Origin of the sequence: Bradyrhizobium sp. NC92, from assembly GCF_025200865.1 — a bacterium.
In the GTDB taxonomy this organism is placed as follows: domain Bacteria; phylum Pseudomonadota; class Alphaproteobacteria; order Rhizobiales; family Xanthobacteraceae; genus Bradyrhizobium.
On the sequence record NZ_CP104171.1, the window covers coordinates 4,701,478 to 4,757,843 of the forward strand.

The window sequence follows — 56,366 nt, forward strand, 5'->3', positions numbered from 1 at the left end:
TTGATCGTCAGCGAGACGCCGTCGAGCGTGATCGAGCCCTTGGTGGCGATGAATCGTGCCAGCTCCCGCGTCGTCGAGAGCACGAACCGCGCCATATCCGGCAAGTCCTCGCGGCTGACGATGGTTGCAATGCCATCGGCGTGGCCAGCGACGATATGGCCGCCGAGCTCATCGCCGATCTTCAGCGCGCGCTCGAGGTTGAGCTTCGTCCCGACCTTCCAGTGCTTGGCCGTCGTCAGCGCCAGCGTCTCGGCCGCGGTATCGACCTCGAACCAGGTCCTTTGCTTAGAGTCCCTGCCGTCCGCAACGCCCGAGGCGACCACGGTCAGGCAGACGCCGTTGCAGGCGATCGAGGCGCCGTCCGCAATCGTGCTCTGATCGTAGCGGCAGGCGATGCGGAGCCGGTGCAGCTGGCCCTGCGCCGTTGGCGTGAAGCTGACGATCTCGCCGATATCGGTGACAATGCCGGTGAACATTACGCGCGCTCGTAGATGGTGAGAGTATCCTTGCCGTAGGTCTCGCTAGCATGAACCTTGTAGGCCGGCGACTGCGTGATTTTCGACAGGGGCAATGCATCGAGCGCATCGACGCCGCCGTCGCCGACCGCTTCCGCGCCGCGGAACAGCCAGATCTCGTCGACGAGATCGGCCGCGACGAAGGACGCCGCAACGCGGCTGCCGCCCTCGACCAGCAGCCGCGTGATGCCCTTCTCTCCCAGCGCATGCAGCACGGCCGAAAGATCGAGCCCGGATGCACTCCCCGCAGGCATGCGCATGATTTGCGCACCGGCCGCGCCAAGGCGTGTCGCGGCGGCCGCTTCCGCAAGCTCGGACGCGATCACCCAAAGCGGCGTCTCGCGCGCGGATCGAACCAGCTGGCTCGATGCGGGTATGCGCAGGCTGCGGTCGAGCACCACACGCACCGGCGAGCGCTCCGCCATGCCCGGCAGGCGGCAGTTGAGCTGCGGATCATCCGCCAGCACCGTGCCGATGCCGACCAGGATGGCGTCGCTTTGCGCGCGGAGCAGATGCACGCGATTGCGTGCCGCCTCGCCCGTGATCGCAAGCGGCTTGCCGCCGGCCGCACCGATCTTGCCGTCGGGCGAGACCGCGAGCTTCAGGATCACATGCGGACGCTTTTCCCGGATGCGGCGGAAATGGCCGGCATGGTCGAACGCGGCCTCCGCCGCGCAAAGACCGACATCCACCGTGATGCCGGCAGCGCGTAAGCGCGCATGGCCCTGCCCCGCCACTTCCGGATTGGGGTCCTCGATCGCCGCCACCACCCGCTTGATGCCGGCGGCGATCACCGCATCGGCGCAAGGCGGCGACTTGCCGAAATGCGAGCACGGCTCCAGCGTGACATAGAGCGTGGCGCCCCGCGCAGCCTCGCCGGCGCGCCGCAACGCTTCGGGCTCGCCATGCGGCCGTCCGCCCGGCTGCGTCCAGCCGCGGCCGACGATGACGCCATCCTTGACGATGACGGCGCCCACGGCCGGATTGGGCCAGGTCCGCCCCTGCCCGCGCCTGCCCAGCGCGAGCGCCAGCTCCATGAAACGGCGATCAGCATCCTTGGCCTCGCGGGCCTTCTGCGCGAACTGGTCTTCCAGGATGCGGAAGATCATTTGCGGATCGCGGCGAGCCGCGCTTCCTCCTCACCGGAGAGCTCGCCGAGTACGTCGGCGAAATCCTTGGCCTCGCGGAAATTGCGGTAGACCGAGGCAAAGCGAACATAGGCGACGTCGTCGAGTGTGCGCAGATGCTCCATCACGGTCTCGCCGATCACCTCCGAGGAGATCTCGGCCTCACCTCCGGTCTCAAGCTCGCGCACGATGGTGGAGACCATCTTCTCGACCCGCTCCGGCTCGACCTGCCGCTTGCGAAGTGAGATCTGGACCGAGCGCATCAGCTTGTCGCGGTCGAACGGCACGCGGCGGCCGTTGCGCTTGATCACCGTGAGCTCGCGCAGCTGCACGCGCTCGAAGGTGGTGAAGCGGAAATTGCAGGCGACGCACACGCGCCGCCTGCGGATCACGGACGAATCCTCGGTCGGACGCGAGTCCTTTACCTGCGTATCGAGACTGTTGCAGTTCGGGCAGCGCATCCGTGTACCTTGAAAGGTTTTCTTGGACCTTACTGATAGATCGGGAACCGGTCGGTGAGCGCCTTGACCCGTTCCTTGATCGCAGCCTCCACCAGCGGCGCCTTGCCGTCGGAGGATTGCGCGATCGCGTTGAGGACCTCGGCGATCATGCCGCCGACCTGCTGGAATTCGGCGACGCCGAACCCGCGGCTGGTCGCAGCCGGCGTGCCAAGCCGAATGCCCGACGTGACGAAGGGCGATTCCGGATCGAACGGAATGCCGTTCTTGTTGCAGGTGATGGCCGCGCGGACCAGCGCCTTCTCCGAGACGTTGCCCTTCAGGCCCTTCGGCCTGAGATCGACCAGCATCAGATGATTGTCGGTGCCGCCGGAGACGATGTCGAGACCATGACCCTTCAGGGTCTCGGCCAAGGCCTTGGCGTTCTCGACGATGTTCTTGGCGTAGACCTTGAAGTCCGGACGCAGCGCCTCGCCGAAGGCGACCGCCTTCGCCGCAATCACGTGCATCAGGGGACCGCCCTGCAGCCCCGGGAAGATCGCCGAGTTGAGCTTCTTGGTCAGCGTCTCGTCATTCCACAGCATGAGGCCGCCGCGCGGACCGCGCAGCGACTTGTGCGTCGTGGTGGTGGTGACATGCGCATACGGCACGGGCGAGGCATGCACGCCGCCGGCGACGAGCCCGGCGAAATGCGCCATGTCGACCAGGAGGTAGGCGCCGACGCTGTCGGCGATCTCGCGGAAGCGCTTGAAATCCCAGGCGCGCGAATAGGCGGAGCCGCCGGCGATGATCAGCTTCGGCTTGACCTGCTCGGCCTGCTTGGCCACTGCGTCCATGTCGATGATCTGGTCCTCGCGGCGCACCGTGTAGTGCGCGGCCTTGAACCATTTGCCGCTCATGTTGACGGGCGAGCCATGGGTGAGATGGCCGCCGGCGGCGAGATCGAGACCCATGAAGGTGTCGCCTGGCTGCAGCAGCGCCAGGAACACCGCCTGGTTCATCTGGCTGCCGGAGTTCGGCTGCACGTTGGCGAAATTGGCGCCGAACAGCTTCTTGGCGCGATCGATCGCAAGGTTCTCGGCGACGTCGACCCACTCACAACCGCCATAGTAGCGCGCGCCTGGATAACCTTCCGCGTATTTGTTGGTCATGACCGAACCCTGCGCTTCCAGCACGGCCCGACTGACGATGTTCTCGGAGGCGATCAACTCGACCTCGTGGCGCTGCCGGCCGAGCTCGCCCTTGATGGCGGCGGCGATTTCCGGATCGGCCTGCTCGAGCGGGGCGGTGAAAAACGAATCGGGCGCGGAGGCGGTTTTTGCGAGGGTCATCTTGCGAATATCTCCACCGCCGCAGCCTTTTGGCGGGCTACGGGCGGGTCTGGTGTGGCGGTCGGAAGCACGCGCGATCTACCACATCGCCCGCAACAGGCCAAGCATTTGCGGGTCGGGCCTGATATTTATGCAAGATATGGTGGGATTGGGGGGGTCAGCCCGGGAGCGGTTTTGCAAGACCCCTGCCCATCAATATTCGGGTGGGGCCGCTTTGGGCCTCATCCTTTGCCAGCTGCCATCGGGCGCAGCCGGCGCCCCTCCTCACAGCCCCGTATACCCCGCTTTCACCGGGTCGACGCTGCCGTCGAGCTGGCGCAGATAGGTCAGGCCGCAGACGGTCAACCTGTGGGTGTCGGTCTCGCCGGCCTCCATCAGGATATTGAGGTAATTCGTGACCTTTTCACGCGCCTCGGCGCTGGCCGCCGCGGTGCGGTTGGCGAGCAGGTCATAGGTCTGCATGATGCGGTCGATGGCGGCTTCCATGGCATCCTCTGGTTCGTCGGGATCTTGGGGGTTTTGATCAGGCAACCGCTCTAGCCTCGGTCTGCGCCTGGAACCGGGCGATGGCCTTGTTGGCCAGCCTGATCTTGTTGAATTCGCCCTGTTGAAGCAGCTTGACGACCAGGCCGAGCAGGCGTTCATCGGTGACGAGAGTGTCCGGGATCGCCCCGGAGCGGCGAAGGTAGTTTGCGGCGATGGCATAGGCCTCGCTGACGAGTTCCACGTTCATCACCTGAAGCCCGCGCTCGACCAGCATCGACGTTTCTCCGATCCGAAGGAGATAAGCGCCGAGCCGGGAACTGGTTCCTGGCAGCCAGGGATTTTTTCGCAGGTGCAAAAACATCAACGCACCGGTCCGGGGGCAACTCCGGACCGGCGCGCTTGGGGAAGTCAGGCACGTTCGGGAGGGCTGCCGGTCTTGTTGCGGGCCGGCTTCGCCCTGATCCCATTAAAACTCAGAGGCGATAGAGGATCTGGTCGGTCCAGAACCGCTCGAGACGGTGCAGCGACTTGTTGAGGGTCGCGAACTCGTCGCCGGAGATGCCGCCGACCTGCTCCACCGTCTTGACGTGCTTCTGGTAGAGCGCGTCGACGATGCGACGGACTTCCTGGCCCTGCGGGGTCAGGCGGATGCGCACCGAGCGGCGATCGACGCGCGAGCGCTGATGATCGAGGAAGCCGAGCTCGACGAGCTTCTTCAGATTGTAGGAGACGTTGGAGCCGAGATAGTAACCGCGCGTGCGCAATTCGCCCGCGGTCAGCTCCTTGTCGCCGATGTTGTAGAGCAAGAGCGCCTGGACCGAGTTGATGTCCGCACGGCCGCGGCGATCGAATTCGTCCTTGATCACGTCGAGGAGCCGGCGATGCAGCCGCTCCACCAGAGTCAAAGCTTCCAGATAGAGCGACTGCACCGAACCCTGCTGGCCGGAGACGCGCTCTGCGGTATCTGCCGCAGTTGCGACGGCTTTCATCATGACACTTCCCCTGTTGTCGTTTTTATCGACACTTATTCGACGAAACTTGTGTCCCGTCTGATAGCTGCAACTTAAGGGGCGCGTTTGAAGATCGGCTTAAATAAGAGAATAAAGAGATCATGAATTTAAGACAGTGAATTGCGCATTAAGCCTGTGCCACAAGCACTTTTCGAAAGCCTCTGTTGACCTTCGCAAGGTCCTGTTCACCCTCCGTCCGCCCCTGTTGTCGCATTCCAGAACAGCCCCGCCCTGTTTCGAAACGCATGCGTAAGAGCTGTGGCGGAACCGGCTGGTCAATGAAAACTTACCGCGAATTTTAGGCAACCAGCGGTCAACCAAACGCGCACAACTCCGCTCGTGTCCCGGACGAGCGAAGCGAAGATCCGGGACCCAAAGCCACAAACGAGATGTCGGAGAGATGGGCCCCGGCTCTGCAACGCATCACGCCGCAAGCGCGGCGCGCTGCGTCCGGGGCACGAGAGCATCTATCCAAGCCGTTGCCGCGCTACGGCGGTCGCTCGCGCGCGGCCATCCAGGCGAGCGCGAGATATGCGGCGAGCATGAAGACCTCGACGCCGACCACGACGAGGCTGCCGCCGTAGATCCCCGGGAACATCAGCTCGATCACGGCCATCGACACCACGGTCGTCAGCCACACCACCGCGCCCCATGGCGTTGCCAGCCAGAGGCCGACGGCGGCGACGAGCTCGATCACGGCGAAGTAGACGGTCGCGGCCTGCCAGGCCATCGACTGGTTCTCGAACGCCTCATCCTCGCCGCCGACGAAGCCCGTGACCTGCGCCCAGTGATAGAGGCCTTTGAGGATCGAGAGCAGCGCCATCACCCGCAGGAAAAGCACCAGCCGGCGGGTCCAGACATTGTCGTCGGACTCCGAGCGCTCCGAGGAGATCGCCTCGACTGAGAGTGCACTCTCTCGGGCAGCGTCCCTGGCATTGACGCCGCCCTGGGCCGTATCGCGGGTGGAGATCTCGGACATGGCCCCTTCTGGCTGCTTCGGCCCGCAAAATCAATCGCCTGCCATCCCTTGCGGCAGGTCAAGCCGCAGTGACGGGAACCGTGCGAGCTGGTATAAGAATAATTCCAGCCGGAGGAAGAGTAATGGCGATCAAATACGGACGTCCGATCGAATTGCGCGACGTTTCGCGCCGGGACAGCACGGCGGTGCCGCATGCCCTCGACCTGACCGTCCGTCCGCGCCGCAACCGCAAGGCCGAGTGGGCCCGGCGAATGGTGCGCGAGAACGTCCTCACCACCGACGATCTGATCTGGCCGCTGTTCCTGATCGACGGCACCAACAAGCGCGAGCAGGTCGCCTCGATGCCCGGCGTCGACCGCCTCAGCGTCGACCAGGCCGTGCGCGAGGCCGAGCGCGCCATGAAGCTGACCATCCCCTGCATCGCGCTGTTTCCCTACACCGATCCCTCCCTGCGCGACGAGGAAGGCTCCGAAGCCACCAACCCGAACAACCTGGTCTGCCAGGCCGTGCGCGCGATCAAGAAGGAGTTTCCGGAGATCGGAATCCTCTGCGACGTCGCGCTCGATCCCTTCACCAGCCACGGCCATGACGGCCTGATCTCCGACGGCAAGATTTTGAACGACGAGACGGTCGCCGTGCTGGTGCGCCAGGCGCTGGTGCAGGCCGAAGCCGGCTGCGACATCATCGCGCCCTCCGACATGATGGACGGCCGCGTCGCCGCGATCCGCGAGGGGCTGGACCGCGCCGGCCTGCTCGACGTGCAGATCATGGCCTATGCGGCCAAATACGCCTCCGCCTTTTATGGCCCGTTCCGCGACGCCATCGGCTCGGCCAAGACGCTCACCGGCGACAAGCGTACCTATCAGATGGACAGCGCCAACACCGATGAAGCGCTGCGCGAGGTCGAGCTCGACATCGCCGAGGGCGCCGACATGGTGATGGTGAAGCCCGGCATGCCTTATCTCGACGTGGTCCGCCGCGTGAAGGACACGTTCGCGATGCCGACCTTCGCCTATCAGGTCTCCGGCGAATACGCGATGATCGCCGCGGCCGCGAACAACGGCTGGCTCGACGGCGACCGCGCCATGATGGAAAGCCTGCTCGCCTTCAAGCGCGCCGGCGCCGACGGCGTGCTGAGCTATTTTGCGCCGAAGGCCGCGGAGAAGCTGCGGGCCCAGGCTTGATCCCACTTGCGGGCGTCCGGGTCCCGGCTCTGCGCGGCGCTTGTCGGGACGCGAGGGCAGAGTTACCCGCACCTTACCGCTGCAACACTCAACCCGCCGCTTGCGCGTTCGGCTGAGGCCCGCACAACGGACGCAGCGCCTCGCGCTGCTCGCGCGACAGCACGGTGATTGGATAGATCGGCTCGCGCGTCGCCCGCTTGAAGAACGGATGCGGCGATGCCTTCCCCCGCAGCTTCCATGCCAGCACCTTGCCGATGGCGCGCAGGATGAGAGAAAGATTAAGTCCCGTCGCGCCCGCTGGTGGCTCGCCGACCGCGTACTTGCCGAGAATGGCGCCGATCGGCGCTCCCGCGACTTCGTCGACCGCCGGCGTGCCACCCTCGAACGCCTGCGCGATGATGCCGACGAAGGGAATGCTCGGCGAAAGGGTGTTGCCGACCGGTGTGTTGCAGCAGCTTGCATACCATCGATAAAGGCCTTTCGGGGTCAGCCGCACCCCCGCGATCCGGTCCTGCCCCTGCACGAATGTAAGCGTCGATGGCGCGACCTGGACAATGTCGCTGCCGCCTTTCGCATTCAACAGATCGGCGCGACCGAGCTGGTGTGCAAAGGCCTGGCAGTCGTCGCAGTAGCAGACCACGCGATTGACGGTCTGCCGCGACACGCCCGTGACGACAGCGCAGACCCCGCCACAGCGGCAACGCAATTCGATCTGACGATCCATTGAAAATCGTTCCTGTGAGGGATCACCCCGCCCCAGCATGGTGCAAATCACGGACCGCGCAAGCGGCCACGGCCGCCGAATCGCCGGAATATTTTGCGGTGGTACTGGGCCGACAGCCTTGGCGTGCGGCCTGGCTGTTCCCATGTGCTGCGGTGAGATATCCAAAAGCGGAAGGGGAAGCTCGTGTCATATTCTGGTTCGCCAAATGACGGCGGCGCCTGGCGCAATGACGGCGCCATGCAACCGCACGCCTACGACCCCGACCTGCATCCGGACCTGTTCCGGGGCGTCGCGACGCGGCGGGTGTTCGCCTTCCTGATCGACATGGTCGTGATCTCGGTCCCGGTGATCCTCGGCTACATCTTCATCGCCTTGTTCGGCGTGGTCACCCTCGGCATCGGCTGGGCGCTGTTCTGGATCGCCTGGCCGGCCTCCGTGATCTGGGCCATCGTCTATTACGGCGCCAGCATCGGCGGTCCGTCCTCCGCCACGGTCGGCATGCGCCTGATGGACCTGGAGCTGCGTACCTGGTACGGCGCGCCTGGCTATTTCGTGCTCGGCGCCACCCATGCCGTGCTGTTCTGGGTGACGGTCTCGTTCCTGTCGCCATTCGTGGTGCTGGTCGGCCTGTTCAACGGCCGCCGTCGCCTGCTGCACGACTTCGTGCTGGGAACGGTCGTAATCAACAATTCGGTTCGCATACCCGCACCCCAGGCGGCGCGGACGTGGTGAGCTAATCGATTGACCGGGGGCTTCTGGAGCGCGATGCTGATGCCTGTTTTGGAGGCCCACGACGTCCCTTGACCCAGCACTCGCGCGACACCCCACAATTTTACCTCACGGCGCCCTCCCCCTGCCCGTATTTGCCGGGCCGGCATGAGCGCAAGGTGTTCACGCACCTCGTGGGGGACCGCGCCGGTGATCTCAACGACCTGCTGACCCATGGCGGCTTCCGCCGCAGCCAGTCGATCGCCTACCGGCCGGCCTGCGACCAGTGCCGGGCCTGCGTCTCGGTCCGGGTCCTCGCCAACGAGTTCCGCCCCTCGCGCAACTTCCGCAAGGTGATGGCCCGCAACGCCGACATCATCGGCGAGCAGCGCAGCGCAGTGCCGACCTCCGAGCAATATTCGGTGTTCCGCGCCTATCTCGACGCCCGCCACCGCCACGGCGGCATGGCCGACATGACCGTGCTCGACTACGCCATGATGGTCGAGGACAGCCATGTCGAGACCCGCATCATCGAATACCGCAAGCGCGGTCCCGACAGCGGCATCACCGGCCGCGGCGAGGAGCTGATCGCGGTAGCCCTCACGGACGTCCTCAGCGACGGCCTGTCGATGGTCTATTCGTTCTTCGATCCTGGCCAGGTCAGCCGCTCGATGGGCACCTTCATGATCCTCGACCACATCGCGCGCGCGCGACGTCAGGGCCTGCCTTACGTCTATCTCGGCTACTGGATCGAGGGCTCCAAGAAGATGGACTACAAGGCCCGCTTCCTGCCGCAGCAGCGCCTTGCCCCGTCAGGCTGGCTTCGGGTCGATGCTCAGGGCGATACGGCATCCGAGCCGCAGGACTAAGCTCAGCTAACGCGCACTCGCTCTCCGTCATGCCCCGCGAAGGCGGGGCATCCAGCACGCCGCAGCTTCTCGGTTCTATCGCAGGCCTCACGGAGTACTGGATCGCCCGCCTTCGCGGGCGATGACAGCAACGTGGCGGCGCCACTCAGCCGAACAGCGTATCGGCCAGCAGCTTCACGTTCAAAATCACGATAACGCCGGCGACGATCCAGGCGACCGCGGCGACCGATGTCGGTATCGCAAACTGGCCCATCTTGCGGCGGTCGGAGACGAAGCGGACCAGCGGGATCACCGCAAAAGGCAGCTGCATTGACAGCACGACCTGGCTGAACACCAGCAAATCCGCCGTGCCGCGCTCGCCATAGATCGCCGTGACGATGATCACGGGGACAATGGCAATGCCGCGCGTGAGCAGGCGGCGCGCCCAGCTGGGCAGGCGCAGGTTGAGAAAGCCCTCCATCACGATCTGGCCGGCGAGCGTCGCGGTGACCGTCGAATTGAGGCCCGAGGCGAGCAGCGCCACCGCGAATAGCGTCGAGGCGATGCCGAGCCCGAGCAACGGCGACAACAGCTCGAAGGCCTGTCCGATCTCGGCGACGTCGGAATGACCGTTTTTGTGGAAGGTCGCGGCGGCCACGACGAGGATCGCTGCGTTGATGAACAGCGCCAGCATCAGTGCGATAGTCGAGTCCGTCGTCGCCCATTTGATCGCTTCGCGCCGGCCGGTGTCGTTGCGCTCATAGGCGCGCGTCTGCACGATCGAGGAGTGCAGGTAGAGGTTATGCGGCATCACGGTGGCGCCGATGATGCCGATCGCGATGTAGAGCATGTCGGAATTGGTGAAGATCTCGCTCTTCGGCACGAAGCCGCGCAAGACCTCCGCCACCGGCGGAGCGGCCGCCGCGATCTGAACCACGAAGCAGACCGCGATCACCGCCAGCAGCGCGATGACGAAAGCCTCCAGGAAGCGGAAACCACGGTTCATCAGCAGCAGCAGGAGGAAAGCGTCGAGGGCTGCGAGCAATGCGCCGCCGATCAGCGGAATGCCGAACAGCAGCTTCAGCGCGATCGCCGTGCCGATCACCTCGGCGAGATCGCAGGCGATGATCGCCGCCTCGCAGGCGAGCCAGAGCAGGAAGTTCACCGCCGGCGAATAGGTGGCGCGGCAGGCCTGGGCGAGATCGCGGTCGGTGACAATGCCGAGCCGCGCCGCCAGCGACTGGAGCAGGATCGCCATCAAATTCGAGAGCAGGATGACGGAGAGCAGCGTGTAGCCGAACTTCGACCCGCCGGCGAGGTCGGTCGCCCAATTGCCGGGGTCCATGTAGCCGACCGAGACGAGGTAGCCCGGCCCGACGAAGGCCAGCAGCCGCCGCCACCATCGGCCCGCGGCGGGAATGGCGACCGTGGAATTGACCTCAGCGAGGCTCTTGGTGGTGGGCGCATCAGTGCGCCAGCCGGCGACGTCAGGCGTCATGTGGGGTGATCGGGCATCCATATCGGCAGAATACCCAACTTCGTTCTTATTGCAACTCATTTGCAACTGCATCTAGCGGCAAACGTTACCGCCTCGGACCCGTGGGAAATCGCCTCTTGTCGGGAAGCGGGTGGGTTTGGTGGTCGTCGGGGGCCAACATTGGCGCAAATTCGCCCTAGCAGGATATGCGCCATGTCAACGCCGCCTCGCCTCCCTGACACCTTCAACCGCCTTGCCTGGTCCAATCTCGCGGCGCAGTCGGCCGAGCAGATTGCGCTCGCGGCGGCGCCCATCGTGGCCGTGCTGACGCTGGGAGTAGCCGAAGGGCAGACCGGCCTGCTCCAGACCGCGCTCACCCTGCCCTTCGTCCTGTTCGCCATCCCCGCCGGCGTGCTCGCCGACCGCATCTCCCGCCGCAGGCTGATGGCGAGCGCCGAGGCGCTGCGGGCCGTGGCGCTCGCAACCGTCGTGCTCCTGCTCGCGCTGGGGGCGCTCAATCTGCCGCTGCTGGCCCTGCTCGGCTTCGCCGCCGTGTGCGGCACCGTCGTCTACAGCGTGGCGGCGCCGGCGCTGGTGCCGTCGCTGGTGAGCTCCGACCTGCTGCCGGCAGCGAATGCGCGCATCGAGCTGGCGCGCACCATCGCCTTCGCCAGCGGCCCCGCACTCGGCGGTGCGCTGGTGGGATGGTGGGGCGCGAGCCCGGCGTTCGGCTTTGCCGCGGCGCTCTCGGCCATTGCCGTCGTGCTGCTGTCCGGCATCTACGAGCCCGCGCGTGCGCCGGCGCCGCGGCGGCATCCGCTCCAGGACGTCCGCGAAGGCGCGGCCTTCGTGTTTCACCATCCGCTGCTGCGACCGGTGTTCATCACCCAGTTCATCTTCAACACCGGCTGGTTCCTGCAGATCGCGGTGTTCGTGCCCTACGCCGTGCGCCATCTCGGCCTGAGCGCTGCTGGTGTCGGCACGGTGCTGACGATGTACGGCGTCGGCATGGTGATCGGCGCGCTCCTTGCCACGCGCGTGATGCAGCGCATCGCCTTTGGCACCGTGGTCGGGCTCGGCCCCGTCACCGGCTTCGTCGCCGCCCTGGTGATGGCATCGACGGTGCTGTTCCCCTCGCCCTGGCTCGCGGGCTTGAGCTTCTTCCTGCTCGGCGTCGGCCCGATCCTGTGGGTGATCTCGACCACGACGCTGCGCCAGTCCGTGACGCCGCCGCGCCTGCTCGGCCGCGTCTCCGCCATCAACATCATGAGCTACGGCGCCCGCCCGCTCGGCTCGGCGCTGGGCGCGATCGTCGGCGGCTTCTGGAGCGCGGAAGCGTGCCTCTATCTCGCCGCCGCCGTGTTCGGCGTGCAGGCGCTGGTGATCCTGCTGTCACCGGCGGTGGGACTGGACCGGCAGCCGGCCATGGTGGGAGATGAAGCGGCGGCGCGGTGTTAGCCACAGCCGTCGTTGCGAAGAGCGTAGCGACGAAGCAATGCAGGGTCCTCCGTCGGACGAATCTGGATTGCTTCGCTGCGCTCGGAATGACGGCGTATGTTGAGACCGCGGAGACTAACCCGCCAGATAGCGCTCGTAACTTCCCCTCACCGGCTCGCTCGCATCGACTTCCGGATCAAGCGTATAGAGATCCTGCGCGCGGCCGATGCCGCGCAGCGCGTAGCGGCCGGTGGAGACGAGGTAGCGGCGACCGGCGGCGTCGAGGCCCTTGTAGAACTCCGACGAAGCCAGCAGCTCGCGATCGACAGAGCGGCTCATCGAAGCGATGCGGCTGACCTCGTTGACGGTCGGGCCGACCACGGTGAAATCAAGCCGGTCCTCGCTGCCGATATTGCCGTAGAAGACCTCGCCGACATGCAGGCCGATATAGGCCGACGTGGTCGGACGGCCCTCCGCTGCCCGCCGCTCGTTCAGCGCGGCGACGTTCTTGCGGAACAGGTGCTCGGCGCGGAGCGCCGCACGCCGCGCATCCGCCATGTCCTCGCCCCAGAACATCGCGAGCACGCCGTCGCCGATCAGCTTCAGCACGTCGCCGCCGGCTTCGTGAATCGGATCGATCACGGCCTGCGCATAGTCGTTGAGGAATGGAATGATCTCGTCGGGCCCGATGCTCTCGCTGATCCCCGTCGAGCCGCGCAAATCCGAATACCACAGCACGGCGTTGATGCGCTCGGTGACGCCGCGCGAGATGCGCCCGCGCAGCACCTGCTCGGAGGCGTCACGGCCGAGATAGACCCGGCCGAGCGTGCGCGCGATGTCGACCTGCTGCGCTGACTTGATCGCAAGCCCCAGCACCGGAACCAGATCGCGCAGCGCTTCCAGCTCCAGTCCGGAGAAACCGCTCTCGCGGCGGGTGGTCCAGCAGGAATAGAGGCAATCCATCAGGCCGAGCGCGCCGTTCTCGCCGAAGCGGTGGACGAAGGCGAGATAGTGCTTGTGGCCCTTCTCGGCGAGCTCGCCGATCTGCGAGAAATCCATCGACGGCGCATCGGCGAGATCGATCACCATCTCGTCGTCGCCATTCTCGAGCATGTGGAAGAACACCGAGCGGCGCCAGCTCTTGGCGGCGTCGCCGTCTGCGGTCGAGCCGTATTCGAAGGCATCGCTCTCGTTGCTGGGACGATCGCTCCAGCGGAAGCCGCGGCCCTCATAGATCGGATGCAGCGTGTCGATGACGACGAGGCCACGCGACAGTTCCAGCCCCTCGGCGCAGCAGCGCTCGCAGAAGCCGCGGAGCAGTTCATTTTCAGGCAGGCCCGTGAGCCCCTGGCCGGTCAGCCAGTTCATCAGCGAAAGGCGCGAGGTCAATTGCATGCGCCATTATGGCGTGCATTCGTGACGGGCGAAAGGCGCAAGCCACGCGTAAGCCGAGCGCGAGGTTCCCCCTCCCGCGCAGGTCGAATATGCCGCAGCCCCGGTTGACGCACTCGCCGCGCGGGCGGCAAATGCTCATGATGATGACGTTGCCGGCCAGAATCGGAAGCATGCGCAGATGAGCCAGCGCCAGCTTCCGATCATCCTGGCGCTCGGCACCACGCAGACCCTGGCCTGGGCCTCCAGCTATTATCTGCCGGCGCTGCTCGCCGACCCCATGGGGCGCGATCTCGGTGTCTCCTCCAACTGGATCTTCGGCGCGTTCTCGGCCGCGCTGGTGATCTCCGCGATGCTCGGCCCGCGCATCGGACGGCAGATCGATCTCGTCGGCGGCCGTCAGGTGCTGTCGGCCTCCAACCTGACCATTGCCGCCGGCCTCGTGCTGCTCGGCCTCTCGCAGTCCGTGACGGTGATGGCGATCGCCTGGCTGGTGCTCGGCATCGGCATGGCGATGGGCCTCTACGATGCCGCCTTCGCCGCTCTGGGGCGCATCTACGGCACCGAGGCGCGCCGGTCGATCACCGGCATCACGCTGATGGCGGGCTTCGCCTCCACCGTCGGCTGGCCGCTCACCGCCTGGGGCCTCGCCCATATCGGCTGGCGCGAGACCTGTTTTGCCTGGGCCGCTGCCAACATTCTGATCGGCCTGCCGCTCAACTTCTTCATGCTGCCGGCGATCAAGGGCGCCAAGCAGGCGGCGGCCACGGCCGAGAAGCCGCATGTGCCGCTCGACCGCACCATGATCTTGCTTGCCTTCATCTTCGCGGCGGTCTGGACCGTCACCGGCGCGATGGCCGCGCATTTCCCGCGCATCCTGGAGACGACGGGGGCCACGCCGGCCGAGGCGATCGCGGCCGGCGCATTGATCGGCCCGGCGCAAGTCGGTGCCCGCATGCTGGAAGCCGGCTTTCTCAGCCGCTTCCATCCGCTGTGGTCGACGCGGCTCGCCTGCCTCACCCACCCGGTCGGTGCCGTGATCGTCGCGATCTTCGGCGGCGCTGCGGCGAGCGCGTTCGCGTTGTTCCACGGCTCCGGCAACGGCATTCTGACCATCGCGCGCGGCACGCTGCCGCTGTCGATCTTCGGCCCGAAGGATTTCGGCTACCGCCTCGGCATCATCGGCGCACCGGCACGGATGGCGCAGGCGGTGGCGCCGCTCGCCTTCGGCCTGCTCATCGACCTCATGGGCGCCAAGGTGCTGATCGTCTCATCCGCGCTCAGCCTCTCAGCACTGGCAGCGCTGTTCCTGATCCGCGCCGGCCGGCGGCCGGATTGACCGCACCAATGGTTTCGCGCACAAGCGGTCCATGAGCGACGACAACAGCCCGCCACGCACCTTCAAGGGCCTCTTGCGCTGGGCGACCACGCCGCCACAGGCCTGGGGCGTCTATCTGCTCGCCGTCCTGCTGGTCTGGCTGCTCTCGTTCTACGCCGGCACGCTGAAGCCGAAGAAGACGCCGGAGACGAGCCCGCCGATGGCGACCGCGCCGAAGAGCTAGGCCGGCTTCGCTTCGCTGGTCGCAATCCAGATCCCCGCGAACACCGCAACCAGCCCGATCAAGAGGTTTGCCGTGATCGGCTCGCCGATCAGCAGCGCGGCCAGCACTGTGGCGGCGATCGGATTGACCGTCATGGTGTTGGCGACCCGGGTCGGCGTCGCCCGCGCCAGCGCCATGACCCAGAGGATGAAGGCGAGCGCGCCGCCGCCGGCGCCGAGATAGATGCCGGCCATCCACTGCCCCGTGGTGAAATGATCGAGCGCCGCAAAGCTGCCCTTCACGAAACCCGCTAGCACCAGCACCGCAGCGCCCGAGCCCATGCCGACCGTGAGGAAGCCGAGCGCGCTGGAACGCTGCATCAAAGGGCGCGACAGTACATTGTAGAACGCCATGCAGAACACGGCCGCGGTCATGATCAGCTCGCCGCGCCACGCGCCCGGCGGACTTTGCGCGAGGCCCGCGGCGAGCGCCGCCGCGACGCCGAGCACGGCGATGCCCACGCCCGTCATCTTCCGCACCGTCAATTGCTCCACGCCGAGGATTGCGCCAACCACCATGGTGTGGAGCGGCAGCGTCGCCAGCGCGAGACTTGCGCGCGCCGCCGTCGTGTAGGACACCGCGATATTGTAGAGGATGAAGAACAGGCCGAAGAAGCAGATGCCGAGCAGCATGACTGCCGGCCAGTCGGATCGCTGCGGCCAGCGCACGCGAAGCAGCAGCGCGCATGGCAGCAGGCAGAGGAAGCCGATCCCCCAGCGCAGGATCGCCAGCAGAACCGGATCGGCCCCGCCGACGAGATAGCGGGTGATCGCCGCCGCGGTGCCCCCTAAGCTGCTCGAGACAAGCGCGATCGCAACCCCGAGCCACTCCCCCACGCATCGTCTCCCATTCCGGAGCTTTTGCGGGCAGTTAACACACCCCTGCTGCCACCGATGCGGCAACAGCAGCGCCCGAGCGCTAGTCGTAAAACTCCGGCGCCATCTTCTGGCTGTCGCGCTGGGCCTTGTCGTGGTTGATCCAGAGCTGCGCCTTCTCCTTGGCCAGCGTGTCGGCGATCTTCTGCATCGAGGCCGCGCTCTGGTCCTTGTCGACGTTCATGCTGGGCACGCGGCGGTTGTCCCAATTATCCCTGAAATGCACGGCATCGCCCGACAGCACCACCGCGCCGGTCTTCGGCAATTTCACCAATAGCGACTGGTGCCCGGGAGTGTGGCCGGGCGTCGACAGGATGGTCACGCTGCCGTCGCCAAAGACATCCTTGTCGCCCGTGAGCAGCTCGGCCGGGTGCGAGGGCTTGAAGCGCGGCGTGTTGTTGGCGCCGGGCCAATCATATTCCGCCTTCTGTACGTAGAGCACAGCCTGCGGGAACAGCTCGACATTGCCGGTATGGTCGGGATGCGTGTGCGAGACCGCCATGGCCTTGACGTCGTCGGGCTTGATGCCGAGCTGCTCGAGCTGGGCTGCAAGGGTCTTCGGCCGGCGCCAGGTGACGGCCTTGGGATCGGCCGGTACCAGGCCGTTCGGCATGGCCGCGACGGCATCGGCGATGCCGGTGTCCCACAGGAACCAGCCCTTGGCGTGCTTGATCAGATAGCAGGTGTCGACGAAGTCCATCGCCTTGCCTTCGTTCAGGCCGGGCGTCCAGCGCGAGATGTCACCCGCGGTGCCCTCCCCGCAATTGAGCACGTAGAGTTTCTCGACGCCGGTCTTGTCCGATTGCGCCAGCGCCGCAGGGTTTGATAGCGCCAGTGCAGCCATGGCAAGAGCGAGCCTGGTCATGCGCATCATCGGTCCTCCCATACTGCCATGCTGGCTGCGATCGAGTATCAACCCCGGCTGCGCAGCAGAATTCCGGCCCCTGTCAATGCGGACAGGTCTCGACCTCGACCGTGACGTGGCTGAGTCCCTTCAACCCCGCCAGCCGCCGCTTGTAGATGGCCGGCTGCTTCGGCTTGTCCGACACGACCGAGAGCAGCACGGCGCAGTGGCCGGGTCCGACCTGCCAGAGATGCAGGTCGGTGACGCGATCCTCGCCGACCTCCATGCGGGCGCGGATCACCCGCTCCAGCTTCTCGTCGGCGCGCGCGTCGAGCAGCACCGCACCGGATGACTTGATCAGGCCGAATGCCCAGCTTCCGATCACAATGCTGCCGATCAGGCCCACCGCCGGATCGGCCCAGACCCAGCCCGAATACATGGCGACGGCAAGCGCAGCGATCGCCAGCACGGACGTTGCGGCATCCGTCATGACATGGACGTAAGCCGCGCGGAGATTGTTGTCGTGGTGATGATGATGATGGTGGTGATCATGGTCGTGGCCATGATCGTCGTGGTCATCATGCGCATGGCCATGACCGTGATGGTGATGATCGTGGCTGTCGCGCAGCAGCCAAACACTGGCGAGGTTGACGCACAGCCCGAGAGCGGCCACCGCGATCGCCTCACCATAGACGATCGGCACCGGGTTGATCAGCCGCAGCACGCTCTCGCAGGCGATCTCGACCGCGATCAGGCCCAGGATGATCGCGCTGGCGAAGGCGGCAAGATCGCCGAACTTGCCGGTGCCGAAGGTGAAATGCGCATTGCCCAGATGCCGCCGCGCGAAGCGATAGGCGAAGGCGGCAATGCCGAGCGCCGCCGCATGCGTGCCCATGTGCCAGCCGTCGGCGAGCAGCGCCATCGAACCGAACAGCGAGCCGGCGACGATCTCGCCGACCATCATGACCAACGTCAGCACCACCACGAACCAGGTGCGCCGCTCGTTCTCGTCGTGCTTCTCGCCCAGGAAGGCGTGGTCATGGGTCCATTGTTCGATGGAATGGGAATGCATCGAATTCTCCAGAAAATTCAGGTCCGTTGGCCTGCAATATAGACGGCAGGCAGCAATTTTCTAAGGTCCAATCGTCCCGCGGATTGACAGTGCTTCTTAGTTTCGCTGTAATCTGTGCCATGGGGATTTGAGCGATCTCCCCACGAGGCGACAGGCCCAAGCATCGCGTCCCGTTTAGTTCTTGCGAGGACGCATCATGTCTACATTCACGACCATATCATCCGACAAAATGGCACGCCTGATCGGCACGGCGAACGCGCCTGTTCTGATCGATGTGCGCACCGAGCAGGATTTTGCCGCCGACCGGCGGCTGATTCCCGGCTCCCTCAAGCTCAGCCACGACAACGTGACGGACTGGGGCGGCGCCTTCGCCGGCCGCCGCGCCGTGGTCTCCTGCCTCCGCGGCGAGAAGCTCGCGCAAGGCACCGCGGCCTGGTTGCGCCAGCTCGGCGCGCAGGCCGAGACGCTGGAGGGCGGCTTCGAGGGCTGGAAGGCCGCCAAGCTGCCGCTGGTCGACGCCCGCAAGCTGCCGCCGCGCGATGCCAAGGGGCGCACCGTCTGGGTGACGCGGGCGCGGCCGAAAGTCGACCGCATCGCCTGCCCGTGGCTGATCCGCCGCTTCGTCGATCCGGGCGCAGTGTTCCTCTATGTCGCGCCGTCCGAGGTGGTCGCCGTCGGCGAGCGCTTTGGCGCAGCGCCCTTCGACATCGAGAACGTGTTCTGGAGCCACCGCGGCGAGCTCTGCACCTTCGACGTGATGATCGAGGAGTTCGGCATCGCGACGCCGCCCCTGCTGCGCCTCGCGACGCTGGTGCGCGGCGCCGACACCGCGCGACCCGACCTGGCGCCAGAGGCGCCCGGCCTGCTCGCAGCCTCGCTCGGGCTGTCGCGCATGTATGACGACGACCTCGAGCAGCTCGAGGCCGGCATGCTGCTCTATGATGCCTTCTACCGCTGGTGCCGCGACGCCACCACCGAGACGCACAACTGGCCGACCAACAAGGTGAAGGCGTAATGGACGTTCGCGCCGATCAAACGGGAGCTGATGCCGGTCACGGCATCAGCTTCAACGAAGCGTTTCGCGTCTGGCTTCGTGTCGCCTGCCTGAGCTTTGGCGGGCCCGCGGGCCAGATCGCGGTGATGCACCGCATCCTGGTCGAGGAGAAGAAATGGATCTCCGAGGGCAGGTTCCTGCACGCGCTGAACTACTGCATGCTGCTGCCGGGACCTGAGGCACAGCAGCTCGCGACCTATGTCGGCTGGCTGATGCATCGTACCGCCGGCGGGCTGATGGCGGGCGGACTGTTCATCCTGCCCGGCATCATCGCCATCATGGGCCTCAGCTACATCTATGCCGCCTTCGGCAATGTCAGCTTCGTCGAGGCGCTGTTCTTCGGGCTCAAGGCCGCCGTGCTCGCCATCGTCGTCGAGGCCGTGGTCCGCGTCGGCAAGCGCGCGCTGAAGAACCGCATCATGGTCGCGCTCGCGGCCGCGGCCTTCGTCGCGATCTTCTTCTTCGCGGTGCCCTTCCCGATCATCATCATCGCCGCCGGCCTCATCGGCTATGCCGGCGCCCGAAGCGGCCGTCCGGAATTCGCGCCGGCCGGCCACGGTCATGGCGGCAGCGGCGCCGCGATCGACAGCATGCTCGGCGAGGCCGCGCCCGATCACATCCGCCCCAACACCGCGCGCACGATCCGCGTCGGTGCAGTATGGCTGGCGCTTTGGCTGGTGCCGGTTATCGCGCTGCTCGTCGCCTTCGGCCAGGCCAACGTGTTCAGCCAGATCGCGCTGTTCTTCTCGAAAATGGCGCTGGTGACGTTCGGCGGCGCCTACGCCGTGCTGGCCTATGTCGCCCAGCAGGCGGTCGAGCATTATCATTGGCTGAAGCCGCACGAGATGCTCGACGGTCTCGGCATGGCCGAGACCACCCCCGGCCCGCTGATCATGGTGCTGCAATTCGTGGGCTTCATGGCGGCCTATCGCGACCCGGGCGGACTGTCGCCGATGCTGGCGGCAACCTACGGCGGCCTGCTCGCGACCTGGGTCACCTTCACGCCCTGCTTCCTCTGGATCTTCGTCGGCGCGCCCTATATCGAGCGCCTGCGTGGCAACACCGGCCTCGCCGGCGCGCTCAGCGCGATTACAGCTGCCGTGGTCGGCGTGATCCTCAACCTCTCGATCTGGTTCGCGCTGCACACCCTGTTCCGCGAGACCGTGCCGGTGCATGCGTTTCCGCTGAACTTCGACATGCCGGTGCTGAGAAGCGTCGATGTGCCGGCGCTGGTGCTGGCAATCGCGGCGGCCACCGCGATCTTCCGCTTCAAGCTCGGCATGCTGACGGTGCTCGCGGGCAGCTGCGCGGCGGGCGTGGCGCTGCGGCTAGCGGGAGTCATCTGATGCCAGGGATGTGACCAATCGTGAGGCCAGAATGGGTTGGAACGCCGCGGCCGAACGCCAGCTAAGCAGGTGGGGCGTTTGGAGACACAGCGATGCGTTTCATTCTGGCTTTAAGTCTTCTGATCACCTTGGGTGGCGTTGCCGACGCGGCACAGGTGCATCACACACACCGGCGGCACGCGACCGTTCATTCCGGTCAGGGCATGATCCCGCCAGGTGCCGCTTCAGGTTTTGCCTACGCGCCGCCTCCATCGGCGCCCCACGGCGCCACTGAGCCGTATTTTGGCGCCTCTCAAGGTTACGCGCCCGGCGAAAAGGAGCGGTTTCTCCACAGCGTGTTCAGTCCATAAAGAGGCCGTACCACCTTGGGCGGGCCCGTTGTGCGACGGACGCCGTGGGAAAGCTGCTGAGTTGAACCCGCAGCTTCCCGTTCTTGAAGTCACCCGGCGAGGATGTTGTTACTTTCGGGTTGGATCGTTGGAGCTGCCGGGACGGATGGTCTGAGGGCCGCCCTGGCCGGTACCCGCGCCATTGCCACTGCTGGTACCTGCGCTGGATCCCGTCCCGGTGCCGGCGCCAACACTGCCCGCCCCTGTTCCACCCGCCGCGCCGCTCGTTCCGCTCCCCGAGCCGCCGCTGGTTCCTCCAGCTCCGGCGCTGGCGCCCGCACCTGCGCCGCCCGCTCCACCTGCGCCTCCCGCGCCTCCTCCTGCCTGCGCATGAGCGAACCCGATCGACGCGCCGGCAAGCAACGCACACATGGCCACTGAGAAGATTGTCTTTCGCATTGTTCAAAACTCCGATTGACGATGACATGCCAATCAAAGCGGCGCGCAAACGTTCCTGAGGACCTTCGTCCCAAGCTTTCGACATTCGTAGGAACGATGTTGCGCAACGTTGAATTAATTCCAGTCCCGCGGCCACTCCACGCACCCTTCCGCGAAGCGCGCGTGACTCATCCCAATGCGGCTTGAATTCTGACCGCCGACTACCGCATCATCATCCGCGCGATCGCTTCCCCGATCACCACCGTGGTGAAGTGCGTGTTGGCGCGGCAATCGGACGGCATGATCGAGGCATCGGCGACGCGCAGGCCGCTGATTCCTTTCACGTTGCCGTCGGGGTTGACCACGCCATCCGCGTCGCCCACGCCGCTCATGCGGCAGCTGCCGGCAGCATGCTGGATGTCGCCGGTCTCACGGCGCAGCACGGAGTCGAGCTCGTGATCGGGCAGGCCGGCGGCCTGCGGCAGCGTCAAATCCGTGTCGGCGAGCCTGATCCAGTCGGCAATCCCTGACAGGGCCGGCTGCGAGGTGATGACGGCGAGGCGTTTCACCGCATCCATCATGCGCAGCATGTCGCGGGGATCGGCCAGCATGTTCTCCTCGACGACGGGATCGATTGCAGGATCGGTCGAGGCCAGCTTGAGCGTTCCACGCGAATAGGCGTTGAACAGCCCGGCGCCGATCGCGCCGGGCACGCCGATGCCGCGATGATTGAACGCAATCAGAATCATGTCGCGCTTGCCGCCGTTGGCGAGGCCCGAGGAATAGGTCACGCAGCAATTGGTGTGGCGCGTATTTGCATCGGTGGGACGAAGCTCCTCCCGCAGCTGGATCGTGGCGCGAAACAGCGGATGGTCGAAGAAATGGCGGCCGACCGGCAGATCGCGTTCGACCTTAATCCCCATCGCCTTCAATTCCTCGGCCGGGCCGATGCCCGAGCGCAGCAGGATCGCCGGACTGTGGATGGCGCCGGCGCACAGCACGATCTGGCGTGCGCTGATCTCGTGGGTGCCCTGCCCCTCGATATGAACGCGGACGCCGGTCGCCCGTCCGTCGCTGATCAGCACTCGATCGACCAGCGCATGCCCGCGGATCTCCAGATTGGCGCGCCCGCGCGCGGGCTCGAGATAGCCCTCGTTGGTGGTGATGCGGCGCAAGTTGCGGCTGTTGATGGGGTAGCACGCAACGCCCTCGCCGTCCGGACCATTGACGTCGGCGCACCAGGGATAGCCGCTCGCCAGCGCCGCATCGCGCAAGCCCCGGTCGATCGGGCCCCATGTCTTCCGGCGGCGCGCGATAGACCGGCAACGGCCCGCCGCGTCCGTGTCCCTCGGCGTCACCGAACTCCAGATCGTCCTCGATCACCGAGAACAGCGGCATCACCTCTTTCGCCGACCAGCCGGTGCAGCCATTGGCCGCCCATTCGTCGAAGGCATCGGCAACACCGCGGATCGCGATCTGGCCGTTCATCATCGACGAGCCGCCAAGGCCCTTGCCGCGCCAGTAGAAGCGTGGCTCCTGCCCCGCGACGCGGCGCGTCAGCAGATCGGGCCACTGCCATTTCTCCTGGTACTCGCGCTTGTGGATGATCGGGATCGGATTCGGCGTCCTCACCTCCCAGGGTGCCTCGTCAGCGCGCCAGTCGCGCCCCGCCTCTAGCAGCAGCACGCGCCGTGCCGGATCCTCGGAGAGCCGCGCGGCAACGGCGGCGCCAGCGGAGCCACCGCCGACAACAATGACATCGTACATCGCCTTACTTCTCAACATTCCAGAACACCGGGATGGCGGACGGTATCAGACCGCGCAAAGTCGCGCGATAGGCGGCCGGCTGGGCGAACTGCCCCCACGGGATTCCGGGCGCCTGGTCGTACATGACGGCCTGGATCTCGCCCGCGATCTTCTTCCGGTCCTCCTCGGCCGGCGCCTTGGCGAAGGCTTCCATCAGCGGCGTGATGCGCGCATCGCATTGCCAGCCGGTGAAGTCGGCGCAGTTGAAGGCGACCATGACATTGGTCAGCGGCGAGCCCAGATCGAAGCCGCCGGCGTGGACGCCGTAGACGCTCCAGCCCTCCTTCTTGGCGCGGCGCGCCAGCACGCTCGCCCAGTCCATCACCTGCAGATCGACGTTGAAGCCGGCAGCCTTCAGCCGCTCGGCGAGCACCTGCGCCGAAACGCGCGGGGCTTCGAGGTCGTTGGCCTGCATCACGACGACGGGCTCGCCGGCATATTTGGTCGCCTTCAGCGCAGCCTTCGCTGCTTCTATCGAGGGCTTGGCCGCCACTTCCGTGCCGGCCTTGCTCTCGTAGGTGGTGCCGCAGGTGAAGTAAGTCGCGCAAGGCGTGGCGTACTTGGCGTCGAGCCCGAGCGCATCCAGCACTTCGCGCTGGTCGACCAGCTTCCACAGCACGCGGCGGATTTCCGGATCATCGAACGGCTTCGAGGCGGCGTTGAGACGATAGGCACCGGCGAACATGTTGCCGCCGGTGAAGTTGACGAGCTTGACGCGCGTGTTCTTCTCAAGCTGCGGCAACAGATCGAACGGCGCGTACTGCATGAAATCGACTTCGCCGGCCTGCAGCGCAGAGGCGGCGGTCGCACCATCGGGAATGACGCGGATCTCGAGTGTGTCGACATTGACGCGCTTGCCGCCGGCCAGGAAGTCCGCGGGCTCGGGGCGCGGCACATAGTCGCCGAACTTCTTCAGGATCATGCGGTCGCCGGTGCGGTGCTCGGCCTTGCTGTAGACGAACGGTCCGGAGCCGATGATCTCGGCAATACGCTGGTCGCCCGGCGTCTTCGCGATGCGCTCGGGCATCATGAACGCGACCGGGCTGACGGGATTACCGAGTGCGTCGATGACGAGGCCGGACGGCTCCTTCAGCGTCAGCACGAAGGTTGTCGCATCGATCGGCTCGAGGGAAGCCGTGATCGCGAAGATGCGGCGGCCGAGCGCGCTGCGCGTGCCCCAGCGACGCAGCGAGGCCACGCAATCGGCTGATGTGACCGGCTGGCCGTCATGCCATTTCAGGCCTTCGCGCAGCGTGAACGTATAGGTCAACCCGTCGGGCGAGACCTTCCAGTCCTGCACCATTTGCGGCTTGATGTCGCCCTTGGAATCCTTCGCAAACAGCGTGTCGAACACCATGTAGCCGAACGTGCGCGAAATATAGGCCGTGGAGAAATGCGGATCGAGCGTGACGATCTCCGCCTCGAGCACCGCGACGAGATTGCCCGCCGCATGCGCAGGCGCCGCCACCAGCGCGAGGCCGAACAGCGCCGGAATGAAAGCCTTCAGTTTGAGCATTGGGATGTTTTTGCCTTTCGACCAGCCGTTTGCAGTCGCCAGGAAAAAGCAATGTTCGTGCCCGCACGTATGCGCTCACGGCTAGCTGCCACGCGTTTGCGGGGTACTCAATGTCAGTTGGAGAACAGCGCTATCGCCTCTCGTCATTGCGAGCGCAGCGAAGCAATCCAGAGTCTTTCCGCGGTGGGATTCTGGATTGCTTCGCTGCGCTCGCAATGACGATGTGGGGACAGATGCGCGCCACACCCTCGTGCCCCGGACCAGCGCAGCGTCACTTCGACGGTGCGCTGCTGAGCCGGGGCCCATGTCTCCCAGAAATCCGTGCAGCGTGGGTCCCGGCTCTGCGCAGCAACGCAAGATGCGTTGCAGCGCGTCCGGGACACCAGATCGCCCTACCCGATCACCCGGCCGAACTTGTTCGACTTCGGAAAACCCTTGGGCGGCAGGCGGCCGGCGTCGGCGCGGGTGCCTTGCCACTCCGCGAGCTCCTTCATGGTCGCGGAGAATTCGCGTCCTGCGGAGTCCTTCCAGATCAGGCCCGCCTTGGAGTCGAATACCGCAACGTCGGAGAGACCGCCGTCCTTGTACTTCTGCAGCCGCACGCCGCGGCCGCGCGCCATTTCCGGCACCTGGTCGAGCGGGAAGACCAGCATCTTGCGGTTCTCGCCGATGACGGCGACGGTGTCGCCCGTCACCTCGGTGATCGCGCGCGCCTCGTTCGGCATGTCGACGTTGAGGACCTGCTTGCCCTTCTTGGTGGTGCCGACGCAATCGTCCTCGTTGACCACAAAGCCCTGGCCCTCATGGCTCGCGACCAGGAATTTGCGGCCACCCTTGTTGACGAACAGCGCGACGGGCGCGGCCTCCTGCTCCAGATCGATGAACAGTCGGATCGGCTCGCCATGGCCGCGGCCGCCCGGCAGCTTCGCAACGTCGAGCGAGTAGAACTTGCCGTTGGTGGCGAACAGCAGCAGCTTCGAGGTCGTCTCGGCAAAGAACGCGAAGCCGAGCTTGTCATCCTGCTTGAAGGCGAGGCCCGAGAGATCCTCGACATGGCCCTTCATGGTGCGGATCCAGCCCTTGTCGGAGACGACGACGGTGACTGGCTCGCGCTCGACGAAGGCCTCCTCGATCGCGGCGAGGTCGTGCTCCGGCGCATCCGCAAAGGTGGTGCGGCGCTTGCCGAGCGGCGTCTTCGGCCCGAACATGTCGCGGACCTTGCCGACCTGCTCGCCGACCTTCTTCCACTGCTCGGACTCGGAGGCCAGCAGGGCCTGGATGCCCTTCAGCTCCTTGCGCAGATCCTTGTCCTCGGTGCGGATCTCCATTTCCTCGAGCTTGCGCAGATTGCGCAGCCGCATGTTGAGAATGGAGTCGGCCTGCAGGTCGGTGAGCTTGAACGCCTTCATCAAGGCCGGCTTCGGCTCGTCCTCGTTGCGGATGATCCGGATCACCTCGTCGATGTTGAGATAGGCGATCAGCAGACCGCCGAGGATTTCGAGCCGGTGCTCGATCTCGCCCTTGCGGTAATTGGTGCGACGGATCAGGACGTCGCGCAGATGATCGAGCCATTCGCGCAAGCACTCCGCGAGCCCCACGACCTTGGGAATGCGGCCCTTGATCAGCACGTTGAGGTTCAGCGGAATCTTGTTTTCGAGCTCGGTGAGCCGGAACAGCGATTCCATCATCAGCGCCGGATCGACGTTCTTCGACTTCGGCTCGATCACGATGCGGACGTCTTCGGCCGACTCGTCCCTGATGTCGCCGACCAGCGGCAGCTTCTTCTGGTCCAGCAGCTCGGCGACCTTCTCGATCAGGCGCGACTTCTGCACCAGGAATGGAATCTCGGTAACGACGACGACCCAGGTGCCGCGCGCACCCTCCTCCTGCGTCCACCGCGCACGGACGCGGAACGAGCCGCGGCCGGTGGTGTAGGCCTCCGCAATCGCCTGCTTGGAATCGACGATGATACCGCCGGTCGGAAAATCCGGGCCCTTCACCCACTTCAAGAGCGCCTTCGACTTCGCGTCGGGCTTCTCGATCAGATGCAGCGCGGCATCGCACAGCTCGGCGGCATTGTGCGGCGGGATCGAGGTCGCCATGCCGACGGCGATGCCCTGTGCGCCGTTGGCGAGCAGGTTCGGGAAACCGCCCGGCAGCACGACGGGTTCTTTCGACTGGCCGTCGTAATTGGCGCGGAACTCGACGCCGTCCTCGTCGATGCCCTCGAGCAGAAGCCGCGCGACGTCGGTCATGCGCGCTTCGGTGTAGCGGTAGGCGGCGGGGTTATCGCCGTCGATATTGCCGAAATTGCCTTGGCCGTCGACCAGCGGATAGCGCGAGGAGAAATCCTGCGCGAGACGGACCATGGCGTCGTAGATCGCCTGGTCGCCATGCGGATGGAACGAGCCCATCACGTCGCCGACGATCTTGGCGGACTTCTTGAAGGCCGTGCCGGGGTCGAGCCGAAGCAGGCGCATGCCGTAGAGGATGCGCCGGTGCACCGGCTTCAGGCCGTCGCGCGCGTCCGGCAGCGCACGGTGCATGATGGTGGAGAGGGCATAAGCGAGATAGCGCTCTTCCAGCGCCTCACGCAGCGGCACCTCGTGGATTTCAGCCGGTTCTTCCGGCGGAACGATTCGTTTTCCCATGCCGCCCGGTTAAACCGTGGAAGCGAATCGGGCAAGGATCGAATGGTTCCCTGTGGGCGGCCTACTGGCCCGCCCAGCCGGCGGTGACCGTCTGGGTTTTGGCCGCACCCGGCGCTTGAGCGGGCGCCGGCACATTGACCAGGCAACGCCGGGCGGTCTCGATCTCGGCCTCGGTGGCGCCATGGGACCGCGCCCATGTCTCTGCCGCGGCAGCGGAATATTTCGCGACGTAGTATCGCACCACCGTGCACGAGGCCCGGCGAAATACCCCGGGCTGCGGCTCGCCGGCCATGGCGTCGGGCGCGAAGGCAAGCAGCGTTGCGGACAAGGCGAATCCCTTGATCAACATTTGGGCTGTCCCCCGATGTGGAACCTCGGGCCCAATTCAGCTCGGGCCGATTTGGTTCCCCGGAACCAAATGCCAATGTGCAAGTCTGGGCAGCCGTTACGTCATGGCGCCGGGATCGCCGCCCTCGCCTGCTGCCGCATCAAGGCGTTGATGAAGCCGGCCCGCGCGTCGGAATGGCCCTGGCCGCGCGGCTCCAGCACGTGGCGGAGCAGAAACAGGCCGGTGAGCCGAAAGCCATCCTGGAGATCCTGCTCGGTAAGATCGCTCGCGGTTTCACCCTGGCGCAGGAACGGCGGCAGGCGCAACAGCCGGTCGCGCCACGGCTCGCCCGCGCCGCGCGATACCGCGCCGCCGGATTTCGGCGAGACATAGATCAGGTCCGTGGTCTCGCCGGTCACCGTACAATTGTCCAGCGCCAGACCGAAACCCAGCTCGGCGAGCATCGCCAGCTCGAAATGGATCAGGTGCACGGCCGCGCTGCCGATGTCGTCGAAATCGTCGAGCGAATGTTCGAGCAGCGCAAAGATGTCTTCATGCGGATCGCGCTCCGGCAAGAGCCGCGCGATCGAGGCGAGATGGGTGACGCCATAGACGCCATGGGATGACCCCAGCAGCGTCGCCGCGCGCAGCTTCAGTCCCTCGATCGTATAAGTGCCCAGATGCTCGTCGAGCCGCGCCCGCCACACCGCACTGACGCTATTCCCCGGCTGCAGCAGCGGCCGCATCCGCGCGCCGGCGCCGCCGCGGACCAGCCCGAGATGCCGGCCATGCGCGCGCGTCAACAGCTCGACGATGGCGCTAGACTCGCCATGCCGCCGAACCCCCAGCACGATGCCTTCATCGGACCATTCCATGTGGGAATCTTATCGCATTTCGAGCTGTCGTAGGACCTCCTACCCTTGGTCAAGGGGAACGTCCTTATAGGGCAATATGGTAGCGCCGTGCTCGATGCAGTCCAGGACGCTGCGCGCCGGCTTTGCCGGTGCCTTCGGCATCCTGGACAGCATCTGCGGGCGGCGCTCTGGCGCTCGGCAGGTCGGGACGAAGGAATGGTCGCCCGGCCGAACAAAGGAATGGGGCTCACCCGTTCGCGGAGTTCTTTGTGCCGTTATGGTCCGCATCGTATGGGGTCTGTCGCTTGAGCGTCGTGCACAGGGCAAAAAGCAAGCGATCTCCCACGCTGCGCAGAGCCCGCGCGTGACCGTGTCCTTTTCTGCGCAAGGCATCATACCGTCGCCTGCTGGCAGCGTCGTGTTGGATGGCGACACGCGACCAGTGATGGACGGCGCTCTGTAGCCGCCTGTTGCAGGCGAGGCGGCGGATCACGAAGCGTTGTTTGCCGCTTTGCCGCGTCACCGGCGCAGCCCCTGCCAAGGCGCGCAGAGCATGGTAATCTCGTCTGCGCAGGGGCTCTGCGGCCTCGGCGAGCAGTGTGGCGAGATTGATCCTGCCGATTCCTGGCCAGGAGCGTAGGATCGTCACGTCGCACTGCTCCGAGCTCTGCCCCGACGGCTTCTCCTCTCCTTCGAACTCGGCACATAGCCGGTCCAGGTTCTGATGAGCCTCTTTGATCTGCCGATTGACCAGGTGCAGACGTGCCGCCAGGCTGCGGATGTGAGCGCAGGCTGCCTCCGTCGTGCCGGGGCTACGAACAGCGGTGCCTCGCGCAAAGTCCCGAGCACCGTCGCCGCATTGAGACGGCGGATACGATAGTCCCTGAGAACACCTGCGATGGCCTTCTCGCTGGCCTTGACCGCACTGGCGGGGGTCGGCACCTTCTGCCAAAGCGCCAGGAACCATTCGTCGGCGACATCGTCGGTCAACTTGGTGGCCTGGGGATAATATCGCCACAACTGCTGACGCAAGCGGTTGGCAAGCCGCGTGCGTTCCTGCTGCAGTTCGTCCGCCAGGCGCGACCACTCCCGCAGCTCAATCATCGCCGCATCGTCTGCCACAAGCCGACGGAAAGCAGCACGGTCAGTGCGCAGCGAGGCGCCGAGCACATGAGCATCGCGGCGGTCGTCCTTGGCACCGGCCACCGTGAAGCGATCGCGGAAGCGATCCAGTTGCTTGGGATTGATGGCAAACACCGCAAACCCGTGCTCGAGCAGCATCTCCACCACCGGGCCGTGCGGCATCTCGATCGCCACGGCGATCTGTCCCGGTGCGGCCTTGGTCTTCTCCAGCAGCCAGTCACGCAACTCCGTCAGCCCGGCGCCGCCATGGTCGAACTCGTGCTGCGCAACCTGTCTTCCCGCGGCATCCAGCAGGCAAACGCTATGGCTCCGCGTTGCCCAGTCGATCCCGACGAACCAGCGTACATCTTCGATCATTGTTGAGACCTCCTTGCTCGCAAGGCGGGCCACCACGATCCTGATCAGTCCCTGTACCGGCGCTCTTGGCGCGACCTCCTACCGGATCTCGATCGCGGTCGCTCCGCCGGGGCGCGGTTCCTACGTCGGTGCTCGAGGCACAGGTGGACAAGGCTGCTCCCGGCGGATCGGCCCGGACGGCCAGTCTACATCCGAAGGCCGCCACGAACCCCACAAGGGTACAGGGTGGGCAAAGCGAAGCGTGCCCACCAATTTTCTGCGACCAGGATGAGATGGTGGGCACGGCGCGCAAGGCGCGCCTTTGCCCACCCTACAGCACCGCACAAAATCTCACGCGTTGAACCAGCCCTGCGCGTCGCCGCTGAAGGAGAAATAGAGGCCGATCGTCGTCAGCGCGCAGGAGACGATCTCGATGGCGCTGTCGAGCTCCAGTCCCTTCGCGCCGATGATCTGGCCGAGCGAGATCACCGACAGCACGAGGGCCGCCGCCAGCACCCAGCGCGGCCAGTTCTTGCGATGATGCGCAGCCAGCCGGACGAAATAGAGCAGCAGGAGGATCATGCCCCCGGCGAGCAACGTCCCGGTCATGATCATCTGCTCGGTCACCTCGGCAGTAGGCGTGCGGTCCTGCACGGCCACCGAGACGGCATCCAGCATCAACGATGCATAGAGCAGCGCTTCGAAGCGCTGGACGTTGACGGGTAGGCTCATCGAATGCCGATCTTTTCTTGGTTATTCTTTCGGGAAGTCCAGACCCATCTCGCGGTAGCGATCGGGATCGTCGCCCCAGTTCTCGCGCACCTTGACGAACAGGAACAGGTGCACCGGCACGTCCAGGATCTGCATCAGCTCCTTGCGCGAGTCGGCGCCGATCGACTTGATGGTGGCGCCGCCCTTGCCGAGCACGATCTTGCGCTGGCTTTCGCGCTCGACATAGATCGTCTGCTCGATCCGCACCGACTTGTCCTTGCGCTCCTCCCACTTGTCGGTCTCGACCGTGGACTGGTACGGCAATTCCTGGTGCAGCTTCTGATAGATCTTCTCGCGCGTGATCTCCGCCGCCAGCTGCCGCATCGGCGCGTCCGACATCTGGTCCTCAGGATAGAGGAACGGGCCCGGCGGCACCATGTCCGCGAGCGTCTTGCGGATGTCGTCGACGCCGTCGCCCGAGATCGCCGAGATCATGAACGTCCGCACGAAGCTCATGCGCTCGTTCGCGGCCTGCGCCAGGGCCAACAGCTTCTCGCGCTGGACCAGATCGACCTTGTTGATGACGAGGATCTTGTCGTGATTGACGCTGGCTGCCTTGGCGAGGATCGCCTCCGCCTCCTCGTCGATCCCGGTCTTGGCATCGAGCAGCACGCAGACGAGATCGGCATCGTGGGCCCCGCTCCAGGCGGTCGAGACCATGGCGCGGTCGAGCCGGCGCTTGGGCGAGAAGATGCCGGGCGTGTCGACCAGGATGATTTGCGCGTTGTTCTCGATGACGATGCCGCGGATCAGCGCGCGCGTGGTCTGCACCTTGCGCGAGACGATCGTGACCTTGGCGCCGACCAGCGCGTTGACGAGCGTGGACTTGCCGACATTCGGCGCGCCGATCAGCGCGACGAAACCGCAGCGCGTCGCGCTGGGTGCCTCGCCGCTTGCTTCAACCATCATTGCCGCCGCCGACGCCTTCGCGTTCGATCATTACTGAGGCTGCCACCTTCTCTGCCGCGCGCTTGCTGCCGCCGATGCCCTCGGCCGGCGCCAGGCCCGGCAGATCGACGGCGACGCGGAACTGCGGATCGTGATGCGGGCCGGTACGCTCGACCTCGCGATAAACCGGCGTCGGCAGTCCCTTGCCTTGCGCCCATTCCTGCAGCACGGTCTTGGGATCGCGCAACGGACGGCGCGGCTTGTGCATACGCTCGGTCCAGTTACGCTTGACGAATTCGGCTGCCGCCGCGTGGCCGCCGTCGAGGTAGACGGCGCCGATCACGGCCTCGCAGATGTCGCCGAGAATGGATTTGCGCAGGCGGGCATCGGCACTGGAGCCGACCGAGCCCAGCTTGATGTCGTCGACGAGACCGAGCGACTTGGCGACGTCCGCGCAGCTCTCCTTGCGCACGAGCTCGGCAAGACGCTTCGATAGCTCGCCTTCGTCGGCGTTCGGGAAGGCGTGATAGAGCATGTCGGAGACGACGAGGCCGAGCACGTGGTCGCCGAGGAATTCCAGCCGCTGATAACTGTCGCCGCGCTTGCGCCCGGACTTCAGGGCCGAGACATGCGTGATCGCCTGCATCAAGAGGTTCGGGTCAGTGAAGCTGTGGCCGATGCGCGCTTCGACCGCCGCATTCGCGTCCGTGCCCTTGGCCTTGCTGCTCCGCGCCCGCTTCTTCTTTGCAGGCGCCTTGTCTGCAGATGTCTTGTCGGCCGATGTTTTGTTTGCGGGCGACTTGGTCGCGGCTTCCCCTTCGGGGCCCGCCTGCGCCTCGATTGGTTGGGTCGCGATGTCCTTTGCTTCGTCTTTCATCGGACGATTTTGAAGAAGCGATTCCAGCGCACCGCCCACGGCCAGCGCCAGAACATCCAGGCATGCTCGCCTTCAGCGATCGAGAAGAAGATCATCTGGGCGCGGCCGATCAAGTTCTCCTGCGGGACATAGCCGACCTGGCCGAGAAAGCGGCTATCGGTGGAATTGTCGCGGTTGTCACCCATCATGAAGAAGCGGCCGGCCGGCACGGTGTAGACGTTGGTGTTGTCCATGTAGCCGTTGTCGGCGCAGTCCAGCGTCTCATAGGACACGCCGTTCGGCAGCGTCTCCTTCCAGCGCTTCACCCGGGAGATGCCGCCGCCCTCCGAGCCGCAAGGGTCCTCGCCGACATATTCGCTCATGCGCTGCCGCTCGACAGGCACATCGTTGATGTAGAGCAGCCCGTCCCGCATCTGGATGCGGTCGCCGGGAAGCCCGATCACGCGCTTGATGTAGTCGGTGGAATCGTCCTTCGGCAGGCGGAACACGACGATGTCGCCGCGGGCCGGGTCCGAGCCCCAGATCCGTCCCGAGAACAGCGGCGGCGAGAACGGAATCGAAAAATGGCTGTAGCCGTAGGAATATTTCGAGACGAACAGATAGTCGCCGACCAGCAACGTCGCCTTCATCGAGCCGGACGGGATGTTGAAGGGCTGAAACAGGAAGGTGCGGATCACGAGCGCGATCAGGAGAGCATGAATGACGACCCGGATCGTTTCGCCGACGCCGCTCTCAGTTTTCGTTCCTGAAGTCACGCTCATTGCTCTCTCAATTCCGGCCGGCGGTCACAGAGCGCCCTCCTGGCGCGAACAGCCCATCGCTTCGCGGCCCATGGAGATTGTCCTGATTCTGATAGTGGGGGCCAATTCCGGCATAAAGCCGAATTCGCCCAAGCTGGTTTGCGTCGGCGGACTTTTAGACGGTTGTCGGAGGCCACGCAATCAAGGATCGCATCAAAACTGAATAAGACATTGATTCCAAATACGAATTATAAAATCGACCGGATCGCATCAGGGCTTCGCCAGCGGCACGGCCGAAATGATGACGAAGGCCTGCGCCAGCGGCCAGTCGTCGGTGATCGAAAGGTCGATCCGCGCCTCGAAGCCCTCCGGCGTCAGGGCCTGGAGCCGGGCCAGGGCGCCGCCGGTCAGCTGCATGGTCGGCCGCCCGCTCGGCAGGTTGACCACCCCCATGTCGCGCCACCAGACGCCGCGCCTGATGCCGGTGCCGAGCGCCTTGGAGCAGGCCTCCTTGGCGGCGAAGCGCTTGGCGTAGGTCGCCACCACCATCTTCTCGTTCTTGGCCCGCCGCTCCGCCTTGGCCCGCTCGGCAGCGGTGAAAATGCGGTCGAGGAACCGCTCACCATGGCGCTCGATCACCCTGGCCACGCGGGTGATGTCGATCAAGTCGGAGCCGATGCCGATGATCATGCCCGGCTCCGGCCCCGGTCCATCGCCGCGCGCATGCTGCGCACGGTCTCGGCCAGCCCCACGAACAGCGCCTCGCCGATCATGTAATAGCCGATGTTCAGCTCCATGATTTCCCGCAAGCCGGCGATCTTCTCCGCCGTCGCATAGTCCAGCCCGTGACCGGCGTGAACCTCAAGCCCCGCGTCCTTGGCCAGCTTCACCCCCGCCACGATCCGCCGCCATTCGGCCTCGGCCTTGTCGCTGTGGCCGTCGGTGACGGCATCGCACCAGGCGCCGGTGTGGATCTCGATCACGGGCGCGCGTAGCCGCGCCGCCATCTCGATCTGGGCGGGGTCGGCCGCAATGAACAGCGACACGCGGATGCCGGCCTCGTTCAACCGCGCGATATAGGGCGCGAGCGCGTCGCGCTGGCCGACCACATCCAACCCGCCTTCGGTCGTCACCTCCTGGCGCCGCTCCGGCACGAGGCACACCGCGTGCGGCTTGGTGGCGAGCGAGATCCGCATCATGTCGTCCGTTGCGGCCATCTCGAAATTGAGCGGCTTGGAGATCTCCGCCTTCAGGCGCGCCATGTCCTCGTCGCGGATGTGCCGGCGGTCCTCGCGCAAATGTGCGGTGATGCCGTCGGCGCCGGCCTCGATCGCGAGCAGCGCCGCGCGCACCGGATCGGGATGGCGGCCGCCGCGCGCGTTGCGCACGGTTGCAACGTGATCGATGTTGACGCCGAGGCGGAGCTTCGAAGCGGGCATTTCAGGACTCGCGAAATCAGAGTGAACGGCGCATGCGAGATGCGCCTATCCATTAACACGTTCGACTTTGGCGACCACCGCCTTCGCGCGCAGCTGGGCCAGGATCGCGCTCAGGTGCTTCAAATCGTAGACTTCGAGATCGATCGTCGTCTCCGTGAAATCGGGCGAGCGGCGCTGCATGCTGATGTTGTCGATGTTGCCGTCGTGCTCGGCGATCACGGTCGCGATCTGCGCCAGCGCGCCGGGCTCGTTGACGTTCTCGACCTTGATGCGGGCGGGGAAGCGCTGCGGCGCGGAGTCCTCGATGTCCCAGCGGACGTCGAGCCAGCGCTCCGGCTCCTCCTCGAAATCCTTCAGGGCCGGTGCCTGGATCGGATAGATCGTGATGCCCTCGCCCGGCGTGACGATGCCGACGATGCGATCGCCGGGGACGGCGCCGCCGTTCGGCGCGAACTTCACCGGAAGGTCGGAATTGATGCCGCGGATGGGGATCGCAACCGGGCTGCGCGCCGGTTCGGAGACCCCCTTCTCCTTGAGCTTGGCGGCAAGCCCCTTCTTGACGCCGTAGCGCGCGATGCGCTCCTCCTTGTAATCGGGGTACATCGCACGTGCGACATGGGAGGCCTTGATCTCCCCTCGCCCCACCGCCGCCATGACGTCCTCGATCGAAGTGCGCGCGAGCCGCGGCAGCGCGCCTTTGAGCTTGTCGTCGGCGTATTCGATCTTGGCGCGCTCGAACAGGCGCTCGACGATGCGCCGGCCGAGCCCGACATATTGATCGCGCACCGCGGTACGGGTGGCGCGGCGGATCGCGGCGCGCGCCTTGCCGGTGACGGCCAGCGTCTCCCAGGCCGAGGGCGGCGCCGACTGCGCCTCCGAGGTCAGCACCTCGACCTCGTCGCCGTTCTGAAGCTCCGAGGACAGCGGCGCGAACTTGCCGTTGATCTTGCAGCCGACCGCGCTGTTGCCGACGTCGGTATGCACGGCATAGGCAAAGTCGATCACGTTAGCATGGCGCGGCAGCGCGATCAGCTTGCCCTTGGGGGTGAAGCAGAACACCTGGTCGTGGAACAGCTCGAGCTTGGTGTGCTCGAGGAATTCCTCCGGGTTCGCGCTTTCCGAGAGGATGCCGATGGTGTGGCGCAACCAGGCGAAGGCGTTGGACTCGCGCTTGAGGAATTCGGTCGGCGAACCCACACCCTCCTTGTAGAAGACGTGCGCGGCGATGCCGCGCTCGGCGATCTGGTCCATCGCCTCGGTGCGGATCTGGAGCTCGACGCGCTGATTGCCGGGGCCGATCACGGTGGTGTGGATCGAGCGATAGTCGTTCTGCTTCGGCGTCGAGATGTAGTCCTTGAAGCGCCCCGGCACGACCGGCCAGGTGGTGTGGACGATCCCGAGCGCGCGATAGCAGGCCTCGATGTCGCTGACGACGAGGCGGAAGCCGAAGATGTCGGACAATTGCTCGAAGCCGACGGACTTGCGCTCCATCTTGGTCCAGATCGAGAACGGCTTCTTGCGCCGGCCATAGACCCGCGCCCCCAGACCCCGATGGCGCAGATTGTTGGAGAGCTGGTCCTCGATCTCGCCGATCAGGTTGCGGTTGCGCTCGGCGAGCGCATCGAGCCGCTGCATCACCACCGAATAGGCTTCGGGATCGAGGGTGCGGAAGGACAGGTCCTCCAGCTCCTCGCGCATCTCCTGCATGCCCATGCGGCCCGCCAGCGGCGCGTAGATGTCGAGCGTCTCCTCGGCGATGCGCCGGCGCGATTCCGTGGGCACGAAATCCAGCGTGCGCATGTTGTGCAGGCGGTCGGCGAGCTTGACCAGAAGCACGCGGACATCGTCGGCAATGGCCAGCAACAATTTGCGCAAGTTCTCGGCCTGCTTGGCTTCGCGCGAGACCAGCTCGAGCCGCTTCAGCTTGGTCAGCCCCTCGACCAGCGCCCCGATTTCGGATCCGAAGATCTGGTCGATCTCGGCCCGCGTCGCCTCGGTGTCCTCGATCGTGTCGTGCAGCAGCGCGGCCACGATGGTGGCGTCGTCGAGCTTGAGGTCGGTGAGAATCGCCGCCACTTCGAGCGGGTGCGAGAAATACGGATCGCCCGAGGCGCGGGTCTGCGAGCCGTGCGCCTTCATGGCGTAGACGTAGGCCCGGTTCAGCAGGTCTTCGTTGGTGTTGGGATTGTAGGACCTGACGCGCTCGACGAGGTCATATTGACGCATCATGCGGGCGCGGGGCCTGGCCGGGCGCGCGACCGGCGCAGTCGGGGCCACGGCAACCGATTCGGTTGCGGCCTGCATCTGCGTGGATCTGCGGCGCCGATATACCATGCCGTCCTGCCTTCAAACGGGCTCGAACCGGCCCGCTGCATACATCCTAACTCCGATCGCGCTCGTGTCCGATCAATTCAGTGACAGGGCAAAGCGCCAACCGCAGCGCTATGGTAACCACGAAAAGGTCAACAAAAGCAAAGGCCCGAACAGCGGTTCGGGCCTTTGATATGATCACAAGAAGAAGATGATCGCGATGGAGGAATTACTCGTCTTCCTCGGGCTGCTCCTCGGGGGGCGCGAGGCCTTCCAGGCCCTTCAGCAGCTCCTCTTCGGTCATGCGCTCCACCGCGACCTCGGTGTCGTCGGCATCGACGCTTGCGCCCGCGGAACCGATCAGCGGCACCGTATCCGGCTCGGGCTCATCCACCTCGACGAACTTCTGGAGCGAGTGGACCAGCTCCTCGCGGAGGTCCTCCGGCGAGATCGTCGTCTCGGCAATTTCACGCAAAGACACAACAGGGTTCTTGTCGTTATCGCGGTCAACCGTTAGTTGTGAACCGGACGAGATCATGCGGGCACGGTGGGCGGCCAGCAGGACCAAGTCAAACCGGTTGTCGACCTTGTCGATACAATCTTCTACGGTGACGCGAGCCATGGACTGTCGCTCCGTTGTGGGTGGGACGAAATATGTGGATGATTGGGGCTAGTTATAGGGGCCGGGACGGTTTCGCAAGGCCATTTTGTGATTTGGCCTCGCCAAACCGCTCTGCTACCCCCACATTGGGGCTGGGACGGGTGGTTTTCCGGGCTGCCGTTGGGGGCGGCGCCGGGTGTATGCAAGTCCGCCATAACTATACCTTGATTGCCCCGACTTCTCCGGATTTGCGGTTTCGACGGATCTCTGCGGCACTCTAGAACTGCGCGGCCCACTGTCGCCGCGCCAACAAAAAACGATCAATCACGAACGCTACGCGAGCAAACTGAATGTCACCTTCTCCTACCAACAAGATCGCGCTCTTCATCGACGGGGCCAATCTCTACGCGACGGCGAAAACCCTCGGCTTCGACATCGACTACAAGCGCCTGCTGAAGGAGTTTCAGAGCCGCGGTACGTTGTTGCGGGCGTTCTATTACACCGCCATCATCGAAGACCAGGAATACTCCTCGATCCGCCCGCTGATCGACTGGCTGGACTATAACGGCTACACCGTCGTCACCAAGGCGACCAAGGAATTCATCGACGCCTCCGGCCGCCGCAAGGTGAAGGGCAACATGGACATCGAGCTCGCCGTGGACGCCATGGAGCTCGCCGAGCACATCGACCAGATGGTGCTGTTCTCGGGTGACGGCGACTTCCGCTCGCTGGTCGAGGCCGTCCAGCGCCGCGGCGTGCGGGTCACGGTGGTCTCCACCATTGCCAGCCAGCCGCCGATGATCGCCGACGAGCTGCGCCGCCAGGCCGACGTCTTCACCGATCTCGTCGAGCTGCAATCCAAGCTCGGCCGCGATCCGTCCGAGCGCCCCGCCCCGCGTGACCGCGGCGAGCGTGGCGAACGTCATCACGCCCCGCAATTCCTCCAGCGCGCGACCACGATGGCGCCGAGGGGCGATGACGACTTCGAGGAGTGAGGCGGCACGGTCCAGCCGCCAGCCTCTCACCGTCGTTCCCGACCGTGACTGCCCGCTCTGTCCGCGCCTGGTCGCCTTTCGCGAGGCGAACCGCGCGCGCGAGCCATCGTGGCACAATGCGCCTGTTGCGCCCTTCGGCGACATCAAGGCCCGCCTCCTGATCGTGGGCCTCGCGCCGGGAATGCAGGGCGCCAACCGCACGGGGCGGCCGTTCACGGGCGACTATGCCGGCGACCTGCTCTACGCCACGCTGATCGAATACGGCTTTGCCAGGGGCACCTATCAGGCGCGCCCGGACGACGGCCTGAAACTCGTCGATTGCCGGATCGCCAATGCCGTGCATTGCGTGCCGCCGCAGAACAAGCCGCTGCCGATCGAGATCAACACCTGCCGCCAGTTCCTCGTGGCCAATCTAGCGACGATGCCGAACCTGCGCGCGATCGTCGCGCTCGGGCGGATTGCGCACGACAGCGTGCTCAAGCCGCTGAACCTGAAGGCCTCACAAGCCCCCTTCGGTCATGGCGCGGTGCATCAGGCCGGCGCGTTCAGGCTCTACGACAGCTATCACTGCTCCCGCTACAACACGAATACCGGCGTGCTGACCCCGGACATGTTCAGATCGGTGTTCGCGAAGGTGAAGGCGGATCTCGACTAGCTATTGGCGGGATTCGCCTTGAGCCAGGCCAGCACGTCGCCGGCGTTCCGATCGGGCGGAAACACGGGATAGAACACGTGTGTGATCCTGGCGTCGTCGATAACAAGCGCGAGGCGCTTGATCAGCGTCAGGCCCGCGACCTCCATGGTCGGCAAGTTCAAGGCGCGCGTCAGCGCCAGCTTCTCGTCCGAGAGCACCGGGAACGGCAGATGCAGGCGCGAAGCCATCTCGATCTGGTAGTCGTTGCTCTGGGTCGAGAGGCCGAACACGTGCGAGGCGCCGGCGGCTTTCAGCTCGGCGTAGAGATCGCGGAATGCGCAGGTCTGGGGCGTGCAGCCGCGCGCTCCCGGGATCATGTCCCAATCGTCGACCAGCGCAATCTTGCCGGGCTCTCCGGTGCGGGGATAGGCGAACACCACGGTTCGGCCGCGCAGCGCCGACAGCGTGACCGACGTATCGTCGGTCGCAAGCAGGCCGATCGGCGGCAACGTCATGCCCTCTAGATGGGCAGCGGCGCCGTCGTCGGAAGGCGCGGGAATCTGGCTCCAGTCGACCTCGAGCAGGTTCCGTTGATTCATCTCGTCATCCCCTCGCCCGCAGCAGCCGGCCCTTCTCCCGGCTCCAGTCGCGCTTCTTCTCGGATTCGCGCTTGTCGTGCAGCTTCTTGCCCTTCGCAACCGCCAGCTGCAGCTTGGCCCGGCCGCGCTCGTTGAAGTAAAGCTTGAGCGGGATCAGCGTCATGCCCTCGCGGTCGACCGCCCCGATCAGCTTGTTGATCTGCCGGCGGTGGAGCAGCAGCTTTCGCGGCCGCTTGGGCTCGTGGTTGAAGCGGTTGCCTTGCAGATATTCGGGAATGGTGGCGTTGATCAGCCAGATCTCGCCGTTCTTGGAATCGGCATAGGATTCCGCGATCGTGCTCTTGCCGTTGCGGATCGACTTGACCTCGGTGCCGGTCAGCGCAATGCCCGCCTCGATCGTGTCCTCGATGGCGTAGTTGAAACGCGCCTTGCGATTTTCCGCCATGACCTTGATCGGACGTTCGTTCTTATCGGCCATGACCTACAAAACCTGACGGGCAAACCTGATCGAGATGCGCTCTGATTCTAACAGTTCGGATGAAGTGGGCGCGTCACTTCTTGAGGAGATCGCGGATCTCGGTCAGCAACTCGACTTCGGCCGACGGCTTTGGCGGAGCGGCGGGCGCCGCCTCCTCCTTGCGCTTCAAGGTGTTCATGGCGCGGATCACCAGGAACAGCACGAAGGCGACGATGATGAAGTTGATCGTCAGCGTCAGGAAGCTGCCGTAAGCAAGGACGGCGCCTTGCTTTTTCGCATCCGCTAAGTTGGTGGCGGTGACCGCCTTCGACAAGGGGATGAAGTAGTTCGAGAAGTCGAGGCCGCCGGTGACGGCGCCGATGATCGGCATGATGACGTCACCGACCAGCGAGGTGACGATGGCGCCGAAGGCTGCGCCGATGATGACGCCGACCGCGAGATCGACGACGTTGCCCTTCATGGCGAACTCACGGAACTCCTTGAGCATACGCGCGCCCTTTTCGTCCACGCTCATGAAAGGCCCCCCGAACGGCTATTGCGTCAGTTGATCAGGCCGGCGTGAACCATCGCGCTGCGCACGGCAACGCGGGTCGGCTCGGACACCGGAACCATCGGCAGCCGCAACGTCTCGTCCAGCTTGCCGAGCAGTGACATCGCGTACTTGATCGGCGCCGGATTGCTCTCGATGAAGAGGTTGTTGTGCAGCGGCATCAGCTTGTCGTGGATCGCGAGCGCCGCCTTGGTGTCGCCCTTCTGCCAGGCGGCGTGGAACTCCGAGCACAGGCGCGGCGCGACGTTCGAGGTCACCGAGATGCAGCCATGGCCGCCATGGGCCATGTAGCCGATGATGGTGGCGTCCTCGCCGGAGAGCTGGTTGAAATCCTCGCCCATTGCCGCGCGCTGCTGCGACACACGGACCATGCTGGCGGTGGCATCCTTGACGCCGGCGATGTTCTTCAGCTCCCACAGCCGCTTCATGGTGTCGACCGACATGTCGATCACCGAGCGCGGCGGGATGTTGTAGATGATGATCGGAATCCCGATCGCATCGTTGATCGCCTTGAAGTGCTGGTACATCCCTTCTTGGGTCGGCTTGTTGTAATAGGGCGTGACGATCAGCACGGCGTCCGCGCCCGCCTTTTCGGCGTGCTGCGAGAGCTCGATCGCCTCCTTGGTCGAGTTGGAGCCGGCCCCCGCGATGACGGGCACGCGGCCCTTGGCTTCAGCGATGCACCATTCCACGACTTTCTTGTGCTCGTCGTGGCTGAGCGTCGGGCTCTCGCCGGTGGTGCCGACCGGAACGAGGCCATTGGTGCCCTCGGAGATCTGCCAGTTGACCAGGGAGCGAAACGCCGCCTCGTCCAGCGCGCCGTTCTTGAACGGGGTGACCAAGGCGGTGAACGACCCTCGGAATTTCGTCTTGGCTGCCATGGACTTCCTCCGTACGCGGCTTTCTTGAGCAAGCCCCTTTCATATCGGGTCTATCCCGCCGGTAAAAGGCCCGCGGTCTGTGCAAGGCTGGGTTTAGGCCGCGATTTTGCCGCGGTGCTGGTGCAAATCGGCCCGAGGTAAGCGGCTGTTGGTATTTTCTCCGCATATTCAAGCAAATTCAGCTAGGTCTTGAGCCACTTCACTGATTCGGGGCGACGAAACGCCGTGACCTCCTTTGCTTCTGCCGCATGGCGATCCCTGGGTATGGCCGTGTGCCTGATGGCTGGGCTGTCGATGGGCTGCGCCGCCCTCGCCAAGTCCAACGAGACGGCCGCGGAAACCAAGGATCCCGCCAAGCCGGCCGCCAAGGACGCGGCGAAGGGCGCGACCAAGGGATCGACGCAGGGATCGACCAAGGAAACAGCGAAGGACACAGCCAAGGGAACCGGCAAGGACGCCGCGAAAGCCGCGAGCAAGGGTGCGCCTGGCACCCCCGCCAAGGACGCCGCGAAGAAGCCCGACGCCGGCAAGAACGCCAGCAAGGAACCGGCGAAGGACAAGCCCAACGACAAACCCAAGCCTGCGGCCGCAGCCCCTGCAGCCGCGCCAAAGGCGGCGCCGACTGTGAGCGGCGCGCCGCCCAAGGCAGCCCCCGCCCCGGCCGTGACGGCCACCATCAAACCGACTGCGCCAGCCCCCGCGAGGCCGGCCGCAGCTCCCATGCTGGCGCCTGCAACCCGCCAGCATGCAACGCCGCGCAAGCCGGTCATCCCGGCTGCCGTCGCGGCGACATCGTCGACGTCGCAGTCCGACAAGGACACGCTGGAGAGCGTCATCGAGCTCGTGCGCAAGCGCAAGGCCGGCGACGCCACCAATGCCGCGGCCGGTATCTCCGATCCGGTCGCGCGAAAGCTCGCCGAATGGATCATCCTGCGCAGCGACGACAATGGCGTGACCGTGGAACGCTATCGCGCCTTCCTCTCCGCCAATCCGAGCTGGCCGTCGCAGACCTTCCTGCGCCGGCGCCTCGAGGCCGCGATGTGGGACGACAGGCGCGACGAGACGGTCGCGTGGTCGTGGTTCGAGAACGAGTCGCCCATTTCCGCCAAGGGCCGCTTCACGCTCGCCAAGGCGATGCTCGCCCGCGGCGACCGCGCCAATGCCGAGCGGCTGGTGCGCGAGGCCTGGCGCGGCGACCCGATGTCGGAGGATACCGAGAACAACGCGCTGGACCAGTTCGGCGCCCTGCTCACGCCGGGCGACCAGAAGGCGCGGATGGACAACCTGCTCTACGGCAGCGAGAACGAGGCGGCGCTGCGCGCCGCCAAGCGCCTCGGCGCCGGCTATGTCGCGCTCGCCAAGGCCCGCATCGCCGCGGTCAAGAAGGCGCCGAACGCGCGGGCACTGCTCGATGCGGTGCCGCGCGAGCTGCACAGCGATCCCGGCTTCGTCTTCAGCAAGATCCAGCTCCTGCGTCGCGAGGAGAAGTTCACTGAAGCCGCCCAGCTGATGCTGTCCGCGCCGAAGGATCCGGGTCGCCTCCACAATCTCGACGAATGGTGGATCGAGCGGCGCCTCTTGGCGCGCAAGATGATCGACACCGAGGAATTCCGCAGCGCCTATCTGATCGCGCGCGACGCCGCCCTGCCCTCGCGCGACATCTACAAGACCGAGCAGGAGTTCACCGCCGGGTGGATCGCGCTGCGCTTCCTCAACGACCCCACGACAGCCGCCCAGCACTTCGCGCGCATCGGCGTCGGCAGCGTCAATCCGACCACGCTGGCGCGTGCCGGCTATTGGCAGGGCCGCGCTGCCGAGGCGATGGGCCGCCAGCAGGAAGCGCGCAACGCCTATGCGCGGGCGGCCGAGCAATCGACCAGCTATTACGGCCAGCTCGCGCGCGCAAAGCTCGGCCTGCCGCAGATCGAGCTCAACAACCAGCCGCGCGGGCGCGGCGCCGAGCGGCTCGAGATCGTGCGCGCGGCGCAACTGCTCTACGAGCTCGATGAGCGCGAGCTCGCGGTGCCCATGCTCGCCGACATGGGCGAGAACGGCGATCCCGAGGCGCTTGCCGGCCTCGGCGAGCTGACGCAGCGCTATAGCGATGCGCGCGGCATGCTGCTGCTCGGCAAGGCCGCACTCAACCGCGGCCTGCCGTTCGATTTCTATGCCTACCCCGTCAACGGCATTCCTCAGTTCACGCCGATCGGCCCCGAGGTCGAGCGCAGCATCGTCTATGCGATCGCGCGGCAGGAAAGCGCATTCAACCCGTCGGTGGTGTCGCCGGCGCAGGCCTACGGGCTGATGCAGGTGACGCCCGACGCCGCCCGCTACGTCTGCAAGCGCCATGGCGCAACCTATGACCTGGGACGGCTGAAGAACGATTCGGTCTACAACGCCACGCTCGGCTCGGCGGAGCTGGGCGGACTGCTCGAGGATTATCGCGGCTCCTACATCATGACCTTCGCCGCTTACAATGCCGGCCGCGGCAGCGTGAAGAAGTGGGTCGAGCGTTACGGCGATCCGCGCGACCCCAAGGTCGACGCCGTCGACTGGGTCGAGCTGATTCCGTTCTCCGAGACGCGCAACTACGTGCAGCGAATCATGGAGAACCTTCAGGTCTACCGCGCCCGCTTCGGCGGCGGCACCCGCCTGCAGATCGAGGCCGATCTGCGCCGCGGCGCCGGAAGCGTGGAATAGCCGCGCTTCCTGCGGCTTGAACCCAACCTACACCTTCCAGGAGTGGAACGGTCCGAGATGGTAGTCTAGCCCGTTCTCGTGCGGTTATCTCTGCTGCCGGAAGATCCGAAGCCGGCCCCGGGCACACGCGGGCAATTCACCACGTCCTGGTCATCGGGGCGGGGCGCCGGAGGGACCGGATTGGCCCGGCTGCGACCAATATGGATTAGCCAGGCACATCGCAGATAGTCCCATAGCCGCGGCCCTGCAGTCCTCCCAAGACAGGAAGCTACAGTAAGTCCTGCTGCTGCCACCCCACTCCCATTTCTGGAGGCAGACCGGGTACCGGGGATCGAGGGGTTCGGCAGCTGCAGGCGCAACAAGTGCGATGACCGTCGCAATCATCGATGCCGCTGTCATGGCCAACATCCGTCCGGTCAAAACCTTCACGCGCTGAAGCTCCAATAGATGCACCCCACCGCAGCTTCTAGATCACTCTAGAATCCACGCAAAGAAAAACCCCGGCAGTTTCCTGCCGGGGTTCGCTGATCAATTCGAAGATCGATCTTAGAAGGTGCGCTGAGCGCGAAGCAGAAGCTGCAGGTTGCCCTGATCCTTCAGCTCGTAGGTGGCTGCCGGCTTCGCAACCGCGGCGTTCGCCGTGGCAGCGCCCGCGATCGTGCCCGAGTACTTCTGGTCGAGCCAGACATAGCTCAGGTCCGCGGTGAAGGCGAGGTTCTTGACCGGGGTCCAGACCACGTTACCGCCGATAACCGCGAGGTTGAAGTCGGGGTTACACGTGGCAGTGGCGGCACCGTAGGCTGCGACGAAGTTCGCGCAGATCAGAGCCTTGCCCGTGTTGCCATAGCGAAGCGATGCATAGGCACCGTAGATGGCCGACACCCAGTTCGGCGACCAGTTGTGGGTGTAACCACCGCGGAAGCCCCAGGTCTTGACCGTGTCGATCCCGGTACCGGTGCCGAACACGCCATCAGCAATACCAGCAAAGCCGAGGCTCTGGTAGGCACCGATGCCACTGCCGCCGTAGATGTAGATGTTCTGCGGGAACAGGCTCTGGAAGTTGTAGCGCGATGCACCATCGGTGTAGACCGCCTGCAAGTTGATCGAGTCACCCGCACCGGTCGGGATGTTCTTGATCGACAAGGCGCCCTGCACGGCCCAGCCCCACTTGTCGTCGGGATGGCCAGTGGGTTCCGTCGTGCCGTAGTAGGCCGTGTGGAGTTCGTGCGCCGCTACCGAGAACTGGGCGAGACCCCAAGCCTGGTCGACACGAACCGCACCGACGATGTCGGGCATACGCGTGCCACCCCAATCGTTGGTGCCGTAGATGCCCTGGATGAAGGCAGCGCCGGCGGCCGAAGCCGAAGTGAAGCCACTGAGACCACCAGCAGTGATGCTGGCGTTATAGAGGTTGGTCTGGCCACCTGCGGCGGTCGTCAGGTCCTGCAACGCCACCGAAGCGGTGATGCCCTGGCCGAAATCAGCCGTATAAGCGATCTGGTTCACACCGGTGACGTTGTTGGAGCCGCCCGGAAGGAAGTCGGGACCGCCAGCCGGATAGCTCTGCCACGGTGTGTCGAAGATCGAGACCGTGCGGCCGAAGGTGAAACCAGCGAACTGAATGAACGCATGGTAGAGGCCGAGCGAAGCCGAACCGGTCGAGAACGTCGACGGGTTGCTGCCGGTGACCGCGGTCGTATCCCAGGAGAAAATCGTATCGGCGTAGGTGCGGACCACGCCATACTCGGTCGCCGTGCGGGTATCGACGTTGAAGTCGAAACGAGCGCGGGTCTGATAGTAGTTGTCCAGACGGTTGTTAGCGCCGCCGGGAGCACCCTGACCGATGCCGTAGTCGCTGTTGGTGTTGGCCAGCACGTCGGCGCGAACATAGCCGCCGAGCTTGATGCAGGTGTCGGTACCCGGAATATAGTAGAATCCGGCACCGTACAGGGAGCAGATCTTCACGTATTCGACCGCCTTGGCCTTCACGGGAAGATCGGCTGCCTGAGCTCCGCCAACGGCGAGCAGACCCGCCGCCGAACCGAGCAAAAGGCTCTTAAACTTCATGTTAAACCTCCAAGTTTGCTCTATAGGGAAGGTTCCGGATCCGCTGGGTGACGACACCCTAAGGTTGGTTCCCTTGTCCCTTGTAACCACCGCTTAGCCGCTTCGCGTTTTCGGACACACCCGCTGAAACGCGAGGGACTTAAGCGAACCACCTAGAACGGGACGACCTCGGGATGCCCCCCTCCGTCGCTCAGTCACAATTACTGAAGGTCCTTGCACACACAACAAAAGAACGCTTCGGACCGGGCCTCAAACGCTTGTTTTCCGATGGGTGTTGCACAAATAACACGCAGTTGTGATCAAAGCGCCCGGGCAAGCACTTGAAAACTCAGAGGAATTTTTTGGGGTTCCGTTTGCCTTGAAAAATCCCCGGTTCGAACAACGCAGCCCCTCGGCGTCCCTACAACGTCGACTCGCTCCGAACCGGGCGCGCGAATCTTTCGAATCTGGTCCGCGCTCGGTGGGTTGGGGACAATCGGCTGGTCAGTCCGGCCGATGACTTATTCGCTGATAAAGAGCGCGGAACCTGCCGCGGGAACTTCTATGTGACCCGGCGCCAATCCGGCGCGGTACCGCCGGACCATGGCTTCGAAAGCTTCTTCGAGGCTTCGGGTAAGCAAAGGCGTATTGAAGAGCGGCGACGTGAGACGACGCTCTTCCAGAGTTTCTCGAATGCCGCGGAGCCGCTCATGATCGCGAGCCAATTCGATCGCGCGCCCCTCATATTCATCACGAGAATGCGTGATCAGCTCGGGAAGATCGAGGGCATGCAGCAAGCTGGCCGCGACCCGTCCCGCGAAGGCGTCTCCGGCCAGCGTCAGCAGCGGCAGTCCGGCCCAGAGCGCGTCGCTTGCGGTGGTATGGGCGTTATAGGGCACCGTGTCCAAAAACAGATCCGCCAGGCGGTGTCTCGCCAGATGGTCCGCAGTGGAGGCGACGCGCGTTGCAAAGACCAGGCGCTGGGGATCGACGCCGCTCGCCTCGGCCTCTCTTCGCAAATTGGATTTTGCGACATCCTGGAGATCGGAAAGCCAGACGACGGAGCCATCCACCTCCTTCAGGATTCGCATCCAGCTCTGAAACGTCGGCGGATTCAGTTTGTAGGCGTTGTTGAAGCCGCAGAAGACGAAGCCCTCGGCCGGCAATCCCTGCTCTCGCCTGTCGAGCCCGACACGCGAGATTTCACGCCCCTTGGCATCGTGGGGCATGAAGCAGTGCGGCAGCCAGACGACCATCTCCGAAAAGTGCTTGCGATGCTCGGCAGGGATGCTGCTCTCGTCGGCGATCACATAGTCCAGTAACGCCCCGCCGACGGTGCCGGCGAAGCCGAGATAGCCCGCAAGAACGGGGGCGGGCCGCTGCGCGAGAACACCGAGCCGCGCCCCGAGCGTATGCCCCATCAGATCCACGAGGATGTCGATGTTGGCCGCCTTGATGAAGCCGACAATGTCATCATCGCTCCGCCCGTGGAGATCGACGAATTGATCGAAACTTCGCTCCAATCTTGCGCGCAGATCGCTGTCCTCGGCCGGGCCGATCGAGAAAGCGTGCGTTTCAAACCTAGTGCGATCGTGGGCCTCGAAAAGACCTGCGGCCAGATAGCTCACCGGGTGGGTCCGAAAATCCGCCGACAAGTAACCGACGCGGATCTTGTCAGCCTGCGCCGGGACGCCGTCGATGGCCTTGCGCCCGGCAAGGTTAAGCAGCCTTTCGATCCAGAAATCGGCGCTTCGTCGCTGGTCCTCGGCCAATGCCGCAATCGACAGCAGCGCGAACGGCTGGCAGCCCCCCTTGCCCGCACGAATGGATTCGATAAGGCGCCTTGTCTCAGCCTCTAGTTCTGTCCAGTCGCAGCAATTCAGCTTGGAATAGAGCCTCGCGCCCTCTACTCCGGGCAGGTCGCGATCGAGCGTGAGCGCTCTGTCGAACGCCGCGAACGCCTCGTCATGGCGCCGAAGGTCGGCGAAGATATTCCCTCGCCCGAACCAGGCCTCCGCCAGGTCGGACCTGATGGATAGCGCCTTGTCGTAGGCCTCGAGCGCTTCCGCGTGGCGCTTGACGTCCCCGAACACGTTCCCCCGACCGAGCCAAGCTTCGGCGAGGTCCGGCGCGGTGGAGAGCGCCTTGTCGAAGGCGGCGAGCGCCTCATCGCGACGCCGCAGATCCAGAAAGACACTGCCGCGGCCGAGCCAGGCTTCGGCCGAATTGGGCTTGATCGAAAGCGCCGCGTCATAAAGCGCCAGAGCATCATCGCGGCGCTTAAGGCCCGCGAAGACGTTGCCGCGACCAATCATGGCTTCAATCGAATCCGGCTTGATCGTGAGTGCCTTGTCGTAGGCTGCAAGCGCTTCGTCATAGCGCTTGAGATCAGCGTACGCATTACCCCTGCCAAGCCAGGCGGCCGCGGCTCGCGGCGCACTATCGAGCGCGCGGTCGTAGGATGCGAAGGCATCCGCGTGACGCCTCAGTCCGTACAGGACATTGCCCCGGCCTATCCAGGCCTCCGCCAGATCTGCCCTGATGGAGAGCGCCTTGTCATAGGCATCAAGAGCCTCATCGCGGCGGCTGGATCGAGCCAGTACCGTGCCGCGGCCGAGCCAGGCTTCCGCCAGGTCGGGCCTGACCGACAGCGCCCGGTCGTAGGAGGTCAACGCCTCGGCGTGCCGTCCGATCTCGAGCAGCGACTTGCCCTTGTTCGCATGGGCGTCGGCGTAGTTCGGGTCCAGGGCAATCGCTCTGTCGAAGTCGGATATCGCCGCCTCGTATTGCTCGAGCACGTTGCAAACCGCGCCGCGGTTATTCCAGCTCTCTCTCACATTGGGATTGAGGCGCAGGGCTCTGGTGAATTGCTCGTGCGCCAGCGCTGGCTTGCCGAGCTGCTTGGCGATCAGCCCGTAATTATAGAAGGAGACATCTGATCCTTGATTGAGCTTGACGGCGCGCGCGATGAACGGCTCGGCCTCGGCAAACCGGTTTGTGTTCATGAGAACGATGGTCAGCAGGTTGAGCGCCGGAACATGCGACGGCTCGAACTTGATGACGCGTCTGAAGCCCTCTTCGGCCATCCTGAGATCGCGCCCATTCAGGGCCGCGAGAGCCTCATTGAATATTGCTGCGATGTTCCTCATCGACGGAATAGACCCTTTCGCGACGCCCCTCACACCGATGGACCGGCGCCGCGTTCAGCATCGAACCGTGCACATTGCCAATCCTGCGGAAGGACGGTGTGACGTACTCCACGCCGGCCGGGTTGAACATATGCTCGGCAGCATGATTTCAGCGGGAGGACTCGGATAGGCCCCTCTTCCGGGGTTTGCCACAATCGAGAACAGCGGATTCGAGCTTGTGAGGAGGCTTCCTTGTGTCGATTCGCCAGGCTGCGAGACCGGTTGCCATGGACCATTGTGTAGCGGCGCGATGATCGGCCTGCTTTCGGCGACCCTCCGACCCCGAAGCGAGCGCCTCACACTGGAAAATACCTGCTATTTCAATGGGATATACCTGGCGGAGACGGAGGGATTCGAACCCTCGATAGGCCTTTACAAGCCTATAACGGTTTAGCAAACCGCCGCCTTCAGCCACTCGGCCACGTCTCCAATACGCCGGGTATGCCCGACACGGAGGCGGGCCGCAAGCGGCAGAATTGGGGCGAGCGGGTTTCTTTGCACCTGAAACGCTTTGAGAGCGACAGATATAAGGGACGGATCGGGAATGCGACGTCCGAGGCGCGTCACGCCATCGTCCCGCCTGCGCTGTATTTCCACCAGCTGGCCTGCATCCTCGCACGCCAATCTGGCAACAAGCTGATCGTTACCTGCCCTGAAACAGCGAGCCGTTGTTCTCTCCGACAAAGGCGATTAGTGTTTTTTGCACCTCTTCGCCAGAGCACGGACCCGACATCGGGGTCGAGATACCCAATCACATGCCGCAACAAGGCCGCAACAAGGGAGCTTCGGCCCCCTCCTCACTCCATCCGTCCACTATTCTGGACCAGGCAATTGCAGCGCACCGCTCGGGCAATCTGCCGGATGCGGAACGGGCCTACACGGCCATCCTGAAGGCGAGCAGAACGCATGCCGTCGCGCTCCACATGCTGGGGCTGTTGCACGCCCAGCGCGGCCAATTTGCGGACGCCGAGCCTTTGCTGAAGAAGGCTGCACGCGTCGACCCCGGCAATCCCGACGTTCTTTTCAACTATGCCAACGTGCTGCGTGCGCTGAACAAGCCGGATGATGCGCTCGCCTGGCTTGCGAAAGTGATCGCCCTGTCCCCGAACTTCGCGGACGCGCATCTCAATCGCGGAGCGATTCTCATTGCACGGCAGCAGCTTCGCGACGCCATAGCCGAGTTTGATCGCGCCATAGTGATCGCACCGTCGAGCGCCGCGTTCGCCAACCGAGGCAGCGCGTTGCAGCAGCTTGGTCGACTCGAGGAAGCGCGTGACAGCTACGGCCGCGCCATCGAGCTTGCACCGGCCGACCCCCAGAACCATTTCGCGTTGTCTGAGGTTCTTGGCCAGCTGGGGCGCGACGACGAAGCGATCGCGGCGCTGGAACGAACGGTCGCACTTGATAAGGCGTTCCCGTTTGCGCTGAGCAACCTCGTTGCCTGCAGGCGCAAGCGCGCCGACTGGAGCAGTTTCGAACGTGAACAGGCCGCCATGGACGAGGCTGTCGAGGCGGACGTGCCGATCGACCCCTTCACCTTCTTTCATGTCTCCTCATCGCCTGCACGCCAATTGACCTGCGCGAAGACCTATGTCGCCAAGGTGGCCCCCGACGGACGCGCCGTCAGGCCAGGAACGCCGAGCCCGGCGTCCCGGCTCCGGGTCGCATACATGTCGGCCGATTTTCGCAATCATGCCACCGCGTATTTGATGGCCGGAGTCTTCGAGGCGCACGACCGCGAGCGCTTCGACATCACCGCCATCTCCTACGGGCCCGACGACGATAGCCAGATGCGCAACCGCCTGAAGGCCGCATTCGAACGCTTTGAAGATGTCAGCCATCTCGCCGACGAGGACGTCGTCAAGCTGATCCGCCAGCTCGAGATCGAGGTTCTCGTCGATCTCGGCGGCTTCACCGCCGGTGCGCGTCCGAACATCATTGCGCGCCGGCCGGCTCCTATCCAGGTCAGCTATCTCGGCTTTCCCGGCACGATGGGTGCCCCCTATGTCGACTACCTCATGGCCGACCGGATCGTCATCCCCGAAACGGAGCAGCTTTATTACGCCGAGAAGGTGATCTATCTTCCGAATAGCTACCAGGCGACCGACGCGAAGCGAGCGCTCCCGTCAAATCCACCAAGCCGCACCGAGCTCGGATTGGCGGACGATGCGTTGGTCTACTGCGCGTTCAACAGAAACCCCAAGATCACGCCCCCGCTGTTCGGCGTCTGGATGCGGCTGCTCGACAGGACCCCCGGAAGCGTCCTTTGGCTGCTGGATGGAGACCCGGTCGCCACGGAGAATCTGAAGCGTGAAGCCGTTGCGCGCGGGATTGCCGCCGAGAGAATCGTGTTCGCTCCGCGCGTCCCTGCTGACGAGCATCTGGCGCGCCACCAGGTCGCCGATCTGTTCCTGGACACATTGCCTTACAACGCCCACACCGGGGCCAGCGACGCCCTCTGGGCTGGCTTGCCGGTTCTGACGTGCCTTGGCACCACCTTTGCCGGACGCGTTGCAGCCAGTCTCCTGAACGCCGTCGGCCTTCCCGAGCTGGTGACGCGATCGCTGGACGAATACGAGGCCTTGGCACTGCGGATCGCCCACGATCCCGAGCTTCGGGTCGCGCTCAGGAGCAAGCTGGCGACGCGCCGGACCACTTGGCCGCTTTTCGATACTGTCCGCATGACGCGACATATCGAAGAGGCATTGAGCGAAATCTGGCGCAGGCATTGCGCCGGCGAAGCGCCGGCCTCGTTTGCCGTGCAAACCTTACCATGAGGCCCGCCTCGGCGCGATGGTGCCGGCCGGTCGAGGTCGGTTCCCAAGCGAAGTGAACCGCTCAGTGCGCACAGACCCAGGCCCTCGCCTCGCGCTGCGCGACCGAGATCTCGGCGTCCGACATCTGCCCGGCGACTTCCTGGCGCAGCGCCACGGCGTCCTTGCGGCCCTTCAGCGCCGCGAGATTGAACCATTTGTGCGCGGCAACGAGATCGACGATCCCGGAGCGGCCGCTCGCCCAATAGATCCCGCGCTCGAACAGCACGTCCGACAGCGCGCTCGCATCGACCGGCGTTGCCGTCTCCAGATCGAATGTACCCTGAAACATCACGCATCCCCTTTGTTCTTATGCCGCCTCGTCCCCCGAGCGCGGCTCCCGTCCAACTCTGATGTGCATGACCCTTCCCGGGATCGTGCACTGTTCAACTCTTCCCCATCGCCGTTTGCCGGCTTGTTGGAGGCGATGATGGCGGGCAAATTTGAATGGCAGTTTAAGTATCGCGATGAAGCAGACGTAAACGGGGGCGCGCGGCGCGTGCGCGGAGGATTCAAGAAGTCCCTGATTTGCAGGCACTTCTACGATTCGTCAGATTTGGTTTACCCTGGGATTTCAGGACATCGATAACCATCGCGCGCGGTGGCGCGGGTCGTGTGGTTGGAATGTGAAGGGCGGATCACTGTCGTGGCCGCACCCCGTGCCGTCATTCCCCGCGCAGGCGGGGAATCCAGTACGCCGCAGCTTATCGATTCAATCGCTGCCGTCTCGGAGTACTGGATCGCCCGGTCCCGGCTCCGCCAAGGCTACGCCGAGGCTTACACGGGTGCTCGGCGCGCCGAAGCTTCAGCGAAGGCGGCAAGCCGGGCGATGACACCGCGAACGGAGAAGCGGCGTGCGAACAGCGTGCATCAGGCCGCAGCCCGGGCGTGCCCCAAGGCAGTTCGAGCAAGGGCGCGATGAGGTCGCGCGTTTCAGATCAGCAATGTCGGGGAAAAGGAATGCCGGCAATGCCCCGGCTTCAAGGGAACGAGGGCGTCGGCGAACACGTCAGGACCAGATTCCACTTTGGCCCGAAGGCCTGTCGTGAAATTGCGGAGCCCGTTTGAGGAGAACCGCACCGAACGAAGAAAACTCGTTTCTTCTGCCGGACCGCGAAAGAGAACGGTCCGACCGTTGACCTGATGTCTCGCCGACACCCTCTATCGTCGACCAGAACCTGTAGGAGGCGCTGATGACGTGCCGGCTATCTGGAGCCGGCAACTTCAGAAGCGAAGTTACTTCTTCTTCTTCGCGACCTTGCGGGTCTTCTTCGCAGTCTTCTTCACTGCGCTCTTCGCCTTCTTCGCCTTCTTCGCTTTCTTGGCCATGTTGCCCTCCGATGTGTGAGATGGCTTTAATCGCTGCGTGCACTCGGGGATCGAATGCACTCACCCCGAATACACCAACACGAAGAAAAAAACAGCTTCTCGCTTAAAGAAGTGTTGACGCAGCAAGGCGCGTGCGCTTGGCGGGCGCGACGCAGGCGCTTCGTTCGACGTGCACTTGCGATCATGCAGAGCGCTCGCATCATCGACGTTCGCGAACGATGCGATTGCACGAAAACACTATGCAACAAGTATTTTTTCGCACGCGCGCATCGCGCGCGATCAACGCCACGATGCGCATCGGCAATCGCGCGATCGCCTCGCGAAGGCGTTTCGCGGACTCTGAGTCGCGATTTTTGGCAACGAAAATATTTTCATGCTTAACGGCGCGGGCGCTCGCCGGAGCGCGTTCAAGCCGCCGTTTCGGGCGAATCGCGCGGCGGCGATTCGGCCGCCGCATCGCCGTCGATCGGGATGGAGTTGCCGTTCGCGGATGCGCGCGAGCGTCGCAGCGAGAACCGAAAGCGAGGTGACGACGCGTCTCCGTCACCTCGTTCGAACGTGAGGCTCAGACGCCGAGCTTGGACTTGAGCAGGTCGTTGACGCTCTGCGGGTTGGCCTTGCCGCCGGACGCCTTCATCACCTGGCCGACGAACCAGCCGAGCGATTGCGGCTTGTCCTTCACCTGCGCCGCCTTGTCGGGATTGGCCGCGATGATGTCGTCGACCACCTTTTCGATCGCGGAAAGATCCGTGACCTGCTTCATGCCGCGGCTTTCGACCAGCGCGCGGGGATCGCCGCCCTCCTGCCAGACGATCTCGAACAGATCCTTGGCGATCTTGCCCGAGATCGTGCCGTCGCCGATCAGGTCGATGATCGCAGCCAGCTGCGCGGCATTGACGGGCGAGGCCGTAATATCCCGGCCTTCCTTGTTGAGACGGCCGAACAGCTCGTTGATCACCCAGTTCGCCGCCATCTTGCCGTCGCGGGCACGGCTGGCGAGCTTGTCGAGCACGGTCTCGTAGAACACCGCGCTCTCGCGCTCGGCGACCAGCACGCTCGCATCATAGGCCGAGAGGCCGAAATCGGCGACGAAGCGCGCCTTCTTCTGGTCCGGCAGCTCCGGCAGCTTCGCCTTCAGCTCGTCGACGAATTCCTGGCTGAACTCCAGCGGCAACAGGTCGGGGTCGGGGAAGTAGCGATAGTCGTGCGCCTCTTCCTTCGACCGCATCGAGCGCGTCTCGCCCCTGCTGGGATCGAACCGGCGCGTCTCCTGCTCGATCTCGCCCCCGTCCTCGAGGATCTCGATCTGGCGCCGCGCTTCATACTCGATCGCCTGGCCGATGAAGGCGATCGAATTCATGTTCTTGATCTCGCAGCGGGTGCCGAGCGGCGCGCCGGGCCTGCGCACGGAGACGTTGACGTCGGCGCGCAAGGATCCCTTCTCCATGTCGCCGTCGCAGGTGCCGAGATAGCGCATGATCGAGCGCAGCTTGGTCACATAGGCCTTGGCCTGCTCGGCGTCGCGGATATCCGGCTTCGAGACGATCTCCATCAGCGCCACGCCAGAACGATTGAAATCGATGTAGGAGAGCGACGGCGACCGGTCGTGCAGCATCTTGCCGGGATCCTGCTCCAGATGCAGCCGCTCGATACCGATGGTGGCGGTCTTGCCGCCGTCGAGATCGATGATCACCTCGCCCTCGCCGACGACGGGCGATTTGTACTGGCTGATCTGGTAGCCCTGCGCCAGGTCGGGATAGAAATAGTTCTTGCGGTCGAACACCGAGCGCAGGTTGATCTGCGCGTTGAGGCCGAGCCCGGTCCGGACAGCCTGCCTGACGCATTCCTCGTTGATCACGGGCAGCATGCCCGGCATCGCGACGTCGACCAGCGACACGTGGCTGTTCGGCTCGCCGCCGAACGCGGTGGACGCGCCCGAGAACAGTTTGGCGTTCGAGGTCACTTGGGCATGGATCTCCATGCCGATGACCATCTCCCACTCACCGGTTGAACCCTTGAGAAGCTTGTGAGGTGTCGCGTCAGCGTTCATGGAGAAGATGTCGTTCTGCGTTGGAGGATAAGCCCCGATCAGGCTGCGATCGTGCGAGGGGCTGCTGCGATCGACTAATTAAGCCGATGCAGGAGGCGATGCAACCTCGCCACCGTCTCTAGCTCCGGCGGAATTGGGCGTGAAATCGCACCCGAACCGTGTCATGACAAGGCGCAAGGGATCAAATGCCAGAGGGAAGATGGGCGAGCTCACGCTTCGGATGGTCGATGGGACGCAGATCGTCGTGACGGCCTCCCTCGAGGCCATCACCACCTACGTCATCCTCGAGCAGGAGACGTGGTTCGAGAAGGAGACGGCGTTCCTCGCAAGCTGGCTGAAGCCGGGCATGTCCGCGCTCGACATCGGGGCCAATCTCGGCGTCTACAGCCTGCCAATGGCGCGGCGGCTCGCCCCCCATGGGCAGGTGTTCGCCTATGAACCGGCCAGCGAGCCACGACGGCTACTCGCGCTCGGAAAGGCGAAGAACGAGGCCGCCAACCTGCATATCATCGCCGCGGCGCTGTCGGATGGCGAGCGCGAGGGCCGTCTGGTGCTGGGCGCCTCCAGCGAGCTCAACTCGCTGCAAGGCAGCGGTCCCACCGAAAGCA

At 64.8% G+C, this 56,366-nt stretch carries 51 protein-coding genes, 1 tRNA gene and 1 pseudogene (2 of these 53 only partly in view); 14 read left to right on the forward strand and 39 right to left on the reverse strand.

What is annotated here, in order from left to right; genetic code table 11:
* The 8 genes from N2602_RS22000 to N2602_RS22035 form a co-directional block, all read right to left on the reverse strand.
* Positions 1–476, reverse strand: partial view of a riboflavin synthase gene (locus tag N2602_RS22000; RefSeq protein ID WP_172783456.1) — the 5' portion only. The gene continues 154 nt to the left of window position 1, outside the view; only the first 476 of its 630 coding nucleotides appear in the window; the start codon lies at positions 474–476; the stop codon falls past the left edge of the window.
* A complete protein-coding gene (gene ribD / locus N2602_RS22005) occupies positions 476–1,624 on the reverse strand; it encodes a bifunctional diaminohydroxyphosphoribosylaminopyrimidine deaminase/5-amino-6-(5-phosphoribosylamino)uracil reductase RibD (protein WP_260379392.1) in 1,149 nt (382 codons plus the stop codon). The genes N2602_RS22000 and ribD overlap by 1 nt, the downstream gene beginning before the upstream one ends.
* Positions 1,621–2,103, reverse strand: coding sequence for a transcriptional regulator NrdR (nrdR, locus tag N2602_RS22010; protein WP_011087793.1), 483 nt, complete (start codon positions 2,101–2,103; stop codon positions 1,621–1,623). The genes ribD and nrdR overlap by 4 nt, the downstream gene beginning before the upstream one ends.
* Positions 2,104–2,132: 29 nt before the next feature.
* Positions 2,133–3,431 (reverse strand): serine hydroxymethyltransferase, encoded by a 1,299-nt coding sequence (gene glyA / locus N2602_RS22015; protein WP_172783453.1) that lies wholly within the window; start codon positions 3,429–3,431, stop codon positions 2,133–2,135.
* Positions 3,432–3,695: 264 nt separating this feature from the next.
* The gene (locus N2602_RS22020; protein WP_025036694.1) at positions 3,696–3,917 is read right to left on the reverse strand and encodes a hypothetical protein; all 222 of its coding nucleotides are present in this window, start codon (positions 3,915–3,917) and stop codon (positions 3,696–3,698) included.
* A 37-nt stretch (positions 3,918–3,954) separates the two neighbouring features.
* Positions 3,955–4,191, reverse strand: a complete 237-nt coding sequence (locus N2602_RS22025) for a hypothetical protein (RefSeq protein WP_172783452.1) — start codon at positions 4,189–4,191, stop codon at positions 3,955–3,957.
* A gap of 199 nt (positions 4,192–4,390) precedes the next feature.
* Positions 4,391–4,909 (reverse strand): transcriptional regulator LdtR, encoded by a 519-nt coding sequence (gene ldtR / locus N2602_RS22030; protein WP_025036696.1) that lies wholly within the window; start codon positions 4,907–4,909, stop codon positions 4,391–4,393.
* Positions 4,910–5,414: 505 nt separating this feature from the next.
* Positions 5,415–5,906 carry a DUF6163 family protein gene (locus N2602_RS22035; protein WP_172783451.1) on the reverse strand — a complete coding sequence of 164 codons (492 nt, stop codon included), beginning with the start codon at positions 5,904–5,906 and terminating at the stop codon, positions 5,415–5,417.
* Positions 5,907–6,028: 122 nt separating this feature from the next.
* Between N2602_RS22035 and hemB the strand changes: the two genes are divergently transcribed.
* Entirely contained in the window at positions 6,029–7,090 is a 1,062-nt protein-coding gene (hemB, locus tag N2602_RS22040; protein WP_172783450.1) for a porphobilinogen synthase, read from the forward strand.
* An 88-nt stretch (positions 7,091–7,178) separates the two neighbouring features.
* On the opposite strand, the gene N2602_RS22045 is transcribed toward hemB, so the two are convergent.
* Positions 7,179–7,958 (reverse strand): DUF6151 family protein, encoded by a 780-nt coding sequence (locus tag N2602_RS22045; protein WP_260379393.1) that lies wholly within the window; start codon positions 7,956–7,958, stop codon positions 7,179–7,181.
* A gap of 39 nt (positions 7,959–7,997) precedes the next feature.
* Here N2602_RS22045 and N2602_RS22050 point away from each other — a divergent pair, with 39 nt between their 5' ends.
* The gene (locus N2602_RS22050; protein ID WP_172783448.1) at positions 7,998–8,546 is read left to right on the forward strand and encodes an RDD family protein; all 549 of its coding nucleotides are present in this window, start codon (positions 7,998–8,000) and stop codon (positions 8,544–8,546) included.
* Positions 8,547–8,614: 68 nt separating this feature from the next.
* Positions 8,615–9,391 carry an arginyltransferase gene (locus N2602_RS22055; protein ID WP_260379394.1) on the forward strand — a complete coding sequence of 259 codons (777 nt, stop codon included), beginning with the start codon at positions 8,615–8,617 and terminating at the stop codon, positions 9,389–9,391.
* A gap of 145 nt (positions 9,392–9,536) precedes the next feature.
* On the opposite strand, the gene N2602_RS22060 is transcribed toward N2602_RS22055, so the two are convergent.
* Positions 9,537–10,889, reverse strand: coding sequence for an Nramp family divalent metal transporter (locus N2602_RS22060; RefSeq protein WP_260379396.1), 1,353 nt, complete (start codon positions 10,887–10,889; stop codon positions 9,537–9,539).
* A gap of 171 nt (positions 10,890–11,060) precedes the next feature.
* On the opposite strand from N2602_RS22060, the gene N2602_RS22065 reads away from it, so the two are divergent.
* Entirely contained in the window at positions 11,061–12,305 is a 1,245-nt protein-coding gene (locus N2602_RS22065) for an MFS transporter (protein WP_172783445.1), read from the forward strand.
* A gap of 114 nt (positions 12,306–12,419) precedes the next feature.
* Here the strand turns inward: N2602_RS22065 and N2602_RS22070 are convergent, their stop codons facing one another.
* Positions 12,420–13,679 (reverse strand): adenylate/guanylate cyclase domain-containing protein, encoded by a 1,260-nt coding sequence (locus N2602_RS22070; protein WP_172783444.1) that lies wholly within the window; start codon positions 13,677–13,679, stop codon positions 12,420–12,422.
* Positions 13,680–13,857: 178 nt separating this feature from the next.
* On the opposite strand from N2602_RS22070, the gene N2602_RS22075 reads away from it, so the two are divergent.
* Both N2602_RS22075 and N2602_RS22080 read left to right on the forward strand, forming a co-directional pair.
* Positions 13,858–15,015, forward strand: a complete 1,158-nt coding sequence (locus N2602_RS22075; protein ID WP_172783443.1) for an MFS transporter — start codon at positions 13,858–13,860, stop codon at positions 15,013–15,015.
* 31 nt (positions 15,016–15,046) lie between these two features.
* Positions 15,047–15,238 carry a hypothetical protein gene (locus N2602_RS22080; RefSeq protein ID WP_260379397.1) on the forward strand — a complete coding sequence of 64 codons (192 nt, stop codon included), beginning with the start codon at positions 15,047–15,049 and terminating at the stop codon, positions 15,236–15,238.
* On the opposite strand, the gene N2602_RS22085 is transcribed toward N2602_RS22080, so the two are convergent.
* The 3 genes from N2602_RS22085 to dmeF all read right to left on the reverse strand — a co-directional run bounded on the left by N2602_RS22085 (position 15,235) and on the right by dmeF (position 18,068).
* Positions 15,235–16,113, reverse strand: coding sequence for a DMT family transporter (locus N2602_RS22085; protein ID WP_172783441.1), 879 nt, complete (start codon positions 16,111–16,113; stop codon positions 15,235–15,237). The two genes, N2602_RS22080 and N2602_RS22085, sit on opposite strands and share 4 nt — an antisense overlap.
* 82 nt (positions 16,114–16,195) lie before the next feature.
* Positions 16,196–17,026, reverse strand: a complete 831-nt coding sequence (locus N2602_RS22090; protein ID WP_172783440.1) for an N-acyl homoserine lactonase family protein — start codon at positions 17,024–17,026, stop codon at positions 16,196–16,198.
* A gap of 73 nt (positions 17,027–17,099) precedes the next feature.
* Positions 17,100–18,068 carry a CDF family Co(II)/Ni(II) efflux transporter DmeF gene (gene dmeF / locus N2602_RS22095; RefSeq protein ID WP_260379398.1) on the reverse strand — a complete coding sequence of 323 codons (969 nt, stop codon included), beginning with the start codon at positions 18,066–18,068 and terminating at the stop codon, positions 17,100–17,102.
* A 196-nt stretch (positions 18,069–18,264) separates the two neighbouring features.
* Between dmeF and N2602_RS22100 the strand changes: the two genes are divergently transcribed.
* The 3 genes from N2602_RS22100 to N2602_RS22110 all read left to right on the forward strand — a co-directional run bounded on the left by N2602_RS22100 (position 18,265) and on the right by N2602_RS22110 (position 20,818).
* A complete protein-coding gene (locus N2602_RS22100; protein ID WP_172783438.1) occupies positions 18,265–19,083 on the forward strand; it encodes a chromate resistance protein ChrB domain-containing protein in 819 nt (272 codons plus the stop codon).
* Positions 19,083–20,468: a chromate efflux transporter gene (gene chrA, locus N2602_RS22105; protein ID WP_172783437.1), complete on the forward strand. Its 1,386-nt coding sequence runs from the start codon at positions 19,083–19,085 to the stop codon at positions 20,466–20,468. Before N2602_RS22100 ends, chrA begins: the two co-directional genes overlap by 1 nt.
* A gap of 92 nt (positions 20,469–20,560) precedes the next feature.
* Entirely contained in the window at positions 20,561–20,818 is a 258-nt protein-coding gene (locus tag N2602_RS22110; RefSeq protein ID WP_212255116.1) for a hypothetical protein, read from the forward strand.
* A 638-nt stretch (positions 20,819–21,456) separates the two neighbouring features.
* On the opposite strand, the pseudogene N2602_RS22115 reads toward N2602_RS22110, so the two are convergent.
* The 15 genes and pseudogenes from N2602_RS22115 to rpoZ form a co-directional block, all read right to left on the reverse strand.
* Positions 21,457–23,002, reverse strand: a pseudogene (locus N2602_RS22115) (GMC family oxidoreductase).
* Between the two features lie 4 nt (positions 23,003–23,006).
* Entirely contained in the window at positions 23,007–24,557 is a 1,551-nt protein-coding gene (locus N2602_RS22120; protein ID WP_260379399.1) for an ABC transporter substrate-binding protein, read from the reverse strand.
* A gap of 392 nt (positions 24,558–24,949) precedes the next feature.
* Positions 24,950–27,208: a DNA topoisomerase IV subunit A gene (parC, locus tag N2602_RS22125; protein ID WP_260379400.1), complete on the reverse strand. Its 2,259-nt coding sequence runs from the start codon at positions 27,206–27,208 to the stop codon at positions 24,950–24,952.
* A gap of 61 nt (positions 27,209–27,269) precedes the next feature.
* The gene (locus N2602_RS22130; protein WP_260379401.1) at positions 27,270–27,557 is read right to left on the reverse strand and encodes a hypothetical protein; all 288 of its coding nucleotides are present in this window, start codon (positions 27,555–27,557) and stop codon (positions 27,270–27,272) included.
* A gap of 101 nt (positions 27,558–27,658) precedes the next feature.
* Positions 27,659–28,411 carry a DNA repair protein RecO gene (recO, locus tag N2602_RS22135; protein WP_172783431.1) on the reverse strand — a complete coding sequence of 251 codons (753 nt, stop codon included), beginning with the start codon at positions 28,409–28,411 and terminating at the stop codon, positions 27,659–27,661.
* 226 nt (positions 28,412–28,637) lie between these two features.
* The gene (locus tag N2602_RS38940; protein WP_409241839.1) at positions 28,638–29,039 is read right to left on the reverse strand and encodes a transposase; all 402 of its coding nucleotides are present in this window, start codon (positions 29,037–29,039) and stop codon (positions 28,638–28,640) included.
* The gene (locus N2602_RS22140) at positions 29,036–29,890 is read right to left on the reverse strand and encodes an IS110 family transposase (RefSeq protein ID WP_260379402.1); all 855 of its coding nucleotides are present in this window, start codon (positions 29,888–29,890) and stop codon (positions 29,036–29,038) included. Before N2602_RS22140 ends, N2602_RS38940 begins: the two co-directional genes overlap by 4 nt.
* A 330-nt stretch (positions 29,891–30,220) precedes the next feature.
* Positions 30,221–30,601, reverse strand: coding sequence for a hypothetical protein (locus N2602_RS22145; protein ID WP_260379403.1), 381 nt, complete (start codon positions 30,599–30,601; stop codon positions 30,221–30,223).
* 21 nt (positions 30,602–30,622) lie between these two features.
* Complete coding sequence (gene era, locus N2602_RS22150; protein ID WP_172783429.1) at positions 30,623–31,549, reverse strand: GTPase Era; 927 nt, start codon at positions 31,547–31,549, stop codon at positions 30,623–30,625.
* On the reverse strand, positions 31,539–32,405 hold the full coding sequence (rnc, locus tag N2602_RS22155; RefSeq protein WP_260379404.1) for a ribonuclease III: 867 nt from the start codon (positions 32,403–32,405) through the stop codon (positions 31,539–31,541). Before rnc ends, era begins: the two co-directional genes overlap by 11 nt.
* Positions 32,402–33,166: a signal peptidase I gene (gene lepB, locus N2602_RS22160; protein ID WP_172783427.1), complete on the reverse strand. Its 765-nt coding sequence runs from the start codon at positions 33,164–33,166 to the stop codon at positions 32,402–32,404. Before lepB ends, rnc begins: the two co-directional genes overlap by 4 nt.
* A gap of 249 nt (positions 33,167–33,415) precedes the next feature.
* Positions 33,416–33,835: a holo-ACP synthase gene (gene acpS / locus N2602_RS22165; protein ID WP_172783426.1), complete on the reverse strand. Its 420-nt coding sequence runs from the start codon at positions 33,833–33,835 to the stop codon at positions 33,416–33,418.
* Positions 33,832–34,584 (reverse strand): pyridoxine 5'-phosphate synthase, encoded by a 753-nt coding sequence (locus N2602_RS22170; protein WP_260379405.1) that lies wholly within the window; start codon positions 34,582–34,584, stop codon positions 33,832–33,834. Before N2602_RS22170 ends, acpS begins: the two co-directional genes overlap by 4 nt.
* Positions 34,585–34,629: 45 nt before the next feature.
* Positions 34,630–36,918, reverse strand: a complete 2,289-nt coding sequence (locus tag N2602_RS22175; protein WP_172783424.1) for a bifunctional (p)ppGpp synthetase/guanosine-3',5'-bis(diphosphate) 3'-pyrophosphohydrolase — start codon at positions 36,916–36,918, stop codon at positions 34,630–34,632.
* A gap of 205 nt (positions 36,919–37,123) precedes the next feature.
* Positions 37,124–37,516: a DNA-directed RNA polymerase subunit omega gene (rpoZ, locus tag N2602_RS22180; RefSeq protein ID WP_007603391.1), complete on the reverse strand. Its 393-nt coding sequence runs from the start codon at positions 37,514–37,516 to the stop codon at positions 37,124–37,126.
* Between the two features lie 329 nt (positions 37,517–37,845).
* On the opposite strand from rpoZ, the gene N2602_RS22185 reads away from it, so the two are divergent.
* Both N2602_RS22185 and N2602_RS22190 read left to right on the forward strand, forming a co-directional pair.
* On the forward strand, positions 37,846–38,490 hold the full coding sequence (locus N2602_RS22185; RefSeq protein ID WP_025036724.1) for an NYN domain-containing protein: 645 nt from the start codon (positions 37,846–37,848) through the stop codon (positions 38,488–38,490).
* On the forward strand, positions 38,471–39,145 hold the full coding sequence (locus N2602_RS22190) for a uracil-DNA glycosylase (RefSeq protein ID WP_172783423.1): 675 nt from the start codon (positions 38,471–38,473) through the stop codon (positions 39,143–39,145). The genes N2602_RS22185 and N2602_RS22190 overlap by 20 nt, the downstream gene beginning before the upstream one ends.
* Here the strand turns inward: N2602_RS22190 and N2602_RS22195 are convergent.
* The 4 genes from N2602_RS22195 to dapA all read right to left on the reverse strand — a co-directional run bounded on the left by N2602_RS22195 (position 39,142) and on the right by dapA (position 41,632).
* Positions 39,142–39,723: a peroxiredoxin gene (locus N2602_RS22195; RefSeq protein WP_172783422.1), complete on the reverse strand. Its 582-nt coding sequence runs from the start codon at positions 39,721–39,723 to the stop codon at positions 39,142–39,144. The two genes, N2602_RS22190 and N2602_RS22195, sit on opposite strands and share 4 nt — an antisense overlap.
* 4 nt (positions 39,724–39,727) lie before the next feature.
* Positions 39,728–40,201, reverse strand: coding sequence for an SsrA-binding protein SmpB (gene smpB, locus N2602_RS22200; protein WP_025036727.1), 474 nt, complete (start codon positions 40,199–40,201; stop codon positions 39,728–39,730).
* A 73-nt stretch (positions 40,202–40,274) separates the two neighbouring features.
* Entirely contained in the window at positions 40,275–40,688 is a 414-nt protein-coding gene (gene mscL, locus N2602_RS22205; RefSeq protein ID WP_260383695.1) for a large conductance mechanosensitive channel protein MscL, read from the reverse strand.
* A gap of 53 nt (positions 40,689–40,741) precedes the next feature.
* The gene (dapA, locus tag N2602_RS22210; RefSeq protein WP_025036729.1) at positions 40,742–41,632 is read right to left on the reverse strand and encodes a 4-hydroxy-tetrahydrodipicolinate synthase; all 891 of its coding nucleotides are present in this window, start codon (positions 41,630–41,632) and stop codon (positions 40,742–40,744) included.
* Between the two features lie 279 nt (positions 41,633–41,911).
* Here dapA and N2602_RS22215 point away from each other — a divergent pair, with 279 nt between their 5' ends.
* Positions 41,912–44,332 (forward strand): lytic transglycosylase domain-containing protein, encoded by a 2,421-nt coding sequence (locus N2602_RS22215; RefSeq protein WP_260379406.1) that lies wholly within the window; start codon positions 41,912–41,914, stop codon positions 44,330–44,332.
* Between the two features lie 150 nt (positions 44,333–44,482).
* Here the strand turns inward: N2602_RS22215 and N2602_RS22220 are convergent, their stop codons facing one another.
* From N2602_RS22220 to N2602_RS22235, 4 genes are all read right to left on the reverse strand, one after another.
* Positions 44,483–44,740: a DUF3551 domain-containing protein gene (locus tag N2602_RS22220; RefSeq protein WP_311739355.1), complete on the reverse strand. Its 258-nt coding sequence runs from the start codon at positions 44,738–44,740 to the stop codon at positions 44,483–44,485.
* A 138-nt stretch (positions 44,741–44,878) separates the two neighbouring features.
* The gene (locus N2602_RS22225; RefSeq protein ID WP_172783418.1) at positions 44,879–46,399 is read right to left on the reverse strand and encodes a porin; all 1,521 of its coding nucleotides are present in this window, start codon (positions 46,397–46,399) and stop codon (positions 44,879–44,881) included.
* Positions 46,400–46,899: 500 nt separating this feature from the next.
* Complete coding sequence (locus N2602_RS22230) at positions 46,900–49,464, reverse strand: tetratricopeptide repeat protein (RefSeq protein WP_260379407.1); 2,565 nt, start codon at positions 49,462–49,464, stop codon at positions 46,900–46,902.
* A gap of 437 nt (positions 49,465–49,901) precedes the next feature.
* Positions 49,902–49,995, reverse strand: a tRNA-Ser gene (locus tag N2602_RS22235).
* A gap of 326 nt (positions 49,996–50,321) precedes the next feature.
* On the opposite strand from N2602_RS22235, the gene N2602_RS22240 reads away from it, so the two are divergent.
* Complete coding sequence (locus tag N2602_RS22240; protein WP_260379408.1) at positions 50,322–52,343, forward strand: tetratricopeptide repeat protein; 2,022 nt, start codon at positions 50,322–50,324, stop codon at positions 52,341–52,343.
* Between the two features lie 61 nt (positions 52,344–52,404).
* On the opposite strand, the gene N2602_RS22245 is transcribed toward N2602_RS22240, so the two are convergent.
* Both N2602_RS22245 and gatB read right to left on the reverse strand, forming a co-directional pair.
* On the reverse strand, positions 52,405–52,671 hold the full coding sequence (locus tag N2602_RS22245; RefSeq protein WP_122402900.1) for a hypothetical protein: 267 nt from the start codon (positions 52,669–52,671) through the stop codon (positions 52,405–52,407).
* 1,602 nt (positions 52,672–54,273) lie between these two features.
* Positions 54,274–55,758, reverse strand: coding sequence for an Asp-tRNA(Asn)/Glu-tRNA(Gln) amidotransferase subunit GatB (gene gatB / locus N2602_RS22250; protein ID WP_260379409.1), 1,485 nt, complete (start codon positions 55,756–55,758; stop codon positions 54,274–54,276).
* 199 nt (positions 55,759–55,957) lie between these two features.
* On the opposite strand from gatB, the gene N2602_RS22255 reads away from it, so the two are divergent.
* Positions 55,958–56,366, forward strand: partial view of an FkbM family methyltransferase gene (locus N2602_RS22255; protein WP_260379410.1) — the start only. Its footprint extends 1,031 nt past the window's final position; the window shows 409 of its 1,440 coding nt (coding positions 1–409); the start codon lies at positions 55,958–55,960; its stop codon lies off the right edge, out of view.

What these genes read in the sequence shown, in the direction of transcription:
- ribD (WP_260379392.1), bottom strand. Translation starts at nt 1,624, where the DNA reads ATGATCTTCCGCATCCTGGAAGACCAGTTCGCGCAGAAGGCCCGCGAG.
- nrdR (WP_011087793.1), bottom strand. Translation starts at nt 2,103, where the DNA reads ATGCGCTGCCCGAACTGCAACAGTCTCGATACGCAGGTAAAGGACTCG.
- glyA (WP_172783453.1), bottom strand. Translation starts at nt 3,431, where the DNA reads ATGACCCTCGCAAAAACCGCCTCCGCGCCCGATTCGTTTTTCACCGCC.
- N2602_RS22020 (WP_025036694.1), bottom strand. Translation starts at nt 3,917, where the DNA reads ATGGAAGCCGCCATCGACCGCATCATGCAGACCTATGACCTGCTCGCC.
- N2602_RS22025 (WP_172783452.1), bottom strand. Translation starts at nt 4,191, where the DNA reads ATGCTGGTCGAGCGCGGGCTTCAGGTGATGAACGTGGAACTCGTCAGC.
- ldtR (WP_025036696.1), bottom strand. Translation starts at nt 4,909, where the DNA reads ATGATGAAAGCCGTCGCAACTGCGGCAGATACCGCAGAGCGCGTCTCC.
- N2602_RS22035 (WP_172783451.1), bottom strand. Translation starts at nt 5,906, where the DNA reads ATGTCCGAGATCTCCACCCGCGATACGGCCCAGGGCGGCGTCAATGCC.
- hemB (WP_172783450.1), top strand. Translation starts at nt 6,029, where the DNA reads ATGGCGATCAAATACGGACGTCCGATCGAATTGCGCGACGTTTCGCGC.
- N2602_RS22045 (WP_260379393.1), bottom strand. Translation starts at nt 7,958, where the DNA reads ATGGGAACAGCCAGGCCGCACGCCAAGGCTGTCGGCCCAGTACCACCG.
- N2602_RS22060 (WP_260379396.1), bottom strand. Translation starts at nt 10,889, where the DNA reads ATGGATGCCCGATCACCCCACATGACGCCTGACGTCGCCGGCTGGCGC.
- N2602_RS22065 (WP_172783445.1), top strand. Translation starts at nt 11,061, where the DNA reads ATGTCAACGCCGCCTCGCCTCCCTGACACCTTCAACCGCCTTGCCTGG.
- N2602_RS22070 (WP_172783444.1), bottom strand. Translation starts at nt 13,679, where the DNA reads ATGCAATTGACCTCGCGCCTTTCGCTGATGAACTGGCTGACCGGCCAG.
- N2602_RS22075 (WP_172783443.1), top strand. Translation starts at nt 13,858, where the DNA reads ATGAGCCAGCGCCAGCTTCCGATCATCCTGGCGCTCGGCACCACGCAG.
- N2602_RS22080 (WP_260379397.1), top strand. Translation starts at nt 15,047, where the DNA reads ATGAGCGACGACAACAGCCCGCCACGCACCTTCAAGGGCCTCTTGCGC.
- N2602_RS22090 (WP_172783440.1), bottom strand. Translation starts at nt 17,026, where the DNA reads ATGATGCGCATGACCAGGCTCGCTCTTGCCATGGCTGCACTGGCGCTA.
- dmeF (WP_260379398.1), bottom strand. Translation starts at nt 18,068, where the DNA reads ATGCATTCCCATTCCATCGAACAATGGACCCATGACCACGCCTTCCTG.
- N2602_RS22100 (WP_172783438.1), top strand. Translation starts at nt 18,265, where the DNA reads ATGTCTACATTCACGACCATATCATCCGACAAAATGGCACGCCTGATC.
- chrA (WP_172783437.1), top strand. Translation starts at nt 19,083, where the DNA reads ATGGACGTTCGCGCCGATCAAACGGGAGCTGATGCCGGTCACGGCATC.
- N2602_RS22110 (WP_212255116.1), top strand. Translation starts at nt 20,561, where the DNA reads ATGCGTTTCATTCTGGCTTTAAGTCTTCTGATCACCTTGGGTGGCGTT.
- N2602_RS22120 (WP_260379399.1), bottom strand. Translation starts at nt 24,557, where the DNA reads ATGCTCAAACTGAAGGCTTTCATTCCGGCGCTGTTCGGCCTCGCGCTG.
- parC (WP_260379400.1), bottom strand. Translation starts at nt 27,208, where the DNA reads ATGGGAAAACGAATCGTTCCGCCGGAAGAACCGGCTGAAATCCACGAG.
- N2602_RS22130 (WP_260379401.1), bottom strand. Translation starts at nt 27,557, where the DNA reads ATGTTGATCAAGGGATTCGCCTTGTCCGCAACGCTGCTTGCCTTCGCG.
- recO (WP_172783431.1), bottom strand. Translation starts at nt 28,411, where the DNA reads ATGGAATGGTCCGATGAAGGCATCGTGCTGGGGGTTCGGCGGCATGGC.
- N2602_RS22140 (WP_260379402.1), bottom strand. Translation starts at nt 29,890, where the DNA reads ATGATCGAAGATGTACGCTGGTTCGTCGGGATCGACTGGGCAACGCGG.
- N2602_RS22145 (WP_260379403.1), bottom strand. Translation starts at nt 30,601, where the DNA reads ATGAGCCTACCCGTCAACGTCCAGCGCTTCGAAGCGCTGCTCTATGCA.
- era (WP_172783429.1), bottom strand. Translation starts at nt 31,549, where the DNA reads ATGATGGTTGAAGCAAGCGGCGAGGCACCCAGCGCGACGCGCTGCGGT.
- rnc (WP_260379404.1), bottom strand. Translation starts at nt 32,405, where the DNA reads ATGAAAGACGAAGCAAAGGACATCGCGACCCAACCAATCGAGGCGCAG.
- lepB (WP_172783427.1), bottom strand. Translation starts at nt 33,166, where the DNA reads ATGAGCGTGACTTCAGGAACGAAAACTGAGAGCGGCGTCGGCGAAACG.
- acpS (WP_172783426.1), bottom strand. Translation starts at nt 33,835, where the DNA reads ATGATCATCGGCATCGGCTCCGACTTGATCGACATCACCCGCGTGGCC.
- N2602_RS22170 (WP_260379405.1), bottom strand. Translation starts at nt 34,584, where the DNA reads ATGCCCGCTTCGAAGCTCCGCCTCGGCGTCAACATCGATCACGTTGCA.
- N2602_RS22175 (WP_172783424.1), bottom strand. Translation starts at nt 36,918, where the DNA reads ATGGTATATCGGCGCCGCAGATCCACGCAGATGCAGGCCGCAACCGAA.
- rpoZ (WP_007603391.1), bottom strand. Translation starts at nt 37,516, where the DNA reads ATGGCTCGCGTCACCGTAGAAGATTGTATCGACAAGGTCGACAACCGG.
- N2602_RS22185 (WP_025036724.1), top strand. Translation starts at nt 37,846, where the DNA reads ATGTCACCTTCTCCTACCAACAAGATCGCGCTCTTCATCGACGGGGCC.
- N2602_RS22190 (WP_172783423.1), top strand. Translation starts at nt 38,471, where the DNA reads ATGACGACTTCGAGGAGTGAGGCGGCACGGTCCAGCCGCCAGCCTCTC.
- N2602_RS22195 (WP_172783422.1), bottom strand. Translation starts at nt 39,723, where the DNA reads ATGAATCAACGGAACCTGCTCGAGGTCGACTGGAGCCAGATTCCCGCG.
- smpB (WP_025036727.1), bottom strand. Translation starts at nt 40,201, where the DNA reads ATGGCCGATAAGAACGAACGTCCGATCAAGGTCATGGCGGAAAATCGC.
- mscL (WP_260383695.1), bottom strand. Translation starts at nt 40,688, where the DNA reads ATGCTCAAGGAGTTCCGTGAGTTCGCCATGAAGGGCAACGTCGTCGAT.
- dapA (WP_025036729.1), bottom strand. Translation starts at nt 41,632, where the DNA reads ATGGCAGCCAAGACGAAATTCCGAGGGTCGTTCACCGCCTTGGTCACC.
- N2602_RS22215 (WP_260379406.1), top strand. Translation starts at nt 41,912, where the DNA reads ATGGCTGGGCTGTCGATGGGCTGCGCCGCCCTCGCCAAGTCCAACGAG.
- N2602_RS22220 (WP_311739355.1), bottom strand. Translation starts at nt 44,740, where the DNA reads ATGTTGGCCATGACAGCGGCATCGATGATTGCGACGGTCATCGCACTT.
- N2602_RS22225 (WP_172783418.1), bottom strand. Translation starts at nt 46,399, where the DNA reads ATGAAGTTTAAGAGCCTTTTGCTCGGTTCGGCGGCGGGTCTGCTCGCC.
- N2602_RS22230 (WP_260379407.1), bottom strand. Translation starts at nt 49,464, where the DNA reads ATGGCCGAAGAGGGCTTCAGACGCGTCATCAAGTTCGAGCCGTCGCAT.
- N2602_RS22240 (WP_260379408.1), top strand. Translation starts at nt 50,322, where the DNA reads ATGCCGCAACAAGGCCGCAACAAGGGAGCTTCGGCCCCCTCCTCACTC.
- N2602_RS22245 (WP_122402900.1), bottom strand. Translation starts at nt 52,671, where the DNA reads ATGTTTCAGGGTACATTCGATCTGGAGACGGCAACGCCGGTCGATGCG.
- gatB (WP_260379409.1), bottom strand. Translation starts at nt 55,758, where the DNA reads ATGAACGCTGACGCGACACCTCACAAGCTTCTCAAGGGTTCAACCGGT.